This window comes from Candidatus Propionivibrio aalborgensis, from assembly GCF_900089945.1.
Taxonomy (GTDB): Bacteria; Pseudomonadota; Gammaproteobacteria; order Burkholderiales; family Rhodocyclaceae; genus Propionivibrio; species Propionivibrio aalborgensis.
Map to the genome: position 1 here is coordinate 1 of NZ_FLQY01000201.1, position 40,537 is coordinate 40,537.

Genomic DNA, 40,537 nt, shown 5'->3' on the forward strand with positions numbered 1-40,537 from the left:
CCGGTCGGCGTGCGCAAAGTTATCGGGGAATTCGAGCGCGGCGCGGCAGTGGCCTGTGTGTCACCCGAAGGCGCTGAAATCGCTCGCGGCCTGGTCAATTATCCGGCCAATGAAACCCGCCGCATTGCCGGCAAGCCATCAAACAACATCGAAAGCATTCTCGGCTACATTGACGAGCCGGAGCTGATTCACCGCGATAATTTGATTCTGCTTTCCTGATTCTGGTCACCTGATTCGGAAACATTGGCGTCAAACGCAGACGACAATTCCACTGGATTCTGTAAACAAAAAAAACGGGCGCCGAAGCGCCCGTTTTTACATTTCTAAGAGACCGAAATCAAATTAGAAAGAGTGCGTGACACCAGCAACGAATGTGTTGTTGTTCTCACCGATGAATCTCGTGTTTTTGACGGGGCCAGCAGCGTTCAGAGTATCGTTGTCGTTACCGGCATAGGTATAGGCGGTGTACAAGGTCGTGCGCTTGGACAGCGAGTGCTGGTAGGCCAGCGACCACGAACTCGAACTACCCGCGCCGCTACGGTCCCAACTCACGTCAGCATAGCCAAGCGAGACTTTGCCGTTAGTGAACACGGGCGCCGATGCACCGATAGACCAGACCCGGTTGCTGGCTTCTTGTGCCGAAGTACCATTGTTGTCGTTCTGATCAAGATAGGTAGCATAAAGCTTGACGACCTTGAAGTCGTAAGTTCCACCCAAGGCCCACTCATTAACCGAATCCTGAGTCGCAGCCGATGAGGCGATAAGTGTGCTGGTGATGCCCTGACGGGATTGATAAACGACGTCAAGATTCAGCGGACCGTTGGCGTAGTTCAAGCCGGCGCCCCAGAAACCATCATTGCCCTGGCTAACGCCGTTGGTCGTCGAACCGCCGCCTTCGCCATAACCATAGATGGCATTGGCGGTGAAGCCGGACCAATTCGGGCTGGCGTAGGTAACCGCGTTGTTGATACGAGCACGGCTACCCGCGGAGATGGAGTTAGCACCAGCAGTGTTTACGGTGGACAACGCACTGATGGTGGCGCCACCCTGTGGATCATTGCGAACCGAGAAAGCATAGCCAGGAGCATACTGACGGCCCAGCGCAACGGTACCCAGCTTGGCACTGTTCAGGCCAACGAAGGTCTGACGGCTACTCGAAGTGGTAGCGCCGGCACCATCGGGGTCCGTTGCAGAACCAAGGCCGCTGTTGATATCCGGAGCGATGTAATACTCCAGCGTGAAAATTGCCTTCAGGCCATTGCCCAGGCCTTCTTCGCCCTTGAAACCGATACGCGAGCCAGCCCAGATGCCGGAGTCGATACCGCTGTAGTTGGCGCTTCCTTGGTTCGTACCCGAACGGTCGCCGGACGAATTGACAAAACCCGCATCAACAATACCGTAGACGGTGACGTTCGACTGGGCGAAAGCTGCGCCCGAAACCAGACCGGCAACTGCCAGTGCGATTAATTTCTTTTGCATGGTGAATCTCCTCTAGGTTTAAGATCGGTGGCTTTTTTGAAGGCTCCACCAAACTGGACCTCTCATGGATGAGAAGCTGAACGAATGATGGCAAAGGCCAGGAGCGGGGGCAAGCTTGATGCGCCGATTCCGGTGATTGCTCTGCCGATCTGTTGCATGATTGCAACAGAAGCCCGCCAGGCAATGCGGATTCAGGCTTTAGATGCCAGCCCGCTTATGCCACCACGGCAAACAGGGCGGCCAGCGCCATTCCAGGGTCTGGCGCACGCATGAAGGCTTCACCGACCAGGAAGGCGTTCACGTGGTTGTGGCGCATCAACTGAACATCGCCCGTCGCCAGAATGCCGCTTTCGGTGACGACGATGCGGCCAGCCGGGATGCGCGGCAGGAGTTCGAGCGTGGTTTGCAGGCTGACCTCGAAGCTGCGCAGGTTACGGTTGTTGATGCCGATGAGCGGCGTTTCGAGCTGCAGGGCCAGATCAAGCTCGCCGCCGTTATGCACTTCGACGAGGACGCCCATGCCTAGGCTGGCGGCAAGCGCCTCGAAATCACGCATCGTCGGCAAATCCAGCGCGGCGGCGATGAGCAGTATGGCATCGGCGCCCATGGCACGAGCCTCATACACCTGGTAGGCGTCGACAAGAAAGTCCTTGCGCAACACGGGCAGTGTGCAGGCCGCACGAGCGGCTTGCAGATAGTCGGGGGAACCCAGAAAGAATTGCCGATCCGTGAGGACGGACAAACAGGCGGCGCCATGCCGCGCATAGCCGGCAGCAATTTCGGCCGGACGAAGATCCTCTCGCAGCACGCCCTTCGAGGGGCTGGCCTTCTTGATCTCGGCGATGACTGCAGCCTGACCTGCGGCGATCTTGTTGCGGATGGCGCCGACAAAGTCGCGTGGCGCCGGCTGTGCCTGCGCTTCGGCACGGATCGTGGCGAGCGGCTTGATCGCGGCGGCAGTCGCCATCTCCTGGCGTTTTACAGCGAGTATCTTGTCGAGCATGTCGCTCACTTGAACTGCCCGGCGAAGGTAGCGAACTGCTCCAGCTTTTGTCGTGCGGCGCCTGAAGCGATTGTCTCGAACGCATTTGCGACACCATCGGCCAGCGTCGCGGCCAGCCCGGCAACGTAGATGCTGGCGCCGGCGTTGAGCGCCACGATGTCGCGAGCCGCTCCGGGTCTGCTGTCAAGAGCGGCGAGCAAAACCTGCATGGACTCGTCGACGTTGGCGACGCGCAACGCTTTCGGGTCGTGCACGGCGAGATTGAATTGCTCGGGATGAATCGTGTACTCCTCAATTCGACCGTCATTCAACTCGCCGACCAGCGTTTCGCCGGAAATCGATATCTCGTCAAGTCCTTCGCGGCCAAACACCGTCAACGCGTGCAGGCTCCCCAGGCGTTGCAGGACGCGAACCTGTATGCCGACAAGGTCGGGATGAAAGACGCCAAGCACCTGATTCGCCGCGCCGGCCGGATTTGTCAACGGACCGAGCATGTTGAACAGAGTGCGCACGCCAAGTTCGCGCCTGACCGGCGCTGCGTGCTTCATGGCGCTGTGATGGTTGGGAGCGAACATGAAGCCGATACCGACTTCGTCAATGCACTCCCCGACCTGCTCCGGCGTCAGATTGATGTTGATGCCCAACGCTTCGAGTACGTCGGCGCTGCCCGATTGCGAGGAAACCGAACGTCCGCCGTGCTTGGCCACACGCGCCCCAGCGGCGGCGGCCACAAACATGGCGGCCGTGGAAATGTTGAAGGTCTGTGCGCCGTCGCCGCCAGTGCCGCAAGTATCCACGAGATGTGTCGCATCCTTCACCGCAACCTTGGTCGAGAGTTCGCGCATGACCTGGGCTGCGGCTGCGATCTCGCCGATGCTTTCCTTCTTGACGCGTAACCCGATGACGATGGCGGCGATCATTACCGGCGAAACTTCGCCACCCATGATCTGGCGCATCAGCGAAGTCATTTCATCATGAAAGATTTCGCGGTGTTCGATGACCCGCGTCAAAGCGTCCTGTGGGTTCATTTGGCGTGCTCCTCAAGAAAGTTATTCAGCATGTCGTGTCCGCGCTCGGTGAGAATCGATTCCGGGTGGAACTGTACGCCTTCGACCGCCAGCGTTTTGTGGCGCACACCCATGATCTCGCCATCGTCTGTCCACGCCGTGATCTCCAGGCAGTCCGGCAGCGATTCGCGCTCGATCGCCAGCGAGTGGTAACGCGTACACACCAGCGGATTGGGCAAGCCGCCAAACACACCCGCGTCGGTATGGTGCACTGCCGACACCTTGCCGTGCATCAATTTCCGGGCGTGGACGATACGCCCGCCAAACGCCTCGCCGATGGCCTGATGCCCAAGGCATACACCCAGCAGAGGTATCTTGCCGGCGAACTCGCTAATCGCACTGAGTGCAATCCCGGCCTGCGACGGAGTGCCAGGGCCGGGCGAGATCACCAGATAATCTGGATTGAGCCGGGCAATCTCGGCCAGCGAAATCGCATCATTGCGAAACACGCGCACCTCCTGCCCCAACTCGCCGAAATACTGGACGATGTTGTAGGTGAAGGAGTCGTAGTTGTCGATCATCAAGAGCATTGTTTAAACCCTTTCACCACCAAGCCACAAAGACACCAAGTTGCACCAAGAAAAATCATAGAACGATTCGCTTGATTCCGTCTTTGATGAGCGGCGTGTTGAAATTTATCAGCAGGCCAAGTCTATTGCCGGAAAGTCGTAAGTAAGTGAGAAGTTGTGCCGAATGAATGGGAAGCAGTTGATCGACCGCTTTCAGCTCAACGATCAACTGATCATCAACCAGCAGATCAACACGGTAGGCACCTTCGATGGTGGTTCCTTCGTAACAGATCGGCAACACGTTTTGTGAAATGAATCGAACACACCGACGCTCCAGCTCAATTTCAAGACACGCCTGATAAGCTGACTCCAGCAATCCTGGCCCCAGCGCTTTATGAACTTTAAACGCTGCATCCACCACCAGTCGGGCCAAAGCATCAAGTTTGTCTGGAATTTCTTGGTGCATCTTGGCGCCCTTGGTGACTTGGTGGTTCGCTTCCATTCAGTCCAGCCGCGTGTCCAGTCCCTGCTCGGCTAGTTCAGCCGCACGAAGAACCGCGCGCGCCTTGCTCTCCGTTTCGAGCCATTCGGAAGACGGGTCGGAGTCGGCAACGATGCCGGCACCGGCTTGCACGTGCAGTTTTCCGTCCTTGACGATGGCGGTGCGGATGGCAATGGCCAAATCCATATCGCCATTGAATCCGAGATAACCGACAGCGCCCGCATAGATGCCACGCTTGATCGGCTCGAGCTCATCAATGACTTCCATGGCCCGTACCTTGGGCGCGCCGGACACGGTTCCGGCTGGGAACGTCGCTTTCAGTACGTCCAGCGCATCGAGCCCCGGTTTCAGTTTGCCTTCGACATTGGAAACAATATGCATCACGTGCGAATAGCGCTCGACGATCATGTTCTCGGTCAGTCTGACGCTGCCGACCTGCGATACCCGGCCGGCATCGTTGCGCCCGAGGTCGAGCAACTGCACGTGTTCTGCGCGCTCCTTCTCGTCGGCCAGCAATTCGTCGGCCAACGCCTGGTCCTCTTCGAGCGAGGAGCCGCGCCTGCGGGTGCCAGCAATCGGCCGCACGGTCACGAGTTTGTCACTGCCCTGTCCTTCGAGCCGCACCAGAATCTCTGGCGAGGCACCGACGATGTGGAAATCCTCAAGGTCGAAGTAGAACATGTACGGCGAGGGATTGAGCGAGCGCAGAGACCGATAAAGCGCCAGCGGGCTTGCCGCAAACGGCTTGCTCATGCGCTGCGAGAGTACGACCTGCATGATGTCGCCTTCGGTGATGTAGTTCTTGGCCTTGACGACCGCTTCCTTGAAATGCGATTCACCGAACAGGGACACGGCGGGTTGCGATGGTCTCTGCGATTCGGCCGGAATGCGTGCCGGCTCGCGTAGTTTGGCGAGCAAGGCTTTGAGACGCGCCTGCGCTTTCTGATAAGCACCGGGAACGCCGGGCTCGGCAAAGACTACCAGCGTGAGCTTGCCGGACAGGTTGTCGACAACGGCGATCTCCTCGGACAGCAGAAGTACGATGTCGGGCGTACCCAGTTCGTCCGCGACCTTGCCACTTTTTCGGGTACGGGTCAGCCGCGTCTCGATGTAGCGCACGGTATCGTAGCCGAAACAGCCGACGAGGCCGCCGCAGAAACGCGGCAGTCCGGGCGACGGCGCAGCCCGGAAGCGCTTCATGAACTTGCCGATGAAGTCGAGCGGATTGGTATCGTCTTCGCGTTCGGCGATACGGTTGCCGGTCAGCACCAATACCTGATTGGCGTTGACGACGATACGCGTCGAGCTGGCCAGCCCGATGATCGAGTAGCGGCCGAAACGCTCGCCGCCGTGCACCGATTCGAGCAGGTAGGTATAGGGGGCGTTGGCCAGCTTCAGGTAGATCGAGAGCGGGGTGTCGAGATCGGCAAAGGTCTCGAGGGTGACGGGGATACGGTTGTAGCCTTCGGCAGCCAGCCGATTGAAATACGCTTCAGTCATGAAATGCTCCACAAACAATTACTGCATCAAGAGGCACGGCACAACGTTTGTGCCGTGGCAAGGCCCAGGTTTACTGGCAGAAACGCCAGGGCCACGCCTCCGCCCAAAGAGCAGGCTGACGATGCAGATTGTAATGAAGAGCATTCATGCGCAAGTTGTAAGTTGTGTTTTTTCCAGGTTTCTGATGCGTTGCGCAGCTTCCGCAACAGTGGGAACTATAGCATCGCAATCCAGATCGCGCACGTCAAGCCCCTCGTTGTAGCCGTAGGGAACGAGGAAGACATGGCAGCCGGCGGCACGGCCGGCACGAAAATCATGGACTGAATCGCCGATCATCAAGGTATCGGCCGGGGAAACGCCGATACGGCCACAGGCCCAGATCAGCGCCATCGGGTCGGGTTTTGGCTTCGGCAGAAGGTCGCCGCTTACAATCACGTCAAAATATGCAGCCAGTCCGGTCAATTCCAGAAGGGGCAGCGTAAAGGCGCCGGCCTTGTTGGTGATCACCGCCAGCGGAAGTCCTTGCGCTTTGAGATTGTCCAGCCCGTCGATCACGCCGGGATACGGTTTGGAGTTTCGTCCGTTTTCTCGCGCATAGTGCCGTCGGAAACTGTCCAACGCCTCCTTTGGCGGTGCCGAGGCATCGTCAGCCGCCTCCAGGGACCCGGCAAGGACGCGCTTGACCAGGTTCGGGATGCCCCGCCCTACGTAGCTGCGTATCGACTCCAGAGGCAATTCCGCCCGTCCGAGATCGCGCAACATGGCACAGGCGGCCGCGTAAAGATCCGGCACGGTGTCGAGTAGCGTGCCATCCAGATCGCACAGAACGGCGCCTACGGCCAGCGGCTCCGTTGTATCGACACGTGCCATCATGCTTTGGCCCTTATGCTGTCCAGCTCGGCACGCATTGCGGCAATGACAGTGTTGTAGCGCTGTGGATCGCTTTCCTTGCCGGCGCCGTAGACTGCCGAGCCGGCAACGAAGGTATCGGCGCCGGCACGGGCGACTTCGGCAATGTTGTCGACCTTGACCCCACCGTCAACTTCCAGGCGAATCTTGCGACCACTCTCGCGTTCGTAGGTGTCGATCCTTGCGCGGGCCTGCCTGAGCTTGTCGAGTGTCGCCGGAATGAACTTCTGTCCGCCAAAGCCGGGATTCACGCTCATCAGCAGAACGATATCGAGTTTGTCCATGACGTAATCCATGTAGTCGAGCGGTGTCGCCGGATTGAAAACAAGACCGGCCTGACAACCACTTTCACGAATCAACGAAAGACTGCGGTCGATATGCTCCGACGCCTCGGGATGAAAGGTAATGACGTTCGCGCCGGCTTTGGCGAAATCCGGAATGATGCGATCGACCGGCTTGACCATCAGATGCACGTCGATGACCGCCTGGGTCAGTGGACGTATGGCTTCGCACACGAGCGGCCCGATGGTCAGGTTGGGTACGTAATGATTGTCCATGACATCGAAGTGAATCCAGTCGGCGCCAGCGGCAATTACATCGGTGATTTCCTCTCCAAGCCTGGTGAAATTGGCGGAAAGGATACTGGGGGCGATGAGGTACATGGCAATGACCTGCTGGGAAGAAGAAAACGAGCATTTTACCGCGGATGGCGCGTAAGTCGGCCGCTGCTGTACGGCCTTGTGTCCTTATCCCTCGATCACGTATCCGGCGAAGCCTCTGGTTCGTCGATCTGCGATGCTTCGAGGTATTGCTCGGCATACTTCAGATAAACCTTCTGCTTGATGAAAACGTCAAACAGGTCGGGGTCAATGTGGCCGTTCTTCTTGAAGTTGCCGAGAATGCGCAGCGCCTGCGAGAGCTTCATGCCGGGCTTGTAGGGTCGGTCGCGTGCGGTCAGCGCTTCGAAGATGTCGGCGATTCCCATGATCCGCGCCTGAACCGACATCTCGTCGCGCTTGAGCCCCCTCGGATAGCCTTTGCCATCCATGCGCTCGTGGTGACCGCCGGCGTACTCGGGCACCCGCTTGAGGTGCTTCGGCCAGGGTAGTGATTCAAGCATTTTGATCGTTGCGACGATATGGTAATTGATTGTTTGCCGTTCTTCCTGGGTCAGCGTCCCGGCACGGATGGTCAGGTTCTCAACTTCGTTCTCCGTCAGAAAATCGACTTCATTGCCCTTGTCATTGACCCAGCGATAGGTCCGCGAAATATGCCGCACGCGTTCCTGATCCTCGGGCTTCATTGATTCACCGCCGACGTTCGCGCGACGCAGAAATTCGCGGTCTTCGTCGATGGCCCGCAACTGTTCATGCCAGGTCTGCTCGGCGAGCACACGGTCCGTGCCGTCCAACACGGCGCGCAGCATGGCCAGCTCGGCGTCTCGTCGGATCACCTGGAAGCGTGTATCCACCATCTGAATCCGGTCAAAGATCGTTTGCAGCTTGGTCGCCTTGTCGACCACATGCACCGGGGTCGTCACCTTGCCGCAATCGTGTAACAAACCGGCGATCTTCAGCTCGTACCTATCCTTGTCAGTCATCATGAAACTGGACATTGGCCCCTCAGTGGTCGCATCTACCGCCTCGGCCAACATCATCGTCAGGGACGGAACACGCTGGCAATGTCCGCCGGTGTAGGGTGATTTCTCGTCAATTGCCAAGTTGATGAGTGTGATAAAGGCCTCGAACAATTCTTCCAGCTGGCTGATCAGCAGGCGGTTGGTCAGGGCAATGGCGGCTTGCGAAGCCAGCGACTCGGCGAGCCGCTGGTCGGCGTCGGAAAATACTCCTACAGCGCCGCTTTCCGGATCGATGGCATTGATCAGTTGCAGAACACCGATGACCTCATTCTCGTGATTCTTCATCGGCACCGTGAGAAATGACTGCGAGCGATAGCCCGTCTGTTGATCGAAATTTCTGGTGCCGGAAAAATCGAAGCCGTCGGCCGTGTAGGCATCGGCAATATTCACCGTCCTGGCATGAATCGCCGAATGGGCGGCCACCAGGGAGTTGTTTTCCTCGCCATTCTCCCGATAGAGCGGCAATTCCTGAAACTTGGCCGGATCCGGTTTGCCGGCTGTCCCACCGTAGGCAATGCTCAGTGAGTCGTTACGCACGATTTCAAAACGCAAGGCTTTCCGGTCTTCCCGAACGCGGTAGAGCGTCCCGCCATCAGCATGCGTAATCGCCTTTGCCGCGAGCAGGATGTTTTCCAGAAGTCGGTCAATATTCCGCTCGCTGGATAGCGAAGCACCGATGACGTTGAGTTGCTCGAAGCGCTGAAACAAGTCGTTTAGGGGTTCCACGGCATTCACTCCTACTTGATGCAAACCGAACGAACCTGCTTGATGTCGGTAATCCCCGACATGATCTTTTCGATGCCGTCCATCTTCAGCGTACGCATCCCTTCGTTGAGTGCCGTGGCCAATAGCTCGGCCACATGAGCATGCTCCTGTATCTGCCGTTTCAACAGATCGGTACCGATCAGCAACTCGTGCAAACCAACCCGCCCCTTGTAACCACTGTCGTTGCACGCCTCGCATCCCTTGGCGCGATAAAGCGTGAATTTGCTGTCCTTGGCGTAATGTTTCAACCATTCCTTGTGCACTTCGTTGGCGGCCACCTTGGGATCTTTCTTCCAGTGATCGGTATTGCTCAGCTCCTCGCAGTATTCCGAAAGCAGATGTTTGATCTCTTCGGGAGCGGGCGAGTAAGCCTCTTTGCATGATTTGCACAGACGTCGGGCCAGACGCTGGGCGAGAATGCCGAGCAGCGCATCGGCAAAGTTGAAAGGATCCATGCCCATGTCGAGCAGCCGATTGATCGACTCGGGCGCACTGTTGGTATGCAGCGTGGCGAACACCAGATGCCCCGTGAGCGAAGCCTCGATCCCGATGGCAACCGTCTCCTTGTCACGCATTTCGCCGACCATGATGACGTCCGGGTCGGCACGCAGGAAGGCGCGCATGACCGTCGCGAAATCGAGCCCGGCCTTCTTGTTAACCTGCACCTGGCGCAGACCCTTCTGGGTAATCTCCACCGGATCCTCGGCCGTCCATATCTTGGTTTCCGGCCGGTTGATGTGGCTCAGAATCGAATGCAGTGTGGTGGTCTTGCCTGAACCCGTCGGGCCGCAAACGAAAAACAGCCCATAAGGCTTGCTGACAACGTCTTTCAGCCGTTCGAGATTGCCGGGGCTGACGCCCAGGCTGTCGAGCGGAATCGGTTCGCCGGCAGCAAGGATGCGCATGACCACATCCTCCATCCCCCCCGCCGTAGGTATCGTGGCCACACGCAATTCGATGTCGAGTGGCCCAAATTTCTTGAACTTTATCTTGCCGTCCTGCGGCCTGCGTTTTTCGGAAATATCGAGGTCGCACATGATCTTGATGCGCGCAATCAGCGCGCTTCGATACGAGGCAGGGACTTCGATATACGCCCCGAGCGCACCGTCCTTGCGGAAGCGAACCAGGGTCTTTTCCTTGCCCGGACGCGGTTCGATGTGTATATCCGATGCGCCTTGCTGATATGCCTCGACGATGATCTTGTTGACCAGACGGACGAGCTCGTTGTCCGCCGCTGCCGTCAGTTCGTCGGCACCGCCGCCCGACTCGACAGGCTCGCCTTCATCGAGCCCCGAGAGCAGATCGCCGACCGAGCCGAGATCGGACAGAGCGCCGAAGAACTGATCAATCGCCTGCTGGAACTCGGTATTGGTCGTCACGCGATACGCGATCTTGCTCTTGGGAAAAATATTATTGACGATCCGCGCGCCCCTGATTCGTTCGGGATCCATCGAGATCACGACGATCCCCTCCTGCCCTTCCTCGACCGGCAGCCATTGATTGGCTTCAACGTAATCGCGCTTGAGATTCCTGAGCAGATCCATCGGCTTGATACGATCCGCCCGGAAGGGCTCGTAGGGAACGCTGAAGAATCGGGAAAGTGCGTTGCCAATCGCGGGCAGTTTGACCTGGAATTCCTTGGTCAGAATCTGCTCAAGATCAATGCCTTTGCGCCGCGCCGAACGCTGGGCAAGATCAAGCTCGTCGGCTGAAAGGACGGCATCCGTGACCAGGGCATCATACTTGGAATGCACCAGCTGGCGCGGTTTCTGACGCTGTGCGAAAGCCACCGCGAGCGTCTGTACGAGACCTTGTACACCCTCCTCGGCAAGTGCCGGGAATGGCGTGTCGTGCCGACTGTTGATCAGTTGCACCACGCCGCGCAATTCGTCGCTTTGCGTGTCTATTATGGGCGCGACGAGCATCTGCTTGGAGCGATAACCTGTCCGCCTATCCACTTCCTTGAGGAACTTCATGACCGGGCTGTAGCTCTTCAGTTCAAGGTCGTCATAGACGTCGTCAATATTCACCACCTTGCGCGTCTCGGCAACATAGCCGGCCACACTATGCTCGGAGATCGGCAACTTGAGGTCCTTGAACGAGTTGAGTCCGGTCTTGACCTTGGAAACGATGCTCTGCTTGTCTTCGCCCACGGCATAAATGGTCAAACGATCACAGCTGAAAAGGTCACAGATATCCTGTGACATCTCGAGCATGATTTCGTCGGTGTTGTTGGTCGCATGGATCTTGTTGGTGACAACCTGGAGTTTCTTGAGAAATTCCAGGCGATTGTTGATGTCACCCGTACCGGTAGTATCCATTTGCGATTTGACCACTCTGTTAAGCGTTAATTGGTTGCAGCTCCCGCCTCACCGACTCCGCGGGTCCGTGCCCGATGCATATCCATTGGAAGTTCAGCAGCGATCAGCTACCGGATTGGCTTTCAAACCGCCTTCGAGACAGCAGGCGCGATAGCCTCGTTGCGAGAGAAGAAAGGCTGCCGCCGAACTGCGCCTCCCGCTTTGACAATAGGCGATGTATTCGCGGTCGCGGTCGAGAAGGCCTATCGCGTTGCGGATTTCACTTAACGGAACGTTGACCGCGCCCGGCAGGCGGTCATTTCGATACTCCGACGGATACCGCACATCAAGCCACACGGCACCGGCCGTAACCTGCTGCGCCGCGTCTCGCCACGAAAGGCGCTTGAGCAGAGGCTCGCGCAACAGCTCGATAAAGTCGCTTTTCTTCAGACGCAGCAAAACGCCGGATGTCTGCATGCAAACCGTTGCATTTCGCTTGCCTTCGACAACCAGCGCTTCCTCACCAAAGGCATCGCCAGCTTTCAGCTCAGCCAATGGCATATCGACGCCACCGACCTTGCGCGTCACCTCGCAGCGGCCATTTTCGATGATGTAATAAAAATCTCCGGCATCACCTTCGCGCAGAATCGCCGCGCCCTTCTTGACCTTGATCCGTTCAAAACGCTTGAAAAGCTCATCGATACTCGCAGAAGGCAGGCGCGACAACGAACCATCCATCAGACTCTGCAAACGGAACGCCCCTGACATCAAGCGCCAGTCGGTTGCGGCCGGGCCATTGGCGGAAGGATCAACGCCGGCAGACAACTGATCCCAGGTCATGATGACGTCCAGCATCTCATCGTCGACGCGAATCAGTTCAATGTCGGTGATGGCCTTGGCGTCACGCAAGGGCTGCGTATGTTTGCCCAGCGGCCAGTGTGAACCCTCGCTCCCGCCCACCAGAACAAAGGAAGACCGGTCGACATACGTCAGCTTGAGCTCCCCCGACAGCAAATAGACCGATTGCCCCTGCACACCCTGCACACGGAACGGATCGAGGCCTCTGCCTACCGTTTCCGTCGTGCACAGGGCGGCCAATTCGCACAAACGCACGTCGGACAGTGAACGGATAGGCTCCAGCCGTTGCAGTATATCCAGGCGGACTGTCTGGAGATTCATAGGCAAAGCATCATTGGTCATGGATCAAAACTCGAAAACCTGGTTGTTTTGCAGCATGCTCGGCTTGAACTCGCCGGCGCATTGAGCGATCTCGCCCATGATCAGTTCGATCTGGCCGGGCTTCAGGTGCGAAATGTAGATTTCAGCGTCGCGCGCAAGCTTGGCAAGCTCATCGCCCAACATGCTCGGGCAAAGATGCTTTGACATGATGGCCAGACGCTTTTCGTGATTCGAGAAGGCGGTTTCGATGATCAGGTAACGCAAATTCTCAATCTTGTTGAGTATCGGCCAGAAGGCGTCATTACTTGTCGTGTCCCCGGTAAAGACCAGGCTGCCCGCTCCGGAGTCCAGATGGTAACCAACGGCCGGAACGGTATGCTCTGCGGGAACTGCAGTAATCGTGCGCTCGCCGAGCTGAATTTTTTGCCCGGTTCGAATGACTTCGTACTGCATCACCGCTTCTTCACGAATCGAAATCTCGCTGAAGTCCGGCCAGATCGCCCAGTTGAAGATGTGATTCTGGATGATTTCAAGCGTTGCGTCGGTTGAGTAAACAGTCACCGGCTTGGTGCGCATATCGGCAATCGAGTCGATCATCAGCGGCAATGCGGCAATATGGTCGAGGTGAGAATGGGTAATGAACACGTGATCGATCATGGCCAGCTCGGCAAGCGTGAGATCGCCCACGCCAGTGCCTGCATCAATCAGGATGTCATGATCGACCAGCATTGAGGTAGTGCGCAAATGACGGCCACCAATACCGCCACTACAGCCAAGAATTCTGACCCTCATATTGTCTCCGCCAAATCCATGCCAAAGTATGGCTGATATTCACTTCGTTTCAAACGTGGTTACCCCGTCCCAAGACTCACCCGGTGGATTGGCACGGCAATACGCAATGCGCTTTGCGTACACTTGATACAGATAGCGATCCGGGCACATGCGCGACAAATTGTAAAGCTGCAACTCGGCCTGATCCCAATCTTGCTGACGATAGAGACGTAGAGCCTGATTCCACAGTTTAAGCTCATCCTGCGCCGCCTTGTCGATCTGTCCTGCCACCCCAAGTGGCTCAAAAATCCCGACCGGTTCGTCCTTGCCCTTGACCCGTACACGATCGAGCTCGCGGTAGATCACGTCCTTGACCAGCGCCTTGGTCGAGTCGCTGACAATGATTCCGACGCCGTATTGCTTTGTTATACCCTCCAGCCGTGACCCCAGATTCACGGCGTCGCCCATGACAGTATAGGACTTGCGCACCTTCGATCCCATGTCGCCAACGGTCATCGTGCCGCTGTTGATGCCAATGCCAATGTGCAGTGCCGGCCAGCCGCGCTGTTTGAAAGGCTCGTCGAGCGTACGCAATTCAGCCTGCATTTCGAGCGCCGTAGTGACCGCATGACGCGCATGATCGGCATCGGCTACCGGCGCGCCCCAGAAAGCCATGATCGCGTCACCGATGTATTTGTCGAGCGTGCCGCGGTTCTTCTGTACAACTCGGGTCATCGCGCCCAAGTATGCATTCATCAGTTGCGTCAGCTCCTTGGGATCAAGGCCTTCCGAGATGCTCGTAAAGCCGCGCACGTCCGAGAAAAGCACCGTCAGTTCAGCGTTTTTTCCGTCCATGCTGTAGCGTTCGGGATCGCGCGCCATTTCGTCAACCAGCTCGGGCGGCACGTACTGGCCAAAGAGCTCGGCAAACTGGCGCTTGCTGCGGGTTTCGACGAAGTAGCCCCAGGACATATTCAGTGCGTAAAGCGTAAGGATGGCCGAAAGAACGGCGGCCAGAGGCATCACAAGCCCGGATGACCACAGGAGGAAGTTGAGGCAAGCTACTGCCAGCAGGATTCCGGATGCCAACACGGTGGCACGCAAAGGCGATAGGATCGGCAACAGGAAAGCCAGCGAAATGGTGCACAGTGAGAGCAGCAGGACGTCGGCACCGAGCACATACGATGGTTTCTGCTTGATGGACGAATCGAGCATGCCGGCAACCAGATTGGCGTGAATCTCGACCCCCGGATAGGTGCTTCCGACGGGTGTTACCCGCAAATCCATCAGACCCGGCGCTGTTGTACCGAGCAGCACAATCTTGCCCTTGAGTTGTTCCTGTTTCAGCCGCCCTGTCAATGCGTCGGCAGCCGGAAGATAAGTGAAGCTTCCCTGCAGGCCACGATAAGGGATCAGACTGGCGCCGTATTCGTCAACCGGTATACGCAAAATGCCCTGTTCGGCGGGTAAATCCAGCCACTCGGGACCACTGTTTGTTTCTCCCTCGGGGTATCCCGGTACGATTCTTGGATTGCCGAGCAACACCCGCACCATCGCCAGGGAAAGGGATTCGTAGTATTTCCCTTCGTGCTCGACAAGCATCGGTACCCGCCGCGAAGTCCCGTCGAAATCCACGATGGGGTTGAAGTGCCCGGCACTGATTGCCTTGCCCTGAAATTCCGGCAGATTGCCGCCAAATCCGCTCCAGGAAGTGAAGTCGACAGTTCGTCCCTTGAAATCTTCCGGCTGTAGCACCGGCGCAGGCAAGGCGCCATTGCGGTTGGCCTGGTCGAGATTCGTGAAATAGTACCCGAGAACGACCGGCCGCTTGCTCAATGCGTCGGCGAACCGCTTGTCAAAATCCAGTTCGCCGCGCAAGGCCTTCAATGCCGACTGGAAAGCCGTATCGTTCTTGAGCACGCCGTCAGCCATGGATTCCAGAGACGCCAGCCCGGAACTCCTGTCCGGCTCGGCGAAGACCACATCGAAGCCGAGAAGGGTGATCTCGTAACTGTCAAAGAGTTTGTTGACCAGTGCCGCCATCGTGTCCCGGCTCCATGGCCAGCGACCAACTTCCGCGAGACTTTTCTCGTCGATATCGAGAATGACGATACGCTCATCGACGCCACCCTGCGCGGTAAGGCGCAGCCGCGCATCGTAAACAAAGGCGTCGAGCGTATTGAGCAGCGAAATCTGATAGAACTTGGCCGCATGGCCAAAAAAAACCAGCGCCAGCAACAAACCGAGCGCGATCCGAATGAGGTTCTTCTTCAATGCGCCTCCGGCCCGGATGAACATCAGCCCTTGAGGAAGAACTCCATTTTGATGCCCGCAATTTCAATGACGTCGTGGTCAGCCAATTGATGCGCCTGAGCGTCAATTGGCTGACCATTCAGTACGGGATACTGCTTGCCTTCAACATGGGTAATGAAATAGCCGTGAGGCCTTTTGGCAATTACTGCAACCTGAACGCCAGGCTTGCCAAGTGTGGTCAGTGTCTTGGTCAGCATAAGCTCACGCCCGGCATTGGCACCACTCAGTATCTGGACCGCGCCGCTGGCGGGTGCGGCGACGGGTGGAGGAGTCGTGGCCGTGACTGCTTCCGGTGCCGAATGCATCGGTTTGTTGGCCTGTGTGTCATCGGCTGTAGCGCTGGCTGCTACGGTAGCCGCCGCCGGCGCCGTGACTTCGGACCCCGGCCGCAGGGTGCTTGGCCGCAAGATCATGGTTTTTTCAAAGTCGGCGGCATCGGCGCGCTGCACCTGCTCGGCAACGTACTTGATCTTGTACTTGCCAAGCTCGATGACGTCACCATTCTTCAGGAAATGCTTCTTGGCCGGCTGACCATTGACCAGCGTTCCATTGGTGCTATTCAGATCCTCAAGGAAGGAATCGTTGAGAATCGTCACCACCGCCGCGTGCTCGCCACTGATCGCCAGATTGTCGATCTGTATATCGTTGCTTGCCTTGCGGCCAATGCTCATTCGCTCCTTGCTCAGCGGAATTTCCTTGAGAACCAGACCGTCCATGCTCAGTATCAGCTTAGCCATTGTTTGCCGTCCTTATCTAAACCATGCCAAAAGTTTTGACCACCAGCCTCGGGTAGCAGGGAATTCGCTTAGAACCTTGACCAGAATTACAGAGACGTTATCACGTCCACCATTGTCGTTGGCCATTTGTATGAGCTGCGTTGCCGCCAGTTCAAGATTGGCGGCAAGCATCTGCACGGTGATCTGGATTTCCTCGTCTTCGACCATGTCATTGAGGCCATCCGAGCACAACAGATAGATGTCGCCGGGTTGCACCGCGTAGTCATGAATCTCGGTTTCGACTTCCGGATCCACTCCCAGTGCCCGCGTTACCAGGTTCTTGTTCTGGGAATATTTTGCATCCTCGGCGAGAATCATCCCGCTATCGATCTGCTCCTGCAATAGCGAGTGGTCCCGCGTAATCGCACTGAACTCTTCTCCACGCAGACGGTAAAGCCGCGAATCGCCGATGTGTGCAACCGTTACCTGATTGTCGTAGAAAAGTGCCGCCACCAGCGTGGTGCCCATCCCGGCATACTGTGGCTGACTTTCCGCCGCATTGTGGATCGCCGAATTGGTCAGCGCCACCTTGTCCAGAATACAGCGGTGCGCAAACGTCTTACCGGTCTCACTGTCGATGGCGTGGGGTGGCTTGGCGGAAAACGCCGTTTCCAGCTCGGTGGATAGCAACATGGTCGCCATGCCGCTCGCAACCTCACCCGCGTTGTAGCCGCCCATGCCGTCGGCCAGAATCACGAATCCCTGGTTCGGGTTGGCGAATACCGCATCTTCATTGTGTCTTCGCACCATCCCCGGATCGGTTCTGGCAACGATTTCGAGTGCGCTGCTTAGCGTGCTGACCACCTCGTCTCCCTATAACAGAATATCAACATCGGGATGCTGCGCTGGCGCCTGAATCATGCACGTGCGCAAATCACTTGCCATCTTTTCGCCCGTCTGGTACCGCTGGTTCATATCTTTGTTCAATGCGCGGTTAATCACCTCTGCCAGGCCGTCAGGCACCTGTGGATTCAAGGTCCGGATATCTGGCTGCGCCTCGTTGGCTATTCTGAACATCAGTTGCGCCATTGAATCGCCAACAAAAGGCAAGCGGCCGCAAGCCATCTGATAGAGCGTGACACCCAGCGAGAAAAGATCCGAGCGCCCGTCAATCTTCTTGCCCGATAATTGCTCGGGCGACATATAGCTTGGCGTACCAAGCACCATGCCTGTCTTCGTTCTTGACGAATCGGTAATGCGCGCTATACCGAAGTCGGTGACCTTGACCTGATCGGATGCCGGTTCATACATCACGTTGGCGGGCTTCACATCGCGGTGAACAACGTTATTGCTGTGCGCATAAGCCAGCGCGTCAGCGACCCGTGCGAGGATGCTCACCACTTGCGGCAACGGCAACAGATTTCCGGGTTTGGTGTAGGGCACGAGATCCCGGCCCTTCAGGAATTCCATGGCGATGTAGGCCAGATCGTGCTCCTCGCCCGCATCGTACATGGTGACGATGTTCTGGTGGTTGAGTCGGCCGGCAGTCTCTGCTTCGCGGAAAAAACGTTGTTTCACGTCGGCCAGTTCGTCTTCTTCGAATTCCTGGGCCAAAGCCATCGTCTTGATCGCCACGATGCGATTGATTTTTGGATCGCGGCCAAGATAGACAACGCCCATGGCGCCTTTGCCCAACTCCTTTTCGATCTGGTACCGCCCAAGCATCGGTTTTTCGACCTTTCCGTCACCGAGCATCATGGTGCTGGCGTTGGTACGTCCACCCGAACCCCCGAGCATGACAGTTTCAGACATCGCTTTGGCTCGGCTGAGGCGCTGTTCGAGATCGCGGAACTTCGGGTTGTAGTCCGCCATGTACCGGAACGCGGCCTCGGCCTTGTTGAACTGACGCTTGCGCTCAAAATCGAGCGCAAGGTTGTAAAGGTTCTCCATCAGCGAATCGTCAAGTGGGCACTTGCGAAACTTGTCGAAGGCCATATCGAGCTGACCCTGCCCCTGGAAAGCGAGGCCAAGCATGCGGTTCGATTCAGCCGAATCCGCTTCCGATTTCTCCTTGCCTCGTTCGGTCATCAGGAAACGCTTGGTGGTCAGCATCAGATGCCCGACCAGTAGCAGGGTCGCCGATGCCATCAACTGTATCCACAGGCCGCTGCCGACCATCAGGCCAAAATGCGCAACCACCAGCGCCACCAATAGCAATGCCGTGGCAATGGCGCCAACACCGGCGGAAAGACGTGGCAACAGGACAATCAAATACACGGCGACCAGCACGAACGCCCCAAGCGAGGCCCACACCCCCCATTCGGGTGCTATGAAGAAATGCTCCTGCAGAATGCTTGAAACGGCGTGCGCCAGAGTCAGCACCGGCGCCATTGCGGGCGAAATCGGCGTTACCTGAGTGGTACCCACGCCCGAGGCCGTTGCCCCGATCAAAACAATTTTGTCCTGATATTTACTCGCCGGGATCTTGCCGGTGAGAACATCATAGAAGGAATCAACCTGGAACGCCGGCTTGCCCTCATGCCCAGCGTAAAAAAAAGTATGCATCTGCGTTATCGTGTCGGTCGGAATACGCAGACTGCCCAGGCGAACTTCTCTGCCAGCCGCCACACGAATATCGGCCGGACCAAGATTAAGGCTCGCCGCGGCAATCATCAATGACAGCGAGGGGAAATAATCGTCGTAATGGCGCAGCACCAGCGGTTCGGTACGGATCGCACCGTCGACGTCCACGACGGAATTCAGGTGTCCAATGGCAGCAGCCCTGGCGCCAAGCCCTTCGATCGGCACTTGCAGTGACAGGGTTTGCCAGACATCGCCACTGCCATCGGTGATCTGCGACAGCCGGCTCTTCGCGACAAACTCCGGCAAAACCTGGTCCGGCCTGCCTCTCGGTTCTCCCAATACAAACAGCATGGGTAGCAGGACATTCCCGGCCCTGCCGATGCTGTCGGTCAGAATGCGATCGGTGTTCAGCGCAAGCTCGGCCTCCTGAAGCACGCCGCCGATCTTCTGCAGACCAGGCGACGGCTCGACGTTTTCCGAAGCCTGCCGGTAAATGTCGAGCAAGCGCGTGACATAGGCGTAGCCGGGGTCGATCTGCGGCTCGAAGAAAAAAACCGTGTTGGCCACCACCTTGGCCTTGCCGGCCGCCAACAGATCCGTCATTCTGGCCAGTTGATCACGCGGCCACGGCCAGCGTCCGAGGTTGGCAATCGAAGCATCGTCAATGGCGATGACCGCTACTCGATCAAGCGGTGTCTTGCTTGATGCCTGCACGCCAAGGTCATAGGCCTTGCGTTCCAGACTGCCAATCAGATCGCCGTTGGCGGCAACAAGCATGACGCAACTCACCGCCAGACCGAGAAACCAGTCAGTCTTCCAGAATCCCGTCTTGCCCATGCTCAATCCCCTCGTGGCGCATCGATCAGGACGGTCTCTTCGACACCGCTCGCAATCATGCCGTCAGGTTATCGCCTGCTTTGGCGCAATATGCGAAGGAGAAACAGCAGTCCTTGGCGCATTGTTACAGTTCTGCCCAATCAGAGTCAATCGGCGCGTTCCGGTGCCTTCCGGTATGTTCGGCGATTAGCCTCCATAGGGCAGTTCGATGCCCAGGCCACGCTCCCGCGCCAAAGCTTCGAGCCGCACAGCCAGCGCAATATCCTGAATGGCCATGCCCTGCGATTCGAACAGCGTGATCTCCTCGGGCGTGCTGCGCCCGGCATGGCGTCCGCTGATCACATCTCCCAGTTCGACGAGTTGCCGCTCGCGCAATCGTCCTTTTTCCAGCGATGGCAGTAAATCACCCGCTTCCCTGAGTGCCGTTTCCACGCTATCGACGACGATGGTATTGCTGGCCTTGATCACACCCTCGCCCACTTCCCGCCTGATTAGCGAATTGGAACCCGCCGCGTTGATATGTGTACCCGGCGACAGCCAGCTTGCTTCAAACAAGGGCGTAGCCGCCGTTGTTATGGTACTGACGATATCGCTGTCGCGCACCACTTCTTCCGCCGTAGCGGCCGCCCGCACGTCGATCCCGAGGCGCCCGGACAGTTTCGTACAAAATGCAGCGAGGCGTTCCGCATTTCGGGCAAAAACCTTGATCTGCCGTAGCGAACGCACCGCGGCAACTGCCTCGATATGCCCTTCAGCCTGCCAGCCGGCGCCAAAAACGCCCAACACTTCAGCATCACGCCGGGCCAACCAGCGAGTCGCCACGCCCGAGGCAGCCCCGGTGCGCACCATGCCAAGCAAATCGGCCTCAAGCACAACACGCAATTTTCCCGTCGAGGCGCTGAATACATGGACCACAAACCGCACGCCCGAACGATTGCTGGTGTAGGCCTTGTAACCGATGGCGTCGCTCCCCGGCAGGGCGCCTTGCAGGATATGCAGCGTTGTTTGCGGTAGCCGCGTACGCTGGCGAGGTGAGTCGACGGCCCGGCCGAGCGAGAGCTCGCGATGCGCTTCTTCCACCGCTTCGATAGCCAATGGCATGGTCAATAATTGGCGGATATCCGCTTCGGTCAAAAACAAAGACATATGCTCTCCACAAGTTAGGCTAGATCACGCGTCAGATTATATGCACCCAAAGAACCAGCCGCCATTGCAACTTCTGAAACCACAATAAAAAAGGCAGACTGCCGTCTGCCTTTTTGGGTGAATCAATCACACTTACTTGAGCAATCCCTTAAGCAGCTTGCCCATTTCCGACGGATCGCGCGTCACGGTGAAACCACACTCTTCCATGATGGCCAGCTTGGCATTGGCCGTATCGGCACCGCCCGAAATCAGCGCACCAGCGTGACCCATGCGTTTGCCGGCCGGAGCGGTGACCCCAGCGATGAAACCAACAATCGGCTTCTTCATGTTTTCCTTGCACCAGTAGGCTGCATCGGCTTCATCCGGACCACCGATTTCACCAATCATGATCACGGCGTCCGTATCCGGATCGTCGTTGAACATGCGCATGATGTCGATGTGCTTGAGCCCGTTGATCGGATCACCACCGGTACCGACCGCAGTCGACTGGCCGAGCCCGATTTCGGTCAGTTGGCCGACCGCTTCATAGGTCAGCGTTCCCGAACGCGAAACGACACCGATGCGGCCCTTCTTGTGAATGTGGCCGGGCATGATGCCAATCTTGACCTCGTCGGGAGTGATGAGACCAGGACAGTTCGGTCCGAGCAGCAACGTCTTCTTGCCACCGGCGGCTTCCCGCTTCTTCATCATGTTGCGCACTTCGAGCATGTCGCGAACCGGAATGCCCTCGGTGATGCAGATGGCCAGATCAAGCTCGGCTTCGACGGCTTCCCAGATCGCCGCAGCGGCTCCGGGTGGAGGAACGTAAATCACCGAGACAGTTGCGCCGGTTTGCTTGGCGGCTTCCTTGACCGTAGCGTAGATCGGAATGCCAAGAAGCGACTCTCCGGCCTTTTTCGGATTGACGCCAGCGACAAAGCAATTCTTGCCGTTGGCGTATTCCTGGCACTTTTCCGTATGAAACTGACCGGTCTTTCCGGTCATTCCCTGGGTGATGATTTTGGTGTTTTTGTTGATCAGAATCGACATGTTGGCTCCTTACTTGACCGCGGCAACGATCTTGGTGGCGGCTTCGGCCATGGAATTGGCAGTGATGATCGGCAGACCGGAGTCCTTCAGGATCTTCTTGCCGATATCCTCGTTGGTGCCCTTCATGCGCACAACCAGCGGTACCGTCAAATGGGTTTCACGGGCGGCGGCAACGACGCCGTCGGCGATGGTGTCGCATCTCATGATGCCGCCAAAGATGTTAACCAAAATGCCCTTGACCTTCGGGTTCTTGAGCATGATCTTGAATGCCTCGGTAACCTTTTCGGTTGTTGCACCACCACCGACGTCGAGGAAGTTGGCGGGTTCGGCACCGAACAGCTTGATCGTGTCCATCGTCGCCATGGCCAGACCGGCACCGTTCACCAGACAGCCGATATTGCCGTCAAGCGAAATGTAGGTGAGGTCAAATTTCGAGGCCTCGACTTCGTCAGCGTCTTCCTCGTCGAGATCGCGGTACGCCACGATTTCCGGATGGCGGTAAAGCGCATTCGAGTCAAAATTGAATTTGGCGTCGAGTGCCTTGATATTGCCATCGCCTTCGAGAATCAACGGATTGATTTCTGCCAGCGATGCATCGGTTTCCATGTAGCAGGTATACAGGCCCTTGAGTGCTGCCACGGCCTTGCCTACGGAGGCTTCCGGAACGCCAATGCCCTTGGCCAGTTCGGTCGCCTGTGCATCGGTCAGGCCGACTGCCGGGTCAACAAAGGCCTTGAGAATCTTCTCGGGGGTTTCGTGCGCCACTTCCTCGATGTTCATGCCGCCTTCTGAGGACGCCATCATGGCCACCGTCTGGGTGACGCGATCGGTCAGCGCGGCAACGTAGTATTCCTTCTTGATGTCGGCGCCTTCCTCGATCAGCAGGCGACGGACCTTTTGACCGGTTGGCCCGGTCTGATGCGTAACCAGCTGCATGCCGAGGATCTCGCCAGCATATTGGCGCACTTCGTCCAGCGACTTGGCAACCTTCACGCCGCCGCCCTTGCCACGACCACCGGCATGAATCTGGGCCTTGACAACCCAGACTTTTCCGCCAAGTGATTCAGCCGCTTTTACCGCATCATCGACGGAACTGCTGAATACACCACGCGGAACCACCACGCCGAACTTTTTGAGAAGTTCCTTCCCCTGATATTCGTGAATTTTCATGCGCCTTCCTTGCTTGAAATTAAGTGACGATCTTTAGGCAGGATCCCCTACCCGGGGTTCTGGTTGCGATACCAGCGCGGGTAATAGCGCTGAACCGTTTCCGAATGCGAAACCAGTGCGTGACATCGATCAAGCTGAAAGGGCTTATGTTCGCTGTCGTGCTCATCAACCGCTTCACCGGCCAGCGTCTGCAACGCAACGGTTGGCAGAAACATCAGCAGTTCGCTCATGTGCGCGCAACCTCGCGTCATACCGAACATATCCTTGACAGCTTTCAGAAAACCCTTGAACAGATTCAAGCCGACAATCTTCGAGTAGTCCGGCGGGTTGGTGTCGCAATAGCCCGGGTAGGGCGCTGCATCGGCACACGTCGCCGCCTCTAGAATTGTCTTCTTGCTGTCGATCGTTATCCGCACCGACATGTCGTGCACCGCCTGACCCGGCCTGATCAGACCGGACGACAGCGGAAAATCATGATCCTTCGTATCCACCAGGCGCGCTTCAATGTCCCATAAGCCATCCGCACGCTTGAAACCCTCGAACTTGACGCTACGCTGATGCATGCGGACGCGTTTTGCGCTAGGAGTAGGAAGTGGCATTGAAAATCCCGGGATGGCAAATCAGTACGTTACGTACCTGAATGCATTGGCCGATTCTAGCACAAAAGAGAAGGCTGTTTTGACGAAACCTGTTCGCTCAGTATTGACAGTACAATCCGCCAGTCATCATCCCTGCACATTTGCGAATGAACAACGCGGCGATCCGGTATTCCATTCGTCCCTTGAGCGTGCATGCGCACACTTTCGAGGGGCGTTGCACCGTCGCGTCGCCCGACCCGACCGGCCAGTGCTTCTCCCTCCCGGCCTGGATTCCCGGCAGCTACCTGATACGCGACTTTGCGCGGCACATTGTCGCCATCCGCGCCGTGTCGGGTAGCAGGCCGGTAAGCCTGACAAAACTGGACAAACACACCTGGCAGGCTGCACGGCTGAAGCATGGCGAGTCGATTACCGTCACCTGTGAGGTCTATGCGTGGGACCTTTCGGTTCGCGGCGCGCACCTCGACGAGACCCATGCCTTTTTTAACGGCACCAGCGTATTCCTGCGCGTTCTTGGGCAGGAAGAACTCCCCTGCCTGATCGACATCCAGCCACCGGCAGGCGAGGCCTTCAAGGATTGGCGCATAGCCACGGCATTGGAACCGGCGCACGGCGAGCAGCATTGCGCGAAGCGGCATGGTTATGGCCTTTACCGTGCCGCCAGTTACGACGAATTGATCGACCATCCGGTCGAGATGGGTCGCTTTGCTCTCGCGCGTTTTGTTGCGCGTGGAATCCCGCACGAGATAGCGATCACCGGGCAACACGATTGCGACATGCAGCGTCTGACCGCCGACCTCAAACGCATCTGCGAATGGCAGATTCGCTTCTTTGGTGAGCCGGCGCCGATGCCCCGCTACGTCTTTCTCATCACCGCAGTCGGCGACGCTTATGGCGGTCTGGAGCATCGTGCCTCGACCGCCCTGCTGTGCTCGCGCAACGACTTGCCGTGGCGCGGCATGAAGAAGATGAGCGAGGGCTATCGCACGTTTCTCGGCCTGTGCAGCCACGAATATTTCCATACCTGGAACGTAAAGCGCATCAGACCCGCGGCCTTCACGCCATACGACCTCGACCGCGAGAATTACACGACCTTGCTCTGGGCTTTTGAGGGCATAACGTCCTACTACGACGATCTGGCCCTCCTGCGTTGCGGCGCCATCGAGCTCCAGGACTGGCTCGAACTCCTGGCGAAAACGATCAGCAACGTTCAGCGCGGTCCCGGCCGCCGGCGACAGACCCTGGCCGAATCAAGCTTCGATGCCTGGAACAAATTCTATCGGCCGGACGAAAATACCCCGAATGCGGTCGTCAGCTACTACGCCAAAGGCGCGCTGGTCGCGCTTGCCCTCGATCTCACGCTGCGCAACAAGACCAACGGGGCAATATCGCTCGATGACATCATGCGCGCGCTCTGGCAACGCCACGGGAAAACCGGAATTGGCGTCGGCGAGGAAGATATCCGGCTGATCGCCGAAGAATGCTCCGGACTCAATCTGAAGCGTTTCTTTTCGGCTGCGGTGCACGGCACCGGTGAATTGCCGCTGAAAAAGCTTCTGGCGACCTTCGGCCTGAAGCTCGAGTGGGTGGCGGCGGAAACGCCTTCGTTTGGCGTAAAGACCGCCGATGAAGGGGGCCAGCTCAAGCTGACAACGGTATACGACGACAGCGCCGCGCAGCGGGCCGGGCTCTCCGCCGGCGACGTCCTGCTGGCCATTAATGACTTGCGCGTTGCGTCCACGAACATCGACAAGCTCCTCACCCGTTGCCAGCCCGGCGATACCGTCAAAGTGCACGCCTTCCGGCGTGACGAACTGAAGGAATTCAGGGTCCGGCTCGATCGATCTCAAGACGACATGGCCAGGCTGGTCGCCGACGCGCGTCCCAATAACTTACGGCGGCGCTGGCTGGGAATCTGAACGACAAGCCAGCGAACGGTTTCCGATATCGCAGCCAACACCAACGGCCTATCGACACTAATCACGCACCAAGCGTACCGCCCGCCACAGCACGCTACCGAGCAACACCGCAGCCAGCACCAGACTGGCCAACGATCCAAGCCAGAAACCGGCAACGCCCATCGGGCTGGCCGTGCGGAAAGCCAGCCACCAGCCGCCGAACAGGCCAACCACCCAGAAGCAGGCGATGTGTATCAGCATCGGCACAAAGGTGATCTTGTAGCCGCGTAGCGAATAGGCCGCAACGGTCTGCAGCGCATCAAACACCTGGTAGATCGCCACGTAGCCAATCAACGACAGTGCCACGAGCCGAACCGCGGGATCGCTGGTATAGGCTTCCACAAGCGGCCGGGCGTACCACCATAAGACAAGGCCAAGAATTGTCGACAAACCGCCTGCGAGCAGCAGGCCGGCGCTGATCGATGCCTCTGCCCGCCGCCAGTCGCGTGCCCCCGCCGCTTGCCCTACCTGCGCCAGTGTGGCAATGGACAACGCCAAGGGCAGCATGTAGCAGATGGCCGCCAGATTGGCGACGACCCGATGCCCGGCAACCACCGTCGCCCCCATCTGCGCGACGAAAAGTGCGATCAACGTGAAGGCCGATATCTCGACAAAGCTGGACAAACCCATGGGCAGCCCGATCCGCAGCAATTCTCGCAACATCCCGAGGCGTGGCCTTTGCCAACTGCCGAGCAGACCATAGGGCGCCAGAAACTTGCCAAACACCATGTAAGCCGCGCTGCAGAACAGCGCGAACCATCCGACCAGGGCATTCGAAACGCCGCAGCCCAGTGCGCCAAGGCCCTCGCCACCAAGCGCTCCGGTCACCAGCAACCAGGCCAAAACGCCATGCAACAGGGTGCTGCCCAGTGAGATCAGCATCAGGGGACGCGGACGGCCAAGCGCGTTGCAAAAAGCGTAAAAGGTGCGATAGAGCAGCGCAGCGGGCATTCCCCACGCCAACATGGCCAGATAGCCGCGCGCTTTGTATTCGAGCTCCGGCTCGATATCCGACAGTGCCAGCAACGCGTCCGGGAAATGCAAGAACAGCACACCCGGAATGGCGAGCAACAGCGCCAGCCAGAAGGCTTGTTGCAAGACGCCGGCGATTTCATCATCGCGCCCCGCACCCTTGAGATGGGCAACCGTCGGCGATACCGACTGCAGGATGCCGGTGAATGCGAAAATCACTGCAATGTATATCCCGCCGCCAACGGCCACAGCGGCAAGATCCTCGGCTCCGTAATGCCCGAGCAACACCGTGTCGATCACCATCATGCCCATCGAAGCGAGCTGGGCAATCAGCATTGGCGCTGCGTGCAGCAGAATCAGCCGGGACTGGTGGATGAACATTGACGGACTCGTTGTAAACAGGGGTTCGGACAGCCTATTCCATTTCTGCTTTGTACGAATGGGTACGTACGAAATTGTCGTGTCCCACGTTTGCGCGAGCGACTTGCGCTGGCTTTCGTGGCAGTATACCCGGCGAAAAGTTGGGGCCGGTTGCACGCCGGCGCTCCTTGAAACACGGAAGCCGCATGCTCGATATCAATCGCATTGTCATCCAACGTCTTGTTCTGGCCTGGCTGATCGTTTCGCTCCTGACCGGGGCAACCATCTACATCGTCGAGTCGAATCGAATTGACAATGCCGTCATCGCATTCGCCTCGACCGAATCGCAGCGCTTTTCCCCTGAAGGCATAGACACCAAAGGCATGACACCGGGCGAGCTGGAGGCCTTGCGACAAAAAGCGCTCGAATTTGCCAGCAAGTACTTTGTGGTGATGAAAGGCTACGACTACGAAGGCAACAAGCTGTTCGACGTCGCCAACCCGGCCTACGCACACATCGCGGCACTACTGCCAAAGTTGAAATTCACCTTTCCAAGAGACGGTGCTCATCACTACAAGAAGCTCGCGATCGATGGTGAAACGGTGGTGCAGATACAGGTGCCGCTGAGAAGCTCGACAGGCAGCGCCGCTGGCTACTTTGAGGGGGTTTTCGTGATCCCCGCCGAAGAACTTGCGCGCCTTGATCGCGACTTGCATCGACTGCTCCTGATTTCGTTGTTGTGCGTCTTGTGTACGTCGCTGCTTCTCTATCCCGTGATCATTACTCTGAGCCGCCGAGTCATCCGTTTTTCCGACCAGGTAACCAAGGGAAACCTGGAAATCGTCACCGTGCTGGGGGCCGCCATTGCCAAGCGCGACTCGAACACCGGCAGCCATAACTACCGCGTGACGCTTTATGCGATTCGCCTGGGCGAAGCTGTCGGCACCGATAAGGTCGATATGCGTGCGCTCATCCTTGGCGCCTTCTTGCACGACGTCGGGAAAATCGGCATTCGGGACGACATCCTGCTCAAACCGACGGAATTGAACGACGAAGAGGTGGCAATCATGCACACCCACGTGCAACTGGGGATCGGCATCATCCAGACGTCCGAGTGGCTTCACGCCACGCACGATGTCATCAAGTATCATCACGAGAAGTACGACGGTAGCGGCTACATGAAAGGGCTGCGCGGCGAGGAAATCCCCCTTGAGGCCCGCATCTTCGCCATTGTCGATGTATTCGACGCGCTGACCTCAAGTCGTCCCTACAAGGACGCCTGGCCGGTTGATGAGGCGCTGGCCCGGCTTTCGAAAGAGGCAGGCTGCCACTTCGACCCGCAACTGGTTTCGGTATTCCGGAACCTTGCTGCCGATCTATACAGACAGTACGGCCATGCGAGTGAAGCCGACCTGCATGCGTCCCTGCGGCAGTTGGTCAAAGACCACTATCGGCAGCTACTCTCGCAACACTAGCCGGTCCTCTTGCAACTAGCCGGCACTAAACCAGCGTGATCTTCAGCTCACCCAGTCCTTCGATACCGCCCTCAAGCACGTCACCGCGCACTACGGTCGAAACGCCTGCCGGTGTCCCGGTGAATATCAGATCGCCCGGCATGAGAGCTATATAGCTGGAGAGATTGGCAATCACTTCAGCGACCTTCCAGGTCATCTGTGACAAGTCGCCGCTCTGCCTTGATTCGCCGTTGACCTTGAGCCAGATGCCCCCCTTTTCCGGATGACCCACCTTGCCGGCGGGCCTAAGAGCGCTGATCGGACCGCCTTGATCAAACCCCTTGCCCATGTCCCAGGGATGCCCTTTGTCCTTGGCTTGATACTGAAGATCCCGCCGGGTCAGATCAAAACCGATGGCGTAGCCAAAGACGCAATCAAGAGCCTGGTCGAGCGGGATATTGGAGCCGCCTTTACCTAGCGCGACGACCAGCTCAACCTCATGCTGAAGATTGTCGGTCATCGGTGGATAGGTTACCTCGCCACCACCGGGAACCAGCGCATCCGCTGGTTTGCTGAAGAAGAACGGCGGCTCGCGGCTGTCGGCGCCCATTTCGGCCGCATGGTCCGCGTAATTGCGCCCGACGCAATAGACGCGACGCACCGGAAAAACATCGGTGCTGCTAGCCACCGGAAGAACGACCTGCGGCGCAGGCGGAAATACATAGCTCATGAGTGCTCCCTAAGAAATGTTCAAACCGGATTATCGATATCGACGAACTCGCACGTCAGGCCAAAGCGTTCTCCCAGGTGTGCCGCCAGGGCCTGCACGCCAAAACGCTCCGTGGCATGGTGTCCGGCAGCGATGTAGGCGACGCCCGACTCACGCGCGAGGTGCACATTCTGCTCGGAAATTTCACCGGACAGATACGCATCGACGCCCTGGTCAATCGCCTGCTCGAAAAGATTTTGCGCCCCTCCCGAACACCAGGCGATGCGGCACACCGGCTGATCGCAGTCATCCCTGCCGGAAATCACTTGAGGTGCACGGCGCAATACCTTGGTGATGGTTTGCGCCAATTCCGTTAACGGCGTCGGCGCCGACAGGCAGCCGCGCCAGCCAATAGCCTGCTCGCCGAAGCGCCCTTCGACAGTCCAGCCAAGTTCTTTTGCCAGTTGCGCATTGTTGCCGAATTCGACATGGCCATCCAGCGGCAAGTGGTAAGCAATCAAGTTGATGTCGTGCATCAGCAGCGCCTGCATGCGCGCCTTGCGAAAACCGGTCACGCGGCCATCTTCGCCCCGCCAGAACCAGCCATGATGCACGAGAATGGCGTCAGCCGCGGATGCAATCGCCGCATCGACCAGTGCCTGACTGGCAGTAACACCGGCAACAATGCGCTGCACCTCGGCACGACCTTCCACTTGCAGGCCGTTTGGGCAATAATCCTTGAAACTTCCCGATTCCAGCAGTTCGTCCAGATAGCGTGTCAATTCTTCACGTTTCATCCGAAACTTCCTTTCTCCGTTGTCTTCTTTCAGATCCGATTTCCCATGCGCAGACTCTGGCTGATTTTTGCACAAACCGTTACGGCAGGTCTTGCCATTCTTTTCGTCGTCAGCACGCTCAAGCCCGAATGGCTGGGCAAACCAATCCACAACGGGACCAGCATTGTCGCCTTGAAGGAATCGTCAACCGGAGGCGAACCGCTCATCGGCACGGGTTCCTACCGTGATGCCGCCAGGAAAGCGCTGCCTTCCATCGTACATATCTTCACCTCGCAGAAGATCAGAATGCCGCGCCACCCACTGATCGACGACCCGATTTTCCGGCACTTTTTTGGCGAACGCCCGGAAGCCGACGGTCAAACCAAATCGGGGCTGGGCTCGGGTGTCATTGTCAGCCCCAGTGGTTACATCCTCACAAATTTTCATGTCGTCGATGGAGCGGACCAGATTGAAGTGGCCATGATCGACGGGCGAAATCTGAATGCCCGCCTGGTCGGCGGCGACCCCGAGTCGGATCTCGCCGTCTTGCAGATCGCACCGGAACATTCACCAGAGCCCAAGTTCCCGGCCATCACCCTCGGCCAGATGGATACCGTTGGCGTCGGCGACGTCGTTCTTGCTATTGGCAATCCCTTCGGGGTTGGGCAGACGGTAACGATGGGGATTGTCTCGGCACTCGGACGTTCGCACTTGGGCATCAATACCTTCGAGAACTTCATCCAGACGGATGCAGCGATCAACCCAGGAAATTCGGGTGGTGCCCTGATCGATAGCCAGGGGAATTTGATTGGCATCAACTCTGCGATCTACTCGCGCTCTGGCGGCTCGCTCGGCATCGGTTTCGCCATCCCGATATCTACCGCCAAAAACGTAATGGAGCAAATCATCCAGACCGGAACCGTGACGCGCGGCTGGATTGGTGTCGAAGTGCAGCAGATCACTCAGGAACTCGCCGAGTCCTTTGGTCTCCCCAGCATTGAAGGCGCACTTATCGCTGGTGTTCAGCGTGGCAGTCCCGCGGACGCAGGCGGCATCAAGCCGGGCGATATCCTGTTGGTGGTGGATGGAAAGTCCGTCAAGGATCCGCAGGCCATGCTTGACCTGATAGCCGCGCAAAAACCAGGCAATCTGGTGCCGTTCAAACTACGTCGTCAGAAAACGCTTTTCGACACGTCCATCCGTATCGGAATACGGCCGCAACTCAAGCGTGAGCGCGAATGAACACGTCAGCCTTTGTCCGAACTCTGCCCAGAGCCTGACAATTCAACGTCCGGCGGGCTGATGAAACGCGCCATCAGCAACCCAAGCTCAAAGAGCAGACACAGCGGAATGGCGAGCATAAGCTGCGAAATCACGTCGGGCGGCGTAAAGACGGCAGCGACCACGAATGCTCCGACAATCACATACGGACGCCATTCCTTTAGGGTGACCAGTGGCACGATGCGCATCCGGACGAGGACGATGACTACTATCGGCACCTCGAAAGTGACGCCGAACGCAATAAAGGTAGTCATCACGAAGGACAGATACTTTTCGATATCCGTCATCCAGGCGACGCCCTCCGGCGCGACCTTGGCCATGAAGCCAAACACCGTCGGAAACACCAGGAAGTACGCAAATGACATTCCGACGAAGAACAACACGACGCTCGCTGCGACAAGCGGCAACGCCAGCCTTTTCTCGTGAGAATACAGGCCGGGCGCAACGAACGCCCAGACTTGATAGAGAACGTAAGGCAAGGCGATGAGAAAGGCGACCATCAGAGCCACCTTCATCGGTACCAGAAAGACGCCGACGACGTCGGTCGCTATCATCTGCCCGCCTTGCGGCAACGATGCCAGAAGCGGCTGCGCGAGAAGCGCATACAGCTCCTTCGCCCACGGGAACAGGCAGACAAAAACGAGCCCGACAGCGAGCAGCACCCGAATCAGGCGGTCGCGCAACTCGAAGAGATGTGAGAGAAAGGAGTCTTCCGACGGGCTCATGCGTCGTTCACGTTTTCTGGGCGGGACGGGCAGGCTCGCCGTCGGCAAGCGGCGGGACTGGCTGCGTCCCGGTATCGTTCTCGCTGCGTGTCCCCGTCGGCGAAAACTCCTGTGTGATATTCCGCGCCGTCTCGCTGACGGATTGCTCGACCGACCTCATCTCGCCGGTGATACTACGTTGCAGATCCTGCGCCGAATCCTGAACCTCGGCGCGCAGCTTCTTCAGTTCGTCGAGTTTCATCTCGCGACTGATATCGGATTTGACGTCACTGACGTACCGCTGCATGCGCCCGAGCAAATGCCCAACCGTACGTGCCACTTTCGGCAGGCGTTCAGGACCGATAACCACCAGTGCAACGATGCCGATAATCAACAGCTCGGAAAATGCAATGTCGAACATTTAGCAGGAGCGCCGCGCAATCAACAGTCAGGCATGCACGGCGGAAAAGCGATGGAAGGACTGCGATCGATGCTCCGACTCACGATTTGGTCTTTTCCTTAACCTCGCCCTCGACGGTCTGTCCGCCGTTGACCTGCGGTGGCGGAGTCGCATCGGCCGGGTTGTTCTCTGCCGAAGCGTCCTTCATACCCTCTTTGAAGCCCTTCACGGCGCCACCGAGATCCGTGCCAATATTGCGCAGTTTCTTGGTGCCGAATACGAGCATAACGATGACCAGAACGATCAGCCAATGCCAGATACTGAAAGTGCCCATGATTGATCTCCTCTAAACGCGTTTGAGCATCGGCCCGACCGGGTCGGGACCGCCAACGACATGCGCATGCAGGTGCTGCACTTCCTGATGCCCGATGCGGCCCGTGTTGATGATGACACGAAAGCCGTCCGGGCTGCCGTTTTCGGTAGCCAACTGGTTGGCGACAGCGAGAATCCTGCCAAGAACCGGGGTATCCGCTTCTGTCACCGTCGCCAGCGAAGTAATGTGGCGCCGAGGAATAACCAGAAGGTGTACCGGACGCGCTGGATTGATATCGTGGAATGCAAAGACATCATCGTCTTCGTACACCTTGCGAGAAGGGATATCGCCGCGCGCAATCTTGCAGAACAGGCAGTTATCCATGATCTAGCGGGCCCGAGAGTTCTTTTCGTCGATCCCGGAAATCCCTTCGCGACGCCGCAATTCCTGGGAAACATCTTCTATGCTCATATCGAAATGGGCGAGCAGAACAAGGACGTGGAAAATCAGGTCGGCAGATTCCCTGACGATATTCAGTCGCTTGCCATCCTTGGTGGCAATGATCAGCTCAGCACTTTCCTCGCCAATCTTTTTCAGAATCGAGTCGGGGCCTCCGGCAAACAGCTTGGCGGCGTAGGATTTTTCCGGATCAGCGTGACGTCGCGCAGCGAGCGTCTCGGAAAGACGGTAGAGAATGTCGTGAGTAGTCATTTTTGTATATTCTCCTTGGGGTCTTTACATTTCTCTGTAGCGTGGGAAACTGGATGCTCTTTCTAGATCGACTCCTGTGCAGCAACTCAGGAGCAATTTGCAATCGCCATTCTACATCAGCCGAAGTTTGATTCGAGCCCACAGCTAGCCCTGGCACCCCAGGCAGTCTGATATAGCTTGCCCCATAGTGACCCGAATGGTACTTTCTGGACATCTGCTGCAACCAGCAGCCGGAGTGCCGTCGAGCGTTCCATAGCTCATGGATGCGAACGGAAATCCACTTGCTGGATTGTTTGTCAGGTGTAACCGGTCGGTTGCGCTGCCGTTTTCTGGAATGCTCGAATCGTGGCTCTGAAGCTCCTTCCAGTCATCGTATTGCCGCAAACGACCACCGACCCATTACGGAGGGCTTATGTTCAACAAATTTGCATCCTATCTTTCGGCATTGGCACTGGCAGTCATGCTTACCGCTTGCGCGACCCCCGGACAACAACCCGGTGAAATGGACATCCGGACAGGCATCATCGAACAGATTAACCCGGTTCAGTTGCAGAGCAGTCATCATGCAGGGGTCGGCGCCGTTGTTGGCGGCATTGCCGGCCTTGGGCTTGGCAGTCTGATCGGCGCCGGAACCGGCCGCGATGTCGCCATGGTACTCGGCACTGTTGGCGGCGCGTTCGCCGGCAACGAAATCCAGAAGAAATACGACCAGCCTGTACCGGGCCAGCAGATCATCGTACGCACGACCAACGGGGTACTGATATCGGTGACGCAAGCGACCAATCCGAACCTGTTCAAAGGTCAGCGTGTGTATGTCGAAGGTAACGGCGACGGCGCTCGAGTCGTCCCACGTTGATCGTTAAAACGTAATCAAGCCCAAGTTCCGGGTCTTTATTAAGACCCGGGGCTGGACTCGGCATGCCAAATCGTCACGCCCGGACTGGGGGAAGCGGTTGGGTTAGAAAACTCCTCAGAACCGATACGTGTAATTTGCCGACATAAAGATAATATACGGATTGTCGTACTTACCGCCGATGACTGTACTCGGATCCGAACTACTGCCCGAGGTAACGTACTCCGCTGCAAAGCCAATATCAGACTTCGCCGACAGTGCATGCTGGACGCCCGCACCGAAACGCCAAGTATCTGCATTAGGAATCAAGAACGAGGTGTTGTGCTGTTTCTTGTACATGCTGGTATCGTAAGCAATACCGGTATTGATCCTGGTCTGCTCGTTCAGCGTGTACTGCATTCCGTAGGCGATGTGCCAGGTATCCTGGAATCCGATCGTATTGGGCACTGTTGCGCCGCCGACTGTCACCGTGTTGTCGCCGAACTTGCTCCAATCCTGCCAGCCAATGTTACCCATCATTGCCCAGCGATCGCTGAGCCGCTGATAGACACTGCCCATGATCTGTTGCGGCATATAAGTATCTGCGCCAAATGGCAGGCGATGCGTGCGTGTCACATTGGAGATAGGGTGAGTCACGGTTACCGCAGTATCCACATTGAAGTTCAGATCGGCCTGGCTGTTATAAACCAACCCGATGCGGGTCGACTTGGACGGCTCGTAGAGCACGCCAAAACGTCCGGAATACGCCCAGTCGCTATCAGTCTGCTTGCGTTTCGTGCCGGCACCCACGCCAACTGCCTGCACGCGCTGCAGCATCATGTAGCCGTAATTGGCCTGTAAACCGGCGCCCAGTGACCACTTCTCGTTGACACGATAGGCAATGGTCGGCTGAATCGTCGCGGCGATGAGCGCCGTTTCGTCAACCACATTGCGGCCTGCCCAACTGCTGCCGAAATCTTCACCCAGCCCGTAATTGCTGTAAACACCAACGCCGAGCTTGAGCCGCTCATCAATGCTGTGGCTGTAGAACAAGCTGCCGCCAGGTAACCAGCCGACGACATTGCCGGGGTTGCTTCCTTCCAGGCGGCTCGACGGATTGAGCTTGTACTCGGCGTTGCCGTACAGCGCCTGCACACCGACCGTCAGTTGATTGCCGGGAAGACGCGTCATCCCGGCCGGATTCGCATATACGGTGGATGCGTCCTCTGCGCGTGCAGCCGTGCCGGCTGCGGCAAAGCCAAGATCCGAGGTGCCCAATTCATAGAGGTAGAGACCGCCGGCTTGTGAAGCAAGCGGCCAGGAAACGGCAAGTGCGATTATCGTTTTGCGAAATATTGTAGTCATTTTCCGGGTTACCTCTACGAATCACGTCTTTGAAAGAATTGCGCCCGACTGGCATCCGGTTCAGGAACCGGCGCGCTTAGGTCCGGATTATCCAACAAAATCGCCACGTTTTGTTTGGCGTAGCAGGCAGTCAAGGCAAAACTCATCATTAACTGTTGTATTTAGGGCAATACACGCAAGTCAAGAGATCGAGAAACTTGGATCGACCATTAAAATACCGTTTGGTATTGACGGTTGGAATTGATTTCAAGGGAACAGGCGTTCTTGAGCGCATTCTTTGGCGAAACACTAATATTTGGGCTGGGGAGCAACTCAGACACGATTGGAAGCATCTTGATCATTCGGAACAAAGGGAAAAACATCATGAGGAATACGCCTACGGCATCACAACAGAAGCAGATAGTGGGGCTGGCAGTCGCGGTGATTTCTGGTGCCGCGGTGTTGTTGTCGAACAGCGCGTTCGGCGCAGAACCGCCTGTCGCCACATCGCAGGACGCAATCGCTGCGAGCGCTACTCAGGCTCAACTGATCGGGCGCTGGAGGCGGGCCGATGGCGGCTACATCATCGAAGTGCGCCACGCTTCGACCGATGGCAAACTGGACGCCGACTACTACAATCCGCGACCGATCCACGTCGCGCGAGCCGAATGGACGAACAAGAATGGCAAGCTTCAGGTGTATATCGAACTTCGCGATATCAATTACCCCGGCTCAAACTACGCCTTGCAATATGACCTGGACAGCAAGCGATTGGCAGGCAACTACTATCAGGCTGTACAAGGCACGAATTTCAAGGTTGAATTCGTTCGCCAGTAGAAGCGCGGGGTTCCCGCTGATTCCCCTCACGCAACAGGGCATGCAGTCGAGCGGGATGCAAATGAATCCCGCCCGCTGGAAAAGTCTTAACGTGTGGCGGGCATTACGACAATAGCCAGTGCTTCGATATAGGTTCCCTCGACCTGATCGCCTTTCTTGATCTCGGCAAGAACCTGCGGATCCTGCACCTTCAGGTCGACTACCCTGCCTTTGGCACCCTTGAGAGTAACCAGCCCTGTCTTGGCATCAACCCCAATGACATCGGCGACAAAGGTGATCTCTCGCCCGACTACGCCAGCCGGCTTCTCGCCAGGCGCGGCACGTTTGGCATCGGCCATTTCCGTGGTAACGCGGATGCCAGCGCTTTTCTTCAGCTTCATTGCGAGCGCCTGCGTGAATTCGGTGACAACGACGTCACCCGGCTTGATCTGGGCGAAATTTTGCACGGCATCGCCCGCCGTCACATCGAACACCTTGCCAGCAGAACTCTTCAGGGTTACCACCCTGGTCTTCCGGTCAATTGCGACAACCTTGGCTTCGCTCTTGACTGTCTCGCTGACCATGACTGCCGGCACCGAGGTCTCGGCGGGTGGCGTTGCTGCAAGAGCTGCCTCGCTGAGAAAGTACGTGGCAAGGAATATTGCGGCAATGGTTCTTTTCATCTGGGTAACTCCTGTCGGAAAAAGCGTGGCACTAAGACGCCAAGGGATGCAGGCCTCGGCTCCATCCTCAGCCTGATGGTACATTCTGCGATGATGACCAAGGCCGCGCAAGTCAGGCAGTGTATGACAGAAAACGTGGGATGTGAAGCAACGCCAACGCCCTGTTTTTCTCCTTGCCAGCAGCATTGCATCTTCGTTACATTGTCCGAGTTGCGGTCAAGCGCGAGGTGATCCTTGGGCCAGTTTGGGCGGAATGGCCAGGCTCCAATGGTGACCAGGAATCTTGGTTTGGTCTAATCAGTGAAACAGAAAAGAAAGATGAATACGAGGCTTCGTTGTCAACCAAGGAGTGGGCATCGGAACGCGCGAACCACGAGACCACCAAGCCACTGTGCGCAAACGACGCGCCGGGTATTGCCGGTCCATCCACGGAGGCATTAGAAGAGTGACTCCCAGCATTCATCGCACTCTACGGCGTGCCTTCAGCTACTGGTTTGGCCACCGGTATACCATTTTGTTCTACAGCCTGCTGTTTACCCTGCTCGCTGCCCCTTTTATCACGCTGGCGCGTTTCCATAGCAATCTACTGCTCGGCATCCTGCTGTCAGCCAACCTCGCGACAGCGCTGGCTGGCTTCAAGAGCCGTCACATATCACACGTGCTGCTGGTGTTTTTCTCGGTCATGATCTCCATTCGATTAGCGGCCGGATCAGCAGATATGCAAGGACTGACGACAGGAGCCACGATCGCGACAGTCCTCCTGGGCTTCTTTGCAGCGGCTGAAGCCGTACGTGTCGCCATGAGTTCGAAGAAGATCAGCAAGGAGCATCTGTACGCGGCATTGGGCGCCTATTTGCTGTTCGGATTTGTTTTCGGTGTTCTCCATTTTGCGATTGCAGAGGGATGGCCCGGCGCTTACGGTGTGCCGGCGGGTGAACAGTTCACTCTGCATTCTGGAGTCTATTTCAGCTTTGTGACTCAGACCACACTTGGCTATGGCGACATATTTCCAATAATCGAGATTGCGCGTGCGCTTTCGGTCGTGCAAGCCATCATCGGCCAACTCTATCTAGCGGTCATGGTCGCTCGCCTAGTCAGCCTTTATGTGATGAACCCCGACGATGTTTAGTCGCGGTCTATCTGGATGAATGTGGTACGACTGAATGGACGCAGACCGGTTGCATTATTCATCGACAGCCCGCAGCGACGAGTTGCCGGGAGTACGGCTCTCCTCATGGCAGGCGAGCGGAACAGGCCATCTTGATTCGATCAAGCGCCGAATCAAGATGGCCTCCGGCGCAGCCAAAATTGAGCCGCACCCAGCCCGGCAAACCGAAATCGCTGCCGTTGGAAAGCCCGACTCCCGCCGCTTCAAAAAATGCCGCTGGATCGGCTACCCCAAGACTGCGCGCATCGATCCACGCCAGATAGGTCGCTTCGACATGTGCCATGGATAGCCCGGGGATAGCGGATACCGCCGTTTCGACCCGCTCGCGGTTGCGGCGAAGCACATTGATCAACGCCGCGCGCCATTGTTCACAGTCACGATAGGCCGCCTCGGCGGCCGTCAGGCCGAGAACATTCACGTCGGGTACGATGCCGCGCATCACTCCGGTAAAACGGCGGCGAAGAGCCGCATCGGCAATCACTGCAAACGCGCACCCGAGACCAGGAATATTGTAGGTCTTCGACGGTGCCATCAGCGTGATGCAACGGCGGGCAATCTCTGCATCGATCATCGCCAGCGGGGTATGCTGACGACCCTCATCAAGAATCAGGTCGCAGTGTATTTCATCGGAACAAACGATCAGATCGTGGCGCTGGCAAAACCCCGCCAGATCCGACAATTCATCCTGGCCCCAGGCGCGACCGACCGGATTATGCGGATGACAAAGCAGGAGAAGCCGGGTATCGGGCGCAAGCGCCGCTTCCATCGCACCAAAATCCCAACCCCAGCAACCCTCGGACAGACGCAAGGGCGCACGCATCAGCTCTCTCCCGGACAAACGGGGTGCCGAAAGAAAAGGAGGATAGACCGGTGTCGCCGTCAGGACACTCCCGTCCACCGTGCGACAGGCCAGATTCAGCCCCGTAACCAGCCCCGGTAGCCAGACCAGCCATTCCGGATCGATGGTCCAGACATACTTGCGCTGCAGGTAGTCGAGTACCGAGTCAACCAGCGACGGCCAGGGTTCCGCATAACCGAGGCAGCCGTGGGCTATTCTTCTTTCGAGCGCTGCCAGGAGAGCCGGAGGCGCGGCAAAATCCATATCCGCCACCCATAACGGCAGCACATCGCGGCCGGCATACTTGTTCCACTTGAGCGAATCGCCGCCACGGCGGTCGATCGGTCGATCAAAGTCAAAAAGCGGCGTCGAATTCATGCAGGAGCTGCCTTTTCATACGGGGAGGATCTGAATCAGGCCAGAAAGAGCTTGTACGCCGGATTGTCAGTTTCATCCCAGTGAGCATACCCCAGGTTTTTCAGGAATTTCCTGAACTCGCCCATTTCGCCTGGCGGAACCTGCATGCCGACCAGTACGCGCCCGTAATCGGCGCCGTGGTTGCGATAGTGAAACAGGCTGATGTTCCAGCCGGAACTCATCCGGTTCAGGAAGTTCATCAGTGCGCCAGGACGTTCGGGAAATTCAAAACGATAGACCATCTCGTGCCCGGCCTGTGGCGAGTGACCGCCCACCAGATGACGGATGTGCGACTTGGCCATCTCATCGTCGGTCAGATCGAGCGTTGCGTAACCATGCTTGCGCAGTTGATCGACGAGCTTCAGAGACTCTGCGCGCGAGCCAACCTGCACCCCGACAAATACGTGCGCTTCCTTGTGGTCGTTGAAGCGGTAATTGAATTCGGTAATGTTGCGCGCACCGATCAACGACAGGAATTCCCTGTAAGCGCCGGGCTTCTCGGGCAGGCTAACGGCCAGAACCGCCTCGCGTTGCTCGCCGACCTCGGCACGTTCGGTAACGAAACGCAGGCGGTCAAAGTTCATATTGGCGCCAGATGCGACGGCCACCAGCGTCTTGTCTTTCAGCTTGTTGCGCTCGGCATATTGCTTGGCGCCCGCCACAGCGAGAGCACCAGCGGGTTCGAGCACAGCGCGTGTATCCTCGAAGACGTCCTTGATCGCCGCACAGATGGCATCGGTGTTTACCAGCACCATTTCGTCGACATACAGCTTGCAGAGTCGAAA

39 protein-coding genes are annotated in these 40,537 nt (G+C 57.5%); 7 read left to right on the forward strand and 32 right to left on the reverse strand.

Annotation, left to right across the window (positions count from 1 at the left end):
• Nucleotides 1–219, forward strand: a 219-nt coding sequence (locus tag PROAA_RS10230) for a PUA domain-containing protein (RefSeq protein ID WP_342669215.1), incomplete at its 5' end; no start/stop codon positions are given.
• 123 nt (nt 220–342) lie between these two features.
• Here PROAA_RS10230 and PROAA_RS10235 read toward each other — a convergent pair.
• From PROAA_RS10235 to PROAA_RS10330, 20 genes are all read right to left on the reverse strand, one after another.
• A complete protein-coding gene (locus tag PROAA_RS10235; RefSeq protein WP_186411243.1) occupies nt 343–1,479 on the reverse strand; it encodes a porin in 1,137 nt (378 codons plus the stop codon).
• Between the two features lie 214 nt (nt 1,480–1,693).
• Nucleotides 1,694–2,491: an indole-3-glycerol phosphate synthase TrpC gene (gene trpC / locus PROAA_RS10240; protein WP_186411244.1), complete on the reverse strand. Its 798-nt coding sequence runs from the start codon at nt 2,489–2,491 to the stop codon at nt 1,694–1,696.
• A complete protein-coding gene (gene trpD / locus PROAA_RS10245) occupies nt 2,488–3,510 on the reverse strand; it encodes an anthranilate phosphoribosyltransferase (RefSeq protein WP_186411245.1) in 1,023 nt (340 codons plus the stop codon). Before trpD ends, trpC begins: the two co-directional genes overlap by 4 nt.
• On the reverse strand, nt 3,507–4,079 hold the full coding sequence (locus tag PROAA_RS10250) for an aminodeoxychorismate/anthranilate synthase component II (RefSeq protein ID WP_186411246.1): 573 nt from the start codon (nt 4,077–4,079) through the stop codon (nt 3,507–3,509). The genes trpD and PROAA_RS10250 overlap by 4 nt, the downstream gene beginning before the upstream one ends.
• A 55-nt stretch (nt 4,080–4,134) precedes the next feature.
• On the reverse strand, nt 4,135–4,560 hold the full coding sequence (locus PROAA_RS10255) for a GxxExxY protein (RefSeq protein WP_222102209.1): 426 nt from the start codon (nt 4,558–4,560) through the stop codon (nt 4,135–4,137).
• A complete protein-coding gene (gene trpE / locus PROAA_RS10260) occupies nt 4,561–6,060 on the reverse strand; it encodes an anthranilate synthase component I (RefSeq protein ID WP_186411247.1) in 1,500 nt (499 codons plus the stop codon). It lies immediately after the preceding gene.
• Nucleotides 6,061–6,204: 144 nt separating this feature from the next.
• Nucleotides 6,205–6,933 carry a phosphoglycolate phosphatase gene (locus PROAA_RS10265; RefSeq protein ID WP_245664240.1) on the reverse strand — a complete coding sequence of 243 codons (729 nt, stop codon included), beginning with the start codon at nt 6,931–6,933 and terminating at the stop codon, nt 6,205–6,207.
• A complete protein-coding gene (gene rpe / locus PROAA_RS10270) occupies nt 6,930–7,631 on the reverse strand; it encodes a ribulose-phosphate 3-epimerase (protein WP_186411248.1) in 702 nt (233 codons plus the stop codon). Before rpe ends, PROAA_RS10265 begins: the two co-directional genes overlap by 4 nt.
• A 95-nt stretch (nt 7,632–7,726) precedes the next feature.
• Entirely contained in the window at nt 7,727–9,334 is a 1,608-nt protein-coding gene (locus PROAA_RS10275) for a GAF and HD-GYP domain-containing protein (RefSeq protein ID WP_186411249.1), read from the reverse strand.
• Between the two features lie 11 nt (nt 9,335–9,345).
• Complete coding sequence (locus PROAA_RS10280) at nt 9,346–11,694, reverse strand: GspE/PulE family protein (RefSeq protein WP_186411250.1); 2,349 nt, start codon at nt 11,692–11,694, stop codon at nt 9,346–9,348.
• Nucleotides 11,695–11,787: 93 nt separating this feature from the next.
• A complete protein-coding gene (locus PROAA_RS10285) occupies nt 11,788–12,852 on the reverse strand; it encodes a cyclic nucleotide-binding domain-containing protein (protein WP_245664241.1) in 1,065 nt (354 codons plus the stop codon).
• A 24-nt stretch (nt 12,853–12,876) separates the two neighbouring features.
• On the reverse strand, nt 12,877–13,644 hold the full coding sequence (locus PROAA_RS10290; RefSeq protein WP_186411252.1) for a 3',5'-cyclic-nucleotide phosphodiesterase: 768 nt from the start codon (nt 13,642–13,644) through the stop codon (nt 12,877–12,879).
• A gap of 39 nt (nt 13,645–13,683) precedes the next feature.
• Entirely contained in the window at nt 13,684–15,897 is a 2,214-nt protein-coding gene (locus PROAA_RS10295; protein ID WP_186411253.1) for a CHASE2 domain-containing protein, read from the reverse strand.
• A gap of 23 nt (nt 15,898–15,920) precedes the next feature.
• Nucleotides 15,921–16,673: an FHA domain-containing protein gene (locus PROAA_RS10300; protein ID WP_186411254.1), complete on the reverse strand. Its 753-nt coding sequence runs from the start codon at nt 16,671–16,673 to the stop codon at nt 15,921–15,923.
• A gap of 12 nt (nt 16,674–16,685) precedes the next feature.
• Nucleotides 16,686–17,516: a Stp1/IreP family PP2C-type Ser/Thr phosphatase gene (locus PROAA_RS10305; protein ID WP_222102211.1), complete on the reverse strand. Its 831-nt coding sequence runs from the start codon at nt 17,514–17,516 to the stop codon at nt 16,686–16,688.
• Nucleotides 17,517–17,525: 9 nt separating this feature from the next.
• Nucleotides 17,526–20,072 carry a CHASE2 domain-containing serine/threonine-protein kinase gene (locus PROAA_RS10310; protein WP_222102212.1) on the reverse strand — a complete coding sequence of 849 codons (2,547 nt, stop codon included), beginning with the start codon at nt 20,070–20,072 and terminating at the stop codon, nt 17,526–17,528.
• 186 nt (nt 20,073–20,258) lie between these two features.
• Nucleotides 20,259–21,218, reverse strand: a complete 960-nt coding sequence (locus PROAA_RS10315; RefSeq protein WP_186411256.1) for an ornithine cyclodeaminase family protein — start codon at nt 21,216–21,218, stop codon at nt 20,259–20,261.
• A 132-nt stretch (nt 21,219–21,350) separates the two neighbouring features.
• Nucleotides 21,351–22,247 (reverse strand): succinate--CoA ligase subunit alpha, encoded by an 897-nt coding sequence (sucD, locus tag PROAA_RS10320; RefSeq protein WP_186411257.1) that lies wholly within the window; start codon nt 22,245–22,247, stop codon nt 21,351–21,353.
• A 9-nt stretch (nt 22,248–22,256) separates the two neighbouring features.
• Complete coding sequence (gene sucC / locus PROAA_RS10325) at nt 22,257–23,417, reverse strand: ADP-forming succinate--CoA ligase subunit beta (RefSeq protein ID WP_186411258.1); 1,161 nt, start codon at nt 23,415–23,417, stop codon at nt 22,257–22,259.
• 47 nt (nt 23,418–23,464) lie between these two features.
• Nucleotides 23,465–24,016, reverse strand: a complete 552-nt coding sequence (locus PROAA_RS10330; RefSeq protein ID WP_186411259.1) for a DUF2889 domain-containing protein — start codon at nt 24,014–24,016, stop codon at nt 23,465–23,467.
• A gap of 146 nt (nt 24,017–24,162) precedes the next feature.
• On the opposite strand from PROAA_RS10330, the gene PROAA_RS10335 reads away from it, so the two are divergent.
• Nucleotides 24,163–25,935 (forward strand): M61 family metallopeptidase, encoded by a 1,773-nt coding sequence (locus tag PROAA_RS10335; protein ID WP_186411260.1) that lies wholly within the window; start codon nt 24,163–24,165, stop codon nt 25,933–25,935.
• A 57-nt stretch (nt 25,936–25,992) separates the two neighbouring features.
• Here the strand turns inward: PROAA_RS10335 and PROAA_RS10340 are convergent, their stop codons facing one another.
• Nucleotides 25,993–27,327, reverse strand: coding sequence for an MATE family efflux transporter (locus PROAA_RS10340; protein WP_186411261.1), 1,335 nt, complete (start codon nt 27,325–27,327; stop codon nt 25,993–25,995).
• A gap of 185 nt (nt 27,328–27,512) precedes the next feature.
• Between PROAA_RS10340 and PROAA_RS10345 the strand changes: the two genes are divergently transcribed.
• The gene (locus PROAA_RS10345) at nt 27,513–28,781 is read left to right on the forward strand and encodes an HD-GYP domain-containing protein (protein ID WP_186411262.1); all 1,269 of its coding nucleotides are present in this window, start codon (nt 27,513–27,515) and stop codon (nt 28,779–28,781) included.
• Nucleotides 28,782–28,806: 25 nt separating this feature from the next.
• Here the strand turns inward: PROAA_RS10345 and PROAA_RS10350 are convergent, their stop codons facing one another.
• Nucleotides 28,807–29,490, reverse strand: coding sequence for a fumarylacetoacetate hydrolase family protein (locus tag PROAA_RS10350; RefSeq protein WP_186411263.1), 684 nt, complete (start codon nt 29,488–29,490; stop codon nt 28,807–28,809).
• Between the two features lie 20 nt (nt 29,491–29,510).
• Entirely contained in the window at nt 29,511–30,266 is a 756-nt protein-coding gene (locus PROAA_RS10355; protein WP_186411264.1) for a Nif3-like dinuclear metal center hexameric protein, read from the reverse strand.
• A 45-nt stretch (nt 30,267–30,311) separates the two neighbouring features.
• Between PROAA_RS10355 and PROAA_RS10360 the strand changes: the two genes are divergently transcribed.
• Nucleotides 30,312–31,487 (forward strand): trypsin-like peptidase domain-containing protein, encoded by a 1,176-nt coding sequence (locus PROAA_RS10360; RefSeq protein ID WP_186411265.1) that lies wholly within the window; start codon nt 30,312–30,314, stop codon nt 31,485–31,487.
• A gap of 5 nt (nt 31,488–31,492) precedes the next feature.
• On the opposite strand, the gene tatC is transcribed toward PROAA_RS10360, so the two are convergent.
• The 5 genes from tatC to PROAA_RS10385 form a co-directional block, all read right to left on the reverse strand.
• Entirely contained in the window at nt 31,493–32,251 is a 759-nt protein-coding gene (gene tatC, locus PROAA_RS10365; protein WP_186411266.1) for a twin-arginine translocase subunit TatC, read from the reverse strand.
• 7 nt (nt 32,252–32,258) lie between these two features.
• Entirely contained in the window at nt 32,259–32,651 is a 393-nt protein-coding gene (tatB, locus tag PROAA_RS10370) for a Sec-independent protein translocase protein TatB (RefSeq protein WP_186411267.1), read from the reverse strand.
• A gap of 79 nt (nt 32,652–32,730) precedes the next feature.
• Complete coding sequence (tatA, locus tag PROAA_RS10375; RefSeq protein ID WP_186411268.1) at nt 32,731–32,964, reverse strand: Sec-independent protein translocase subunit TatA; 234 nt, start codon at nt 32,962–32,964, stop codon at nt 32,731–32,733.
• A 12-nt stretch (nt 32,965–32,976) separates the two neighbouring features.
• Nucleotides 32,977–33,327, reverse strand: a complete 351-nt coding sequence (locus tag PROAA_RS10380; protein WP_186411269.1) for a histidine triad nucleotide-binding protein — start codon at nt 33,325–33,327, stop codon at nt 32,977–32,979.
• A gap of 3 nt (nt 33,328–33,330) precedes the next feature.
• The gene (locus PROAA_RS10385) at nt 33,331–33,654 is read right to left on the reverse strand and encodes a phosphoribosyl-ATP diphosphatase (protein ID WP_186411270.1); all 324 of its coding nucleotides are present in this window, start codon (nt 33,652–33,654) and stop codon (nt 33,331–33,333) included.
• 412 nt (nt 33,655–34,066) lie between these two features.
• Here PROAA_RS10385 and PROAA_RS10390 point away from each other — a divergent pair, with 412 nt between their 5' ends.
• Entirely contained in the window at nt 34,067–34,510 is a 444-nt protein-coding gene (locus tag PROAA_RS10390) for an outer membrane lipoprotein (RefSeq protein ID WP_186411271.1), read from the forward strand.
• Nucleotides 34,511–34,624: 114 nt separating this feature from the next.
• On the opposite strand, the gene PROAA_RS10395 is transcribed toward PROAA_RS10390, so the two are convergent.
• A complete protein-coding gene (locus tag PROAA_RS10395; protein WP_186411272.1) occupies nt 34,625–35,851 on the reverse strand; it encodes an OmpP1/FadL family transporter in 1,227 nt (408 codons plus the stop codon).
• A 363-nt stretch (nt 35,852–36,214) separates the two neighbouring features.
• On the opposite strand from PROAA_RS10395, the gene PROAA_RS10400 reads away from it, so the two are divergent.
• Nucleotides 36,215–36,667, forward strand: a complete 453-nt coding sequence (locus PROAA_RS10400) for a hypothetical protein (protein ID WP_186411273.1) — start codon at nt 36,215–36,217, stop codon at nt 36,665–36,667.
• 86 nt (nt 36,668–36,753) lie between these two features.
• Here the strand turns inward: PROAA_RS10400 and PROAA_RS10405 are convergent, their stop codons facing one another.
• Entirely contained in the window at nt 36,754–37,329 is a 576-nt protein-coding gene (locus tag PROAA_RS10405) for a hypothetical protein (RefSeq protein WP_186411274.1), read from the reverse strand.
• Between the two features lie 445 nt (nt 37,330–37,774).
• Between PROAA_RS10405 and PROAA_RS10410 the strand changes: the two genes are divergently transcribed.
• Nucleotides 37,775–38,458 (forward strand): potassium channel family protein, encoded by a 684-nt coding sequence (locus tag PROAA_RS10410; protein ID WP_186411275.1) that lies wholly within the window; start codon nt 37,775–37,777, stop codon nt 38,456–38,458.
• Nucleotides 38,459–38,561: 103 nt separating this feature from the next.
• On the opposite strand, the gene PROAA_RS10415 is transcribed toward PROAA_RS10410, so the two are convergent.
• Both PROAA_RS10415 and ilvA read right to left on the reverse strand, forming a co-directional pair.
• Nucleotides 38,562–39,713: a MalY/PatB family protein gene (locus tag PROAA_RS10415; protein ID WP_186411276.1), complete on the reverse strand. Its 1,152-nt coding sequence runs from the start codon at nt 39,711–39,713 to the stop codon at nt 38,562–38,564.
• Between the two features lie 35 nt (nt 39,714–39,748).
• Nucleotides 39,749–40,537, reverse strand: a 789-nt coding sequence (gene ilvA, locus PROAA_RS10420; RefSeq protein ID WP_186411277.1) for a threonine ammonia-lyase, biosynthetic, incomplete at its 5' end; no start/stop codon positions are given.

What these genes read in the sequence shown, in the direction of transcription:
- PROAA_RS10235 (WP_186411243.1), bottom strand. Translation starts at nt 1,479, where the DNA reads ATGCAAAAGAAATTAATCGCACTGGCAGTTGCCGGTCTGGTTTCGGGC.
- rpe (WP_186411248.1), bottom strand. Translation starts at nt 7,631, where the DNA reads ATGTACCTCATCGCCCCCAGTATCCTTTCCGCCAATTTCACCAGGCTT.
- PROAA_RS10285 (WP_245664241.1), bottom strand. Translation starts at nt 12,852, where the DNA reads ATGAATCTCCAGACAGTCCGCCTGGATATACTGCAACGGCTGGAGCCT.
- PROAA_RS10345 (WP_186411262.1), top strand. Translation starts at nt 27,513, where the DNA reads ATGCTCGATATCAATCGCATTGTCATCCAACGTCTTGTTCTGGCCTGG.
- PROAA_RS10400 (WP_186411273.1), top strand. Translation starts at nt 36,215, where the DNA reads ATGAGGAATACGCCTACGGCATCACAACAGAAGCAGATAGTGGGGCTG.
- PROAA_RS10265 (WP_245664240.1), bottom strand. Translation starts at nt 6,933, where the DNA reads ATGATGGCACGTGTCGATACAACGGAGCCGCTGGCCGTAGGCGCCGTT.
- tatA (WP_186411268.1), bottom strand. Translation starts at nt 32,964, where the DNA reads ATGGGCACTTTCAGTATCTGGCATTGGCTGATCGTTCTGGTCATCGTT.
- PROAA_RS10250 (WP_186411246.1), bottom strand. Translation starts at nt 4,079, where the DNA reads ATGCTCTTGATGATCGACAACTACGACTCCTTCACCTACAACATCGTC.
- tatB (WP_186411267.1), bottom strand. Translation starts at nt 32,651, where the DNA reads ATGTTCGACATTGCATTTTCCGAGCTGTTGATTATCGGCATCGTTGCA.
- sucD (WP_186411257.1), bottom strand. Translation starts at nt 22,247, where the DNA reads ATGTCGATTCTGATCAACAAAAACACCAAAATCATCACCCAGGGAATG.
- PROAA_RS10290 (WP_186411252.1), bottom strand. Translation starts at nt 13,644, where the DNA reads ATGAGGGTCAGAATTCTTGGCTGTAGTGGCGGTATTGGTGGCCGTCAT.
- PROAA_RS10255 (WP_222102209.1), bottom strand. Translation starts at nt 4,560, where the DNA reads ATGGAAGCGAACCACCAAGTCACCAAGGGCGCCAAGATGCACCAAGAA.
- tatC (WP_186411266.1), bottom strand. Translation starts at nt 32,251, where the DNA reads ATGAGCCCGTCGGAAGACTCCTTTCTCTCACATCTCTTCGAGTTGCGC.
- PROAA_RS10350 (WP_186411263.1), bottom strand. Translation starts at nt 29,490, where the DNA reads ATGAGCTATGTATTTCCGCCTGCGCCGCAGGTCGTTCTTCCGGTGGCT.
- PROAA_RS10395 (WP_186411272.1), bottom strand. Translation starts at nt 35,851, where the DNA reads ATGACTACAATATTTCGCAAAACGATAATCGCACTTGCCGTTTCCTGG.
- PROAA_RS10390 (WP_186411271.1), top strand. Translation starts at nt 34,067, where the DNA reads ATGTTCAACAAATTTGCATCCTATCTTTCGGCATTGGCACTGGCAGTC.
- PROAA_RS10300 (WP_186411254.1), bottom strand. Translation starts at nt 16,673, where the DNA reads ATGGCTAAGCTGATACTGAGCATGGACGGTCTGGTTCTCAAGGAAATT.
- PROAA_RS10310 (WP_222102212.1), bottom strand. Translation starts at nt 20,072, where the DNA reads ATGGGCAAGACGGGATTCTGGAAGACTGACTGGTTTCTCGGTCTGGCG.
- PROAA_RS10415 (WP_186411276.1), bottom strand. Translation starts at nt 39,713, where the DNA reads ATGAATTCGACGCCGCTTTTTGACTTTGATCGACCGATCGACCGCCGT.
- PROAA_RS10280 (WP_186411250.1), bottom strand. Translation starts at nt 11,694, where the DNA reads ATGGATACTACCGGTACGGGTGACATCAACAATCGCCTGGAATTTCTC.
- sucC (WP_186411258.1), bottom strand. Translation starts at nt 23,417, where the DNA reads ATGAAAATTCACGAATATCAGGGGAAGGAACTTCTCAAAAAGTTCGGC.
- PROAA_RS10405 (WP_186411274.1), bottom strand. Translation starts at nt 37,329, where the DNA reads ATGAAAAGAACCATTGCCGCAATATTCCTTGCCACGTACTTTCTCAGC.
- PROAA_RS10340 (WP_186411261.1), bottom strand. Translation starts at nt 27,327, where the DNA reads ATGTTCATCCACCAGTCCCGGCTGATTCTGCTGCACGCAGCGCCAATG.
- PROAA_RS10335 (WP_186411260.1), top strand. Translation starts at nt 24,163, where the DNA reads ATGAACAACGCGGCGATCCGGTATTCCATTCGTCCCTTGAGCGTGCAT.
- trpE (WP_186411247.1), bottom strand. Translation starts at nt 6,060, where the DNA reads ATGACTGAAGCGTATTTCAATCGGCTGGCTGCCGAAGGCTACAACCGT.
- PROAA_RS10380 (WP_186411269.1), bottom strand. Translation starts at nt 33,327, where the DNA reads ATGGATAACTGCCTGTTCTGCAAGATTGCGCGCGGCGATATCCCTTCT.
- PROAA_RS10355 (WP_186411264.1), bottom strand. Translation starts at nt 30,266, where the DNA reads ATGAAACGTGAAGAATTGACACGCTATCTGGACGAACTGCTGGAATCG.
- trpD (WP_186411245.1), bottom strand. Translation starts at nt 3,510, where the DNA reads ATGAACCCACAGGACGCTTTGACGCGGGTCATCGAACACCGCGAAATC.
- PROAA_RS10360 (WP_186411265.1), top strand. Translation starts at nt 30,312, where the DNA reads ATGCGCAGACTCTGGCTGATTTTTGCACAAACCGTTACGGCAGGTCTT.
- PROAA_RS10315 (WP_186411256.1), bottom strand. Translation starts at nt 21,218, where the DNA reads ATGTCTTTGTTTTTGACCGAAGCGGATATCCGCCAATTATTGACCATG.
- PROAA_RS10385 (WP_186411270.1), bottom strand. Translation starts at nt 33,654, where the DNA reads ATGACTACTCACGACATTCTCTACCGTCTTTCCGAGACGCTCGCTGCG.
- PROAA_RS10330 (WP_186411259.1), bottom strand. Translation starts at nt 24,016, where the DNA reads ATGCCACTTCCTACTCCTAGCGCAAAACGCGTCCGCATGCATCAGCGT.